The 55,447-nt window shown below is 70.1% G+C and carries 58 protein-coding genes and 2 tRNA genes (1 of these 60 cut by a window edge); 35 read left to right on the top strand and 25 right to left on the bottom strand.

The genetic code is table 11. From position 1 onward, the window contains the following. Window positions 1–500, top strand: the 3' portion of a protein-coding gene (locus tag KCQ71_RS08700; RefSeq protein ID WP_223404892.1) for an ATP-grasp domain-containing protein. The gene continues 442 nt to the left of window position 1, outside the view; only the last 500 of its 942 coding nucleotides appear in the window; its start codon lies beyond the left edge, outside the window; it ends in the stop codon at window positions 498–500. Between the two features lie 15 nt (window positions 501–515). Here the strand turns inward: KCQ71_RS08700 and KCQ71_RS08695 are convergent, their stop codons facing one another. Continuing rightward, window positions 516–1,205 (bottom strand): M23 family metallopeptidase, encoded by a 690-nt coding sequence (locus KCQ71_RS08695; protein ID WP_223404890.1) that lies wholly within the window; start codon window positions 1,203–1,205, stop codon window positions 516–518. 109 nt (window positions 1,206–1,314) lie between these two features. On the opposite strand from KCQ71_RS08695, the gene KCQ71_RS27260 reads away from it, so the two are divergent. Then, window positions 1,315–1,800: a DUF1269 domain-containing protein gene (locus tag KCQ71_RS27260; protein ID WP_223404889.1), complete on the top strand. Its 486-nt coding sequence runs from the start codon at window positions 1,315–1,317 to the stop codon at window positions 1,798–1,800. Window positions 1,801–1,921: 121 nt separating this feature from the next. On the opposite strand, the gene KCQ71_RS08685 is transcribed toward KCQ71_RS27260, so the two are convergent. Together KCQ71_RS08685 and orn are read right to left on the bottom strand one after the other, a co-directional pair. After that, a tRNA-His gene (locus KCQ71_RS08685) sits at window positions 1,922–1,997 on the bottom strand. A 91-nt stretch (window positions 1,998–2,088) separates the two neighbouring features. Continuing rightward, window positions 2,089–2,742: an oligoribonuclease gene (gene orn, locus KCQ71_RS08680; RefSeq protein ID WP_223404887.1), complete on the bottom strand. Its 654-nt coding sequence runs from the start codon at window positions 2,740–2,742 to the stop codon at window positions 2,089–2,091. A 161-nt stretch (window positions 2,743–2,903) separates the two neighbouring features. Between orn and KCQ71_RS08675 the strand changes: the two genes are divergently transcribed. Then, window positions 2,904–3,479 (top strand): TIGR03086 family metal-binding protein, encoded by a 576-nt coding sequence (locus tag KCQ71_RS08675; protein ID WP_223404885.1) that lies wholly within the window; start codon window positions 2,904–2,906, stop codon window positions 3,477–3,479. Window positions 3,480–3,630: 151 nt separating this feature from the next. Here the strand turns inward: KCQ71_RS08675 and KCQ71_RS08670 are convergent, their stop codons facing one another. Continuing rightward, entirely contained in the window at window positions 3,631–3,843 is a 213-nt protein-coding gene (locus KCQ71_RS08670; protein WP_223404883.1) for a hypothetical protein, read from the bottom strand. A gap of 171 nt (window positions 3,844–4,014) precedes the next feature. On the opposite strand from KCQ71_RS08670, the gene KCQ71_RS08665 reads away from it, so the two are divergent. The 5 genes from KCQ71_RS08665 (at window position 4,015) to KCQ71_RS08645 (ending at window position 7,576) form a co-directional block, all read left to right on the top strand. Further along, entirely contained in the window at window positions 4,015–4,563 is a 549-nt protein-coding gene (locus tag KCQ71_RS08665; protein ID WP_223404881.1) for a DUF1697 domain-containing protein, read from the top strand. A 68-nt stretch (window positions 4,564–4,631) separates the two neighbouring features. Then, entirely contained in the window at window positions 4,632–5,000 is a 369-nt protein-coding gene (locus KCQ71_RS08660; RefSeq protein WP_223404879.1) for a VOC family protein, read from the top strand. Between the two features lie 35 nt (window positions 5,001–5,035). Next, window positions 5,036–5,662, top strand: coding sequence for a TetR/AcrR family transcriptional regulator (locus KCQ71_RS08655; RefSeq protein WP_223404877.1), 627 nt, complete (start codon window positions 5,036–5,038; stop codon window positions 5,660–5,662). Continuing rightward, window positions 5,655–6,704: a glycoside hydrolase family 113 protein gene (locus KCQ71_RS08650; RefSeq protein ID WP_223404876.1), complete on the top strand. Its 1,050-nt coding sequence runs from the start codon at window positions 5,655–5,657 to the stop codon at window positions 6,702–6,704. Before KCQ71_RS08655 ends, KCQ71_RS08650 begins: the two co-directional genes overlap by 8 nt. Then, window positions 6,701–7,576 carry a CPBP family intramembrane glutamic endopeptidase gene (locus tag KCQ71_RS08645; RefSeq protein ID WP_223404874.1) on the top strand — a complete coding sequence of 292 codons (876 nt, stop codon included), beginning with the start codon at window positions 6,701–6,703 and terminating at the stop codon, window positions 7,574–7,576. The genes KCQ71_RS08650 and KCQ71_RS08645 overlap by 4 nt, the downstream gene beginning before the upstream one ends. Window positions 7,577–7,608: 32 nt before the next feature. Here KCQ71_RS08645 and KCQ71_RS08640 read toward each other — a convergent pair whose 3' ends face one another. Then, on the bottom strand, window positions 7,609–8,097 hold the full coding sequence (locus tag KCQ71_RS08640; RefSeq protein ID WP_223404872.1) for a DUF5946 family protein: 489 nt from the start codon (window positions 8,095–8,097) through the stop codon (window positions 7,609–7,611). Window positions 8,098–8,224: 127 nt separating this feature from the next. On the opposite strand from KCQ71_RS08640, the gene KCQ71_RS08635 reads away from it, so the two are divergent. From KCQ71_RS08635 to KCQ71_RS08625, 3 genes are all read left to right on the top strand, one after another. After that, a complete protein-coding gene (locus tag KCQ71_RS08635) occupies window positions 8,225–9,310 on the top strand; it encodes an ATP-binding protein (protein ID WP_223404871.1) in 1,086 nt (361 codons plus the stop codon). 163 nt (window positions 9,311–9,473) lie between these two features. Then, window positions 9,474–9,857 carry an SHOCT domain-containing protein gene (locus KCQ71_RS08630; protein ID WP_223404869.1) on the top strand — a complete coding sequence of 128 codons (384 nt, stop codon included), beginning with the start codon at window positions 9,474–9,476 and terminating at the stop codon, window positions 9,855–9,857. Window positions 9,858–9,886: 29 nt separating this feature from the next. Further along, complete coding sequence (locus KCQ71_RS08625) at window positions 9,887–10,261, top strand: DUF1801 domain-containing protein (RefSeq protein WP_223404867.1); 375 nt, start codon at window positions 9,887–9,889, stop codon at window positions 10,259–10,261. Between the two features lie 30 nt (window positions 10,262–10,291). Here KCQ71_RS08625 and KCQ71_RS08620 read toward each other — a convergent pair whose 3' ends face one another. After that, complete coding sequence (locus KCQ71_RS08620) at window positions 10,292–10,984, bottom strand: TetR/AcrR family transcriptional regulator (protein ID WP_308116621.1); 693 nt, start codon at window positions 10,982–10,984, stop codon at window positions 10,292–10,294. Between KCQ71_RS08620 and KCQ71_RS08615 the strand changes: the two genes are divergently transcribed. Beyond that, complete coding sequence (locus KCQ71_RS08615) at window positions 10,883–11,233, top strand: Ohr family peroxiredoxin (protein ID WP_283248639.1); 351 nt, start codon at window positions 10,883–10,885, stop codon at window positions 11,231–11,233. The two genes, KCQ71_RS08620 and KCQ71_RS08615, sit on opposite strands and share 102 nt — an antisense overlap. 39 nt (window positions 11,234–11,272) lie before the next feature. Beyond that, entirely contained in the window at window positions 11,273–11,833 is a 561-nt protein-coding gene (locus tag KCQ71_RS08610; protein ID WP_223404865.1) for a hypothetical protein, read from the top strand. Between the two features lie 222 nt (window positions 11,834–12,055). Here the strand turns inward: KCQ71_RS08610 and KCQ71_RS08605 are convergent, their stop codons facing one another. Beyond that, on the bottom strand, window positions 12,056–12,937 hold the full coding sequence (locus tag KCQ71_RS08605) for a helix-turn-helix domain-containing protein (protein WP_223404863.1): 882 nt from the start codon (window positions 12,935–12,937) through the stop codon (window positions 12,056–12,058). A 196-nt stretch (window positions 12,938–13,133) separates the two neighbouring features. Here KCQ71_RS08605 and KCQ71_RS08600 point away from each other — a divergent pair, with 196 nt between their 5' ends. Further along, window positions 13,134–14,483, top strand: coding sequence for an MFS transporter (locus KCQ71_RS08600; protein WP_223404861.1), 1,350 nt, complete (start codon window positions 13,134–13,136; stop codon window positions 14,481–14,483). A gap of 105 nt (window positions 14,484–14,588) precedes the next feature. On the opposite strand, the gene KCQ71_RS08595 is transcribed toward KCQ71_RS08600, so the two are convergent. Continuing rightward, window positions 14,589–14,664, bottom strand: a tRNA-Arg gene (locus tag KCQ71_RS08595). Between the two features lie 190 nt (window positions 14,665–14,854). Between KCQ71_RS08595 and KCQ71_RS08590 the strand changes: the two genes are divergently transcribed. The 5 genes from KCQ71_RS08590 to KCQ71_RS08570 all read left to right on the top strand — a co-directional run bounded on the left by KCQ71_RS08590 (window position 14,855) and on the right by KCQ71_RS08570 (window position 20,954). Next, window positions 14,855–16,483, top strand: a complete 1,629-nt coding sequence (locus KCQ71_RS08590; protein ID WP_223404859.1) for a GTPase domain-containing protein — start codon at window positions 14,855–14,857, stop codon at window positions 16,481–16,483. Continuing rightward, window positions 16,480–17,946, top strand: coding sequence for a GTPase (locus tag KCQ71_RS08585; RefSeq protein ID WP_223404857.1), 1,467 nt, complete (start codon window positions 16,480–16,482; stop codon window positions 17,944–17,946). Before KCQ71_RS08590 ends, KCQ71_RS08585 begins: the two co-directional genes overlap by 4 nt. A gap of 125 nt (window positions 17,947–18,071) precedes the next feature. After that, window positions 18,072–18,620 (top strand): single-stranded DNA-binding protein, encoded by a 549-nt coding sequence (locus tag KCQ71_RS08580; RefSeq protein WP_223404855.1) that lies wholly within the window; start codon window positions 18,072–18,074, stop codon window positions 18,618–18,620. A gap of 186 nt (window positions 18,621–18,806) precedes the next feature. Next, window positions 18,807–20,489 carry an energy-dependent translational throttle protein EttA gene (ettA, locus tag KCQ71_RS08575; protein ID WP_223404853.1) on the top strand — a complete coding sequence of 561 codons (1,683 nt, stop codon included), beginning with the start codon at window positions 18,807–18,809 and terminating at the stop codon, window positions 20,487–20,489. A 3-nt stretch (window positions 20,490–20,492) separates the two neighbouring features. After that, entirely contained in the window at window positions 20,493–20,954 is a 462-nt protein-coding gene (locus tag KCQ71_RS08570; RefSeq protein WP_223404851.1) for an acyl-CoA thioesterase, read from the top strand. A gap of 20 nt (window positions 20,955–20,974) precedes the next feature. Here the strand turns inward: KCQ71_RS08570 and KCQ71_RS08565 are convergent, their stop codons facing one another. From KCQ71_RS08565 to KCQ71_RS27255, 4 genes are all read right to left on the bottom strand, one after another. Further along, window positions 20,975–21,637: a hypothetical protein gene (locus tag KCQ71_RS08565; RefSeq protein WP_223404850.1), complete on the bottom strand. Its 663-nt coding sequence runs from the start codon at window positions 21,635–21,637 to the stop codon at window positions 20,975–20,977. 81 nt (window positions 21,638–21,718) lie between these two features. Beyond that, window positions 21,719–22,366, bottom strand: coding sequence for a hypothetical protein (locus KCQ71_RS08560; protein ID WP_223404848.1), 648 nt, complete (start codon window positions 22,364–22,366; stop codon window positions 21,719–21,721). An 84-nt stretch (window positions 22,367–22,450) separates the two neighbouring features. Next, window positions 22,451–22,645 (bottom strand): hypothetical protein, encoded by a 195-nt coding sequence (locus KCQ71_RS08555; protein WP_223404846.1) that lies wholly within the window; start codon window positions 22,643–22,645, stop codon window positions 22,451–22,453. Further along, window positions 22,642–22,764 (bottom strand): hypothetical protein, encoded by a 123-nt coding sequence (locus KCQ71_RS27255; protein WP_283248636.1) that lies wholly within the window; start codon window positions 22,762–22,764, stop codon window positions 22,642–22,644. Before KCQ71_RS27255 ends, KCQ71_RS08555 begins: the two co-directional genes overlap by 4 nt. A gap of 336 nt (window positions 22,765–23,100) precedes the next feature. On the opposite strand from KCQ71_RS27255, the gene KCQ71_RS08550 reads away from it, so the two are divergent. The 8 genes from KCQ71_RS08550 (at window position 23,101) to KCQ71_RS08515 (ending at window position 32,044) form a co-directional block, all read left to right on the top strand. After that, window positions 23,101–24,423, top strand: a complete 1,323-nt coding sequence (locus tag KCQ71_RS08550; protein WP_223404844.1) for a sugar ABC transporter substrate-binding protein — start codon at window positions 23,101–23,103, stop codon at window positions 24,421–24,423. 1 nt (window position 24,424) lies between these two features. After that, on the top strand, window positions 24,425–25,393 hold the full coding sequence (locus tag KCQ71_RS08545; RefSeq protein WP_372453973.1) for a carbohydrate ABC transporter permease: 969 nt from the start codon (window positions 24,425–24,427) through the stop codon (window positions 25,391–25,393). Then, entirely contained in the window at window positions 25,390–26,226 is an 837-nt protein-coding gene (locus KCQ71_RS08540) for a carbohydrate ABC transporter permease (RefSeq protein WP_223404843.1), read from the top strand. The genes KCQ71_RS08545 and KCQ71_RS08540 overlap by 4 nt, the downstream gene beginning before the upstream one ends. Continuing rightward, window positions 26,223–27,428 (top strand): anhydro-N-acetylmuramic acid kinase, encoded by a 1,206-nt coding sequence (locus KCQ71_RS08535; RefSeq protein WP_223404841.1) that lies wholly within the window; start codon window positions 26,223–26,225, stop codon window positions 27,426–27,428. Before KCQ71_RS08540 ends, KCQ71_RS08535 begins: the two co-directional genes overlap by 4 nt. Before the next feature lie 2 nt (window positions 27,429–27,430). After that, window positions 27,431–28,393: an N-acetylmuramic acid 6-phosphate etherase gene (locus tag KCQ71_RS08530; protein WP_223404839.1), complete on the top strand. Its 963-nt coding sequence runs from the start codon at window positions 27,431–27,433 to the stop codon at window positions 28,391–28,393. After that, on the top strand, window positions 28,390–29,283 hold the full coding sequence (locus KCQ71_RS08525; protein ID WP_223404837.1) for a MurR/RpiR family transcriptional regulator: 894 nt from the start codon (window positions 28,390–28,392) through the stop codon (window positions 29,281–29,283). Before KCQ71_RS08530 ends, KCQ71_RS08525 begins: the two co-directional genes overlap by 4 nt. Before the next feature lie 40 nt (window positions 29,284–29,323). Continuing rightward, on the top strand, window positions 29,324–30,856 hold the full coding sequence (locus tag KCQ71_RS08520) for a family 10 glycosylhydrolase (RefSeq protein ID WP_223404835.1): 1,533 nt from the start codon (window positions 29,324–29,326) through the stop codon (window positions 30,854–30,856). Between the two features lie 99 nt (window positions 30,857–30,955). After that, a complete protein-coding gene (locus KCQ71_RS08515) occupies window positions 30,956–32,044 on the top strand; it encodes a LacI family DNA-binding transcriptional regulator (RefSeq protein ID WP_223404833.1) in 1,089 nt (362 codons plus the stop codon). Here KCQ71_RS08515 and KCQ71_RS08510 read toward each other — a convergent pair. The 9 genes from KCQ71_RS08510 to ptsP all read right to left on the bottom strand — a co-directional run bounded on the left by KCQ71_RS08510 (window position 32,019) and on the right by ptsP (window position 42,110). After that, window positions 32,019–32,450, bottom strand: coding sequence for an HIT family protein (locus tag KCQ71_RS08510; RefSeq protein ID WP_223404831.1), 432 nt, complete (start codon window positions 32,448–32,450; stop codon window positions 32,019–32,021). The two genes, KCQ71_RS08515 and KCQ71_RS08510, sit on opposite strands and share 26 nt — an antisense overlap. 7 nt (window positions 32,451–32,457) lie before the next feature. Continuing rightward, window positions 32,458–33,786 carry an ABC transporter substrate-binding protein gene (locus tag KCQ71_RS08505; RefSeq protein WP_223404829.1) on the bottom strand — a complete coding sequence of 443 codons (1,329 nt, stop codon included), beginning with the start codon at window positions 33,784–33,786 and terminating at the stop codon, window positions 32,458–32,460. 45 nt (window positions 33,787–33,831) lie between these two features. Continuing rightward, entirely contained in the window at window positions 33,832–34,716 is an 885-nt protein-coding gene (locus KCQ71_RS08500; protein ID WP_223404827.1) for a carbohydrate ABC transporter permease, read from the bottom strand. 1 nt (window position 34,717) lies between these two features. Beyond that, a complete protein-coding gene (locus KCQ71_RS08495) occupies window positions 34,718–35,680 on the bottom strand; it encodes a carbohydrate ABC transporter permease (protein ID WP_223404825.1) in 963 nt (320 codons plus the stop codon). Between the two features lie 36 nt (window positions 35,681–35,716). Further along, entirely contained in the window at window positions 35,717–36,667 is a 951-nt protein-coding gene (locus KCQ71_RS08490; RefSeq protein ID WP_223404823.1) for a D-2-hydroxyacid dehydrogenase, read from the bottom strand. After that, window positions 36,664–38,745 carry an alpha-amylase family protein gene (locus KCQ71_RS08485; protein ID WP_223404821.1) on the bottom strand — a complete coding sequence of 694 codons (2,082 nt, stop codon included), beginning with the start codon at window positions 38,743–38,745 and terminating at the stop codon, window positions 36,664–36,666. The genes KCQ71_RS08490 and KCQ71_RS08485 overlap by 4 nt, the downstream gene beginning before the upstream one ends. A 237-nt stretch (window positions 38,746–38,982) precedes the next feature. Further along, a complete protein-coding gene (locus KCQ71_RS08480; protein ID WP_223404819.1) occupies window positions 38,983–39,870 on the bottom strand; it encodes an acyl-CoA thioesterase in 888 nt (295 codons plus the stop codon). Next, window positions 39,867–40,292 (bottom strand): globin, encoded by a 426-nt coding sequence (locus KCQ71_RS08475; RefSeq protein WP_223405004.1) that lies wholly within the window; start codon window positions 40,290–40,292, stop codon window positions 39,867–39,869. The genes KCQ71_RS08480 and KCQ71_RS08475 overlap by 4 nt, the downstream gene beginning before the upstream one ends. A 129-nt stretch (window positions 40,293–40,421) precedes the next feature. After that, the gene (ptsP, locus tag KCQ71_RS08470) at window positions 40,422–42,110 is read right to left on the bottom strand and encodes a phosphoenolpyruvate--protein phosphotransferase (RefSeq protein ID WP_223405002.1); all 1,689 of its coding nucleotides are present in this window, start codon (window positions 42,108–42,110) and stop codon (window positions 40,422–40,424) included. A gap of 128 nt (window positions 42,111–42,238) precedes the next feature. Here ptsP and KCQ71_RS08465 point away from each other — a divergent pair, with 128 nt between their 5' ends. Then, window positions 42,239–42,478, top strand: a complete 240-nt coding sequence (locus KCQ71_RS08465; RefSeq protein ID WP_223404817.1) for a PTS sugar transporter subunit IIB — start codon at window positions 42,239–42,241, stop codon at window positions 42,476–42,478. Between the two features lie 28 nt (window positions 42,479–42,506). Here KCQ71_RS08465 and KCQ71_RS08460 read toward each other — a convergent pair whose 3' ends face one another. Beyond that, window positions 42,507–43,370, bottom strand: coding sequence for a mechanosensitive ion channel family protein (locus KCQ71_RS08460; protein WP_223404815.1), 864 nt, complete (start codon window positions 43,368–43,370; stop codon window positions 42,507–42,509). A gap of 147 nt (window positions 43,371–43,517) precedes the next feature. On the opposite strand from KCQ71_RS08460, the gene malQ reads away from it, so the two are divergent. The 3 genes from malQ to KCQ71_RS08445 are packed head-to-tail and all read left to right on the top strand — an operon-like array spanning window position 43,518 to window position 47,249. Continuing rightward, a complete protein-coding gene (gene malQ, locus KCQ71_RS08455) occupies window positions 43,518–45,668 on the top strand; it encodes a 4-alpha-glucanotransferase (protein WP_223404813.1) in 2,151 nt (716 codons plus the stop codon). A gap of 3 nt (window positions 45,669–45,671) precedes the next feature. Beyond that, entirely contained in the window at window positions 45,672–46,172 is a 501-nt protein-coding gene (locus KCQ71_RS08450; RefSeq protein ID WP_223404811.1) for a PTS sugar transporter subunit IIA, read from the top strand. Window positions 46,173–46,178: 6 nt separating this feature from the next. After that, a complete protein-coding gene (locus tag KCQ71_RS08445) occupies window positions 46,179–47,249 on the top strand; it encodes an SDR family oxidoreductase (RefSeq protein WP_223404809.1) in 1,071 nt (356 codons plus the stop codon). 35 nt (window positions 47,250–47,284) lie between these two features. On the opposite strand, the gene KCQ71_RS08440 is transcribed toward KCQ71_RS08445, so the two are convergent. The 3 genes from KCQ71_RS08440 to pepN form a co-directional block, all read right to left on the bottom strand. Next, window positions 47,285–48,127 carry a PhzF family phenazine biosynthesis protein gene (locus tag KCQ71_RS08440; protein WP_223404807.1) on the bottom strand — a complete coding sequence of 281 codons (843 nt, stop codon included), beginning with the start codon at window positions 48,125–48,127 and terminating at the stop codon, window positions 47,285–47,287. A gap of 94 nt (window positions 48,128–48,221) precedes the next feature. Then, complete coding sequence (locus KCQ71_RS08435) at window positions 48,222–49,145, bottom strand: phosphotransferase family protein (RefSeq protein ID WP_223404806.1); 924 nt, start codon at window positions 49,143–49,145, stop codon at window positions 48,222–48,224. Window positions 49,146–49,194: 49 nt separating this feature from the next. After that, window positions 49,195–51,765: an aminopeptidase N gene (gene pepN / locus KCQ71_RS08430; protein ID WP_223404804.1), complete on the bottom strand. Its 2,571-nt coding sequence runs from the start codon at window positions 51,763–51,765 to the stop codon at window positions 49,195–49,197. A 254-nt stretch (window positions 51,766–52,019) separates the two neighbouring features. On the opposite strand from pepN, the gene KCQ71_RS08425 reads away from it, so the two are divergent. From KCQ71_RS08425 to KCQ71_RS08410, 4 genes are all read left to right on the top strand, one after another. Further along, entirely contained in the window at window positions 52,020–52,670 is a 651-nt protein-coding gene (locus tag KCQ71_RS08425) for a mycothiol-dependent nitroreductase Rv2466c family protein (protein WP_223404802.1), read from the top strand. 135 nt (window positions 52,671–52,805) lie between these two features. Continuing rightward, complete coding sequence (locus KCQ71_RS08420) at window positions 52,806–53,381, top strand: hypothetical protein (protein WP_223404800.1); 576 nt, start codon at window positions 52,806–52,808, stop codon at window positions 53,379–53,381. Between the two features lie 55 nt (window positions 53,382–53,436). Beyond that, a complete protein-coding gene (locus tag KCQ71_RS08415; RefSeq protein ID WP_223404798.1) occupies window positions 53,437–54,711 on the top strand; it encodes a nucleotide disphospho-sugar-binding domain-containing protein in 1,275 nt (424 codons plus the stop codon). 227 nt (window positions 54,712–54,938) lie between these two features. Next, window positions 54,939–55,331: a rhodanese-like domain-containing protein gene (locus KCQ71_RS08410; RefSeq protein WP_223404796.1), complete on the top strand. Its 393-nt coding sequence runs from the start codon at window positions 54,939–54,941 to the stop codon at window positions 55,329–55,331. Window positions 55,332–55,447 lie beyond the last annotated feature (116 nt).

The following is a 55,447-nucleotide window of genomic DNA, read 5'->3' as shown; positions in this document are numbered from 1 at the left end:
CCGCCACCGACGCGGACTCCCGCCGGTTTGCCATCGAGCACGCCAAGCGGCTCCTCGGCGAGGGCCGTTCGGTGATGGTCCAGCGGTACCTGCCCGAGGTGGACTCACACGGCGAGATCGCGCTCGTGTTCTTCCACGGCACGTATTCGCACGCGACCCGCAAGGCCGCGATGTTGACCACCGAGGAGGTGGAGGCCGAACGTCCCCGCGAGGAGGTCATGGAGGCCTACCATGCGACCCCCGAGGAGATCGCGGCGGGACAGCAGGCCCTCGCGTTCGCCCGGGCCAGGATCCCTGGCCGGTCCATCTCCAGCCGGCCGCTCGCCTACGCGCGGGTGGACCTGGTGCCCACCAACGGGAAGTCCGTGGTGATGGAGCTCGAACTCATCGAGCCGTCGCTGTTCGCCTCGCTCGGACGTGGCGCGCTCGACCGGTTCGCCGACTCCCTCGTCGCGGAACTCCGGATGGGGCCGGACAGCAACAATATCGACCTGGCCTAGCGTCCGTCCGGTGGGTCAGGACAGGCTCGCCACGATCGAGCGCTCGCCGGGTACCGCGTGCTCGCGGGTCACGAACGTTCCGCCACGCGCGGGCTTCTCCTCGAAGCGGGTGAAAGCGATGGGCAGGCCGCGTGCGGACAAGGGGTCGACGGCGTCCATCGCCTGCACGTGGACGTGCGGCTGGGTGGAATTGCCCGAATTGCCGCACTCGGCCACCTGCTCACCCACGGTCACCAGTTGGCCGACGGCCACCCGGACGGAGCCCGACCGCAGGTGCATCAGACCGACGTACGCTCCGCCGTCGGACGTCTCGATCAGTATGTGATTGCCGGCGAGGGCGTTCGCGCCCTGCCGGGCGCGGCCCGCCTGGCCGAGCAAGTACGGCACCAGGGCCACCGAGCGCCTGGCGCCGTGGTCGACCTCGCCGTCGTGCACACTCGCCACCCGGCCGCCGACCGGCGCCAGGATCGGGCGTCCGAACGCGTAGAACAGTTCCGCCGGCTCGGTGGAAACGAGCGTGCGCCAACTCCTGCTCGGCGCGGTCCGGCCACGCTCGTCGACCCCGACGAAGTCGATCGCGTACGTGGTCGCGAACAGGTTCGTACCGTGGCTCGGCACCCGGCGGGCCGGACTGTTCTCCACTCGCCACCGGCCGGCGAAGGGCAGGGCGAGGCTCACGGCCGGCGCGTTGGCATCCGATCTCACGGGCGGGAACCTCTCATCCGTTTCGGGTGGTCGTGAGTGACGATCTAGCGGCCGCGAACCGGGAACGTGATACTGGTCACCTCAGTGCCACTCGAGAGGAAACATACGCGTGACCACGTTCACCACATGGAAATTCGAGACCGTCGACGGTGCCGATCGGGCGGCGGACACACTCAATCAGGTCCGCAGCGCCGGGCTGATCAAGGTCGAGGACTACGCCGTCCTCACCTGGCCCGCCGATGCCGATCGTCCCGAGGTCAAGTACGAGAACCGCGACAACTGGCGCGCTGCCGGCTGGGGTGCGTTCTGGGGCGTGCTGTTCGGGGCGCTCTTCTTCCTGCCCCTCATCGGGGCGGCCGCGGGCGCCGCGATCTCACTGCTGAACAAGCACATGCAGGACGTCGGCATCACCCGTGAACAGCTCGACGCCATCGGCAAGCAGGTGGGCCCGGGTAATTCCGCGCTGTTCGTCGTCACCAGTGAGAGCGACCTCGACCTGGTGGCCGAACGGTTCCGCGGCCACGAGGGCACGCTCGTCGCGACCAACCTGGTCGCCGGCGAGGCCGACGAGGTCCGGCAGGCGTTCGAGGGCTGAACGCCGGAGCTGCCGTGGAGGGGTCACCCTGCTCGCCTGCGGCGCCCCTGGCCGAACTGGAGCGAGACCCGAACCCTGGCCGGAGTGTTCGTCCGGCCCGGGTCCGGGCCTCGTTCGTGCTTGGGGTGAGTAACGGGGCTTGAACCCGCGGCCTCCTGGACCACAACCAGGCGCTCTACCGACTGAGCTATACCCACCATGACGCTCCGCGCAGGCGCGGTCGCGATTGCCAATCATAGCGAAGTTCGGAGGGTGGTCGCGCCACCGCCGAATGCCCGACGGCGGAGGTCAGGTCGCGGAGGTCGGCGCCGCCGCGACCGTGGGTGCCGACGCGATCATCGCGGCGACCTTCCTGCTGGTGGCCGAGTCCGGCCCGGAGCCGTCGGGGAACAACACGGCACGGTAGTACCGCAGCTCGTCGATGCTCTCGGCGATGTCCGCGAGCGCGCGGTGGCCGCCGGCCTTCTTGGGCGCGTTGAAGTAGGCCCGCGGGTACCAGCGGCGGGCCAGCTCCTTGATCGAGGAGACGTCGATGATCCGGTAGTGCAGGAACTCGGTGAGTGTCGGCATGTCCCGCTCGAGGAAGCCGCGGTCGGTGCCCACGGAGTTGCCCGCGAGAGGAGCCTTGGCCGAGTCCGGCACGAACCGGCGGATGTAGGCCAGGACCTGCTCCTCGGCCTCGGCGAGCGTGATGCCCGAGTCGAGCTCGTCCAGCAGGCCGGAGGAGGTGTGCATCTCGACGACCACCTCGTTCATGTCCACCAGCGACTCGGCCGGTGGCTTGATCACGAGGTCGAGGCCCGGGTCGAGGGCATGCAGCTCGGAGTCGGTGACGATGACGGCGATCTCGACGAGCGCGTCCCTGGACAGGTCGAGGCCGGTCATCTCGCAGTCGATCCAGACGATCGCATCGGAGCCGGCGGTCTTGGCGGAATTGCTCACCGGGTCAGCGTAGTCCGAGCCCGCGACATGACGGCCGTCGTCGCCCCAGGTGTAGTCAATTCAAGGGTTGACAACGACACGTCTTGCGGTCTTGAATTGTAGTCAACCATTCGGTTGATTACGACGACGATCGACGTACCGATGAGAGGTAGGGCAACGAGATGAGCAGGGATCCCGCAGTCGAGTACCGAGAGGTCGCCGCGACGTTCACCGCGCGGGTGGAGGGCGCCGAGCCGGACCGCTGGGGCGATCCGTCGCCGGTGCCGGAGTGGGCCGCCCGGGATGTGGTGGCCCACCTGATCGAGTGGTTGCCGCAGGTGCTGGGCTTCCAGGTCGCGGACGTGCCGCCGGTGGCCGACGATCCCGTCGCCGCATGGCGTGCGCATTCGGACGGCGTCCAGGCGCTGCTCGACGATCCGGCGCGCTGCCGGATGACGGTGAGCAATCCGAACTTCGGCGAGATGGCGGCTGCGGATGTGGTCGACCGGCTCTACACACCGGACGTGTTCATGCATACCTGGGATCTCGCGCGGGCGACCGGTCAGGACGACCGGTTGGATCCCGAACGATGCGCCGCGGGGTTGGCGGCCGGCGAGCCGATGGAGGAGATCATGCGTTCGAGTGGCCAGTTCGGTCCGCGGGTGCCTGTGCCCGAAGACGCCGACGTGCAGGACCGGATGCTCGGGTTCATCGGCAGGGACCCGTCCTGGCGGGCACCGGATCGCCGGGCCGTCTGAGCGGCCCGGGCCCGGCGACCGCACGGCCCGGGAAAGCAGAGAACCCAGCGGCACCGAAGTGCCACTGGGTTCTCTGGCCGGTCCGGACTCGATCCGTCCGGTCTGGTTTCGGGCGAGGCGACCACCACCACGCGCCCACACGGGCCGGCGTTCAGCTGGCCTTGACGTAGTCGCGGTTCGCGGGCTCGTTCGAGCCGGACAAAGAAGAAGGACGGCCGATTCTCCGGCCGCCCCGAGCGGTGATCTGGTTGCTTCGCGTGATGCGATCGAACAGTTGCTGCCTGAGTTTGCGGCGCTGTTCGACCTCGGTGCGCAGCTGTGCCTGCTCGAGGTGTTGGACGTCATGGATCGTCAACGGGTGCATGGGTGAAACCTCTCGATGTGGTGGTGGTGGGTGCCGCCCGATGGGGCGACCCCGATAGGTAACCATCGGACCGTCGTGGCGGTCACTCCTTTATTTCTGAACGATCTCGGCGCAGGGCCGGCGCGAGTGATTGCTTCCCGGTGACGGTGGACGGGTCGTAGGGTCGACGACATGTCATCGAAGTCATCGGAAGCGCCGGCCGCGCGGTACGCCGTCCTGCTGCGCGGGGTCAACGTCGGTGGGATCAACGTCAAGATGGCCGATCTGCGAAGGGTCCTGGAGGCTGCCGGTCTCACCGATGTGCGCACGGTGCTCGCCAGTGGCAACGTCCTGGTCACCTCCGAGCTCCCTCCTCGACGGTTGCGGCCGCAGATCGAGGCGGTGCTGCGGGAGGCGTTCGGCTACGAGGCCTGGGTGCAGGTGCTGCCGCTCGAGCGGATCGCCGCCATCGTGGCGGACTTTCCGTTCGACACCGACGAGGCCACCCACCACCCGTACGTGATGTTCTGCGCCGACGACGGCGCGCTCGCGGACGTGGGTGCGCTGGCCGCCGAGATCGACCCCGACGTCGAGAAGGTGCGCCCAGGGGAGGGGGTCATCTACTGGGAGGCGCCGAAGGGGTCCAGCACGGACACCACGTTCGCGAAGCTGACGTCCCGGGCGCGGTACAGGTCGGTGCTCACCACCCGCAACCTCCGGACGCTGCGGAAGCTGATCTGACCCGAGCGGGGAGCCGCGTGTCGGATTTGTTCTATCGACGCCGCCTCCGGTTCGGCAGGGTGGCTGTCATGCCCGCACCAACGCTGAAGATGATCACCCTGGACTGCGCCGACGTGCGCCCGCTTGCGACCTTCTGGTCCGCCCTGCTCGAGACGGAGACCCTGGTCGTCCAGGATGAGTACGCCATGCTGGCCGGTCCCGGTGCTGCCATCGGGATCGGCCGTGTCGAGAACTACGTGCCGCCCGCGTGGCCGAACCCGAACGGAAGCAAGCAGTTCCACTTCGACCTCGCCTGCGAGGACATCGCCGCCACCGAGGCGCGCTGCGTGGAACTGGGTGCGACCGTCCCCGCGGACCAGCCCGGTGAGACCTGGCGCGTGGTGCTGGACCCCGCCGGCCACCCGTTCTGCCTCACGAACGCCGCCAACTGGGGGTGATTGACCTTTTTGACCGATTGGCCTAATTTCGGATCATGCGGTCAGAAAGCGGTTCAACCGGTCGGTCCGGGACGTTCACCGAGGCCGCCCGCCGAGCGCAGATCATGGACGCGGCCATCGCGACCGTGAACGACGTCGGCTACCACCGGGCGTCGCTCGCGCAGATCGCGGCCCGGGCCGGGATCGCGAAGAGCATCATCAGCTACCACTTCGAGGGCAAGGAGCAATTGCTCCTGTACGTCATCGATGAGGTATTCACCGGTGTCGAGAAGGTCACGCGCGCAGCCGTCGCAGCCGCCGACGATCCCGCGGCCCGCCTCGCGGCGTTCGCGCGCGGCTACCTGACGTTCGTCAGGGACCATCGGGAGGAGATGATCGCGGCGGTCGAGATCGCGGTCTCGCATCGCGATGTCGACGGAATGCCGCTCTATCTGGCGGAGAGCGACGAGGAGAACGCGCTGCTCGAGGGGATGGTCGCGGACGGCATCGCCGCCGGCCAGTTCCGCCAGGTGGACCTCACCGTCGCCAGGACCACCGTGATCCACGCCCTCGACGGCGCCCTCACCAGATCGCAGATCGACGCGCGCGTTGACCTGGATGCCTATGGCGACCAGCTGATCCCGATGCTGCTCGCGGCGCTGGGATATCGGCCGGATGGGTGAGCGTGCGTTCGGCGTGCAGGGTATCGGTTACGACGCCGGTGTCCTCTACGAACGTGACTTCGAGTCCAACCCGCACTGGGCCCCCGAGCGGGTCCGCCGCGATATGCGGGCCATCCGGGACGGACTCGGCTGCGACACCGTGCTCGTGATGGCGACGGACACCGGCCGGCTCCTGGAGACCGCCACCGTCGCCCGAGAGGAGGGCCTCGCCGTCTGGATCCAGCCGCGCGTGTTCGACGTCGACCCGGATCGGATTGCCGAGAACCTCGAGCTCGTGGCTGAGCGAGCCGAGGCGCTGCGGGTCAGCCAGGGAAAGGTGAGCCTCAACCTCGGTTGCGAACTCAGCCTGTCCGCCAACGGCTTCGTGCTGGGTGGGACCTTCATCAGACGAGGGCTGGCGCTGCCGTATGTATCGATGGCCCTGCCGCTGATCAACTGGCGGCTGCGCCGATTCCTCGCGCGGCTCGTGACCGTGGCCCGGGACCGGTTCGCCGGGCCGATCAGCTACGGCGCGGGAGAGTGGGAACGGCCGGACTGGTCGTTGTTCGACGCCGTCGGGCTCGACGCGTACCGGGGCGCGGCGAACGCCTGGCGGTTCTCCGGCGATGTGCGCCATGCCGTCGAGCGTCACCACCGGGCCGGACGTCCGGTCCTCGTGTTCGAGTTCGGCACCTGCGCCTACGTCGGTGCTGCGGAGAACGCCTCCGAGGCGGCCAACGTGCTCAGTGCCGACCCCGACGGCGGGATGCGGGTCCCGACGTCGCTCGAACGCGACGAGCGCGTCCAGGCGGACTATCTCGATGAGCTGTTCGACATCTTCGCGGACGTGGGTGTGGACGGCACGTTCGTGTGGGGCTTCAGCGAGCCCGCCCTGACCCGGTCCGAGGAACCCGGTCATGACCTCGACGCCGCCAGCTACGGCGTCGTCGCCCCGATCGGGGACTCGTGGCTGCCGAAGCTGGCGTTCGGCACCATCGCGCGCCGCTACGGGGGTAGCGGAAGCCCGGCGCCCATACACACCGACGAGCGGAGTTCACCATGAGTGCGGACGGCAGGACCAGGACGATCGTCGAGACGCGGCGACCCGGGGTGGTGAGTCTGCTCGCGCGGCTTGCGATCGCCGTCGGGGCCTTGGCCGGTGGCCTCCTGGTGTTGGTCGCCGTCGCGGGCGACGGCGCACCGACCGAGGCCCGTTCCCTCGCCGTGCGGGTGGTCGGCGGTGCGATCCTCTCCGTGGCCGTCCTCACGATCGTCGCGGTCCTCGCGCGGCGCGTGGACCGGCGTGAGCTCGCCGCTTTCGGGATCGACGGCCCGCGGGATGGCTGGCGAGCCTTCACGACGGGCTTCCTGGCCTGGCTGGTGCCGGCGGCGGTGGTTCTCGCGGTCATGGCGCTGACCGGGACCACGCTGTCGCTGCATGGGTCGACGACTGAGGTCGTCACTGCCGTGGTGCTCGTCCTCGCGGCGGTCCTGGTCAGCGAGGCGATTCCGGAGGAGGTCGTGTTCCGTGGCTACGTGACCGGGGTCCTCGGGGAGCGGCTGCGGGGCTGGTGGATCATCATGGGCCAAGCCGTACTGTTCGCGGGGTTCGCGCTTGCACTGCGCGGATTCACGGGTGTGGCCGACCTGTCGATGTTCGTCGCGATGGGGATCGGGCTCGGCTACCTGCGGATGATCACAGGATCGGTGTGGACGTGCATCGGCTTCCACGCGGCGTTCCAGACGGTCTCCCAACTGCTGCTCGCGCATGACGTGCTCGAGTTCGGCGGCAGCACCGGGATGGCGATGCTCGCGCTCGGCGTCGTGCCCTTCGCCGTCGGGATCACGGTGGTGGCGGTCCTGGCGCCCACGCGGCAGGCGCTGTTCCGGCGTGCCCCGGGCCGCCGCTCCTCGATCACGGTGACTGGTCGCTGACTCTCAGATCGGTCGCGTGCTCGCCGCTCGTCCTACGGGCCGAGCCCGTCGAGATCATCGAGCGTGCGCCGCGCCCAATCTCCGACGGTGTCGGCGTACTCGGCGTCCGGCCGGCCGATCACGTCCGTCGCCGTCATGGTCCAGCGCGTGGGCCAGTGCGGCACATGCGCGCGGTCGCCAGCCGAGGCGCGGCGGGTGACACGGCGTGGCCCCTCGGCGAACCCGCGCACCTGCCTGCGAAGGTGGTCGATCGGAGGGGGGTCGCTGGCGAGCATCCGCCGTACGCCGTCGCGCAGTTGCGCCACGGCTGCGGTGGTGAGGCGTGAAGGGTGCTGCAACTGATAGGTCGCGATCGCGAAGTAGTGTGCGCGCATGCCCGTCTCGACGTCGTCGATGCCCGGCAGCAGCCGGGCCTCGATCTCGAGGAGTTCGTGCACCCGGTCCCAGCAGTCACCACCGGCGGGTAGGACGGCGCCGCACTCGGAGCACGGCGCGGTGCCCTCGTCGAGGTGCTCGCTCATGGGCCCGAGTATCCCAGCCCGCCGAACGGGGTCGGGTGATCGCGGGGACTCATCCATCCCGGATGATTCTCCTCGGACCACGGCGAACACCCTGTCCGGGCCGAGGGGATTGTGGAAGGCTTCAGTCGTGGACCTGACGATCGGTACGGGCCTGGAACGACCCGAGGACGAAGCGCGTCTGGCGGCGGCCCGGTTCAACCGACACACGTTCTGGTGCGGCCAGAGCGGGTCGGGAAAGACGTACGCGCTCGGAGTGGTGCTCGAGCAGCTCCTGCTCAACACCGAGCTGCCGCTCCTCATCTTCGACCCGAACGCAGACTTCACCCGGCTACACCAGACACGGCCGGGCCGGGACCCGGACGCCGTTGCGGCGATCGAAGGTTCCGACGTCCGGATCCTGCACTCCACGCGACCCGAGGGTGAGCGGCTGCACGTGACGTTCACCGACCTGTCGGCGGCGTCGAAGGCGGCCGTGCTCCAGCTCGACCCGGTCGCGGACGCCGAGGAGTACAACGTCCTGCTGCACGTCGACGCGGACCACCGGACATTCACGAACGAGACCTTCCTGGGGTCGCTGCGCGACTCGGATGATCCCGGTCGGCAGCGGCTGGCCCGGCGTATCGAGAACCTCGAGGTGCTCGAGTGGGAGTTGTGGTCACGCGGCGCGAGGTCGGCGACCCAGATCATCGACGAACGCCCCGCGGTCACCGTGCTCGACCTGGGCGGCTTCGCGCACCCGGCCGAACCGAAGGTCGCGGCCCTGGCCATGATCGAGCACCTGTGGAACACCCGGGAGTCCCGGCGCCCGATCCTGATCGTGATCGACGAGGCGCACAACCTCTGCCCGCCGGACCCGGTGTCAGCCGTAGAACGCGCATTGACGAACCGCATCATCCAGATCGCCGCGGAGGGCCGGAAGTTCGGACTCTGGTTGTTCGTCTCGACCCAGCGCCCCACCAAGATCCACCCGAACGTCCTCTCACAGTGCGACAACCTCGGCCTCATGCGGATGAACGCACCGCGTGACCTTGCCGAGTTGGCCGACGTCTTCGGGTTCGTACCCGAGGAACTCCTGGCCCGTGCAGCCTCATTCACGCAGGGGCAGGCACTCTTCGCGGGTGGCTTCATCGGCGAGCCCACCCTCGTGCAGATGGGGGAGCGGCTCACCGAGGAGGGCGGCTCGGACGTGAAGGTCCCGCTCCGCCCGGCGTAGGCACGCGGGTTCCCGGCAACCGGTTCACCCGAAACGGGTGGGTCCGCCACCCGATACACGATGCCACGATCGGCCAACGGTGCGGCATTTCGCGCAGCCGTGCGCCCCAGGGCGCACTCGTCGTCAGTTGGTTCCGTGCTTCACCGAACTGAGGAGTCCCACAGTGTTCGAAACGATCTGGAACATCATCGTCGTCTTCTTCTGGGCGTTCGTGTTCATCGCCGCGTTGGTCACGCTGATCACGATCATCTCGGACCTGTTCCGGGACAAGGCCCTGGCGGGCTGGAAGAAGGCGATCTGGCTGATCTTCCTCGTCTTCGTGCCGCTGCTCACCGCGCTCATCTACCTGATCGCTCGCGGCGACGGCATGGCGGACCGTAACGCCAAGCAGATCCAGCAGTCCCAGCGCGCGGCTGACGACTACATCCGTTCCGTGGCGGGTGCCAGTCCGGCCGATGAGATCGCCAAGGCCAAGCAACTCCTCGACGCGGGCACGATCACCTCGGAGGAGTTCAACGGCATCAAGGCCAAGGCGCTCGCCGCGTGATGGAGAACCGACGATCGTAGGCTGCGGTCATGGGCAGTCGCGTCGAGGACGTCATCGACGACCTCGACGCGCCCGTCCGTGAGATCGTCGAACGGCTCCGGGACGTGGTGGCGGCGGCAATCCCGGGGGTGCTCGAGGAGCCGGACCCGGCGTCCGGGTTGATCGGATACACATTCAAGCCCGGCACCTACAAGTTCCTGGTCGCCGGAATCGCACCGCACACCGCCCACGTCAACCTGATGTTGGCGAGAGGCGCCGAACTCGCTGGGCATGACCAGGGCCGCCTCCTGGAGGGCACCGGGAAGCGGGCCCGGCACATCCGGTTCGTCACCGCCGCAGATGCCGACAGACCCGGAATCCGGGAACTGCTCGCCGAGGCCGCGCGCCGAACACCTCGGCCTTGACGCGATCGACCGCTGCGATCGGCGGGTGAGTCAGGCGCCTTGTGGGTGGCGCCCGGCCTCGACGACCGCGAGGTAGGCGGCACCGAGGGCCTCCGCGATCGACTCGGGGTCGCTGAGATAGCCACTCACCATCGCGCCGTCGCGCAACATCATCAGTTGCCCGGCGACCGCACCCGGGTCGGCCACGCCGGCGTCGACGGCGAGTCCGGTGAAGACGTCCAGGGTCCACCGGCGGTGTGCGTCGACGACGATGCGGACGGAGTGTTCGGCATCGGGAAACTCGGCCGCCGCGTTGATGAACGCGCACCCGCGGAACCCGGGTCGGCAACTGTCAGCCCCGATGCTCATGGCGATCGCGCGAAGCGCGTCAACTGCGCCGCGCCCCTCGAGGGCGAGTGAGACTGCACTCCGCTCCCACCCCGCGGTCCGTTCGAGATACGCCACCACCAGATCGTCCTTGGTCCGGAGGTGCCGGTAGAAGGTGACCTTCGTGATCCCGACCTGCTCGATGATGCGGTCCGCACTCGTGGCACGGATGCCGTTCGCATAGAACAGCTCGCCGCCGTGGCCACCTCGACCGGTGACGGTCGCTCCGGCGGCCGCACGGTCACGGACGACCGCCTGCTCGACGTCACCATGGCGATCCCACGATCCATGGGAGGCCCGGGAGGCGCCACGAACCCCGAGCAGCTCTTCGCCGCCGGGTGGTCGTCGTGCTTCCACTCCGCGCTCAAGCTCGTGGCAGCCCAGCGCAAGGTGCCGCTCGTCGACTCCGCGGTGGTCGCCGAGGTGAGCGTCACGCCGACGCGGGTGGGCGGCTTCGGGCTCAGTGCGGTGCTGAACGTCGAGCTCGGCGGCGGCATCCAGCAAGGCGTCGCCGAGGCGATCACGGAGGCTGCCCACGCGGTCTGCCCCTACTCGGTCGCCACCCGCGGCAACATCCCCGTCGTCCTCGCCACCACCGTGGCCTGACCGCGCAAACCATCCACGAATCCTGAAACGGACAGACCCATGATCACGACCGAACTCCCGTCTGCATCGACCCTCGCCGGCACCCTGCGCCGCCTCTACCTCGGCCGCTTCGGCTTCGCCGTCGTGTGGGCGCTGCTGGTGGCACTCGTCTCGCCCGGGTCCGACGCCCTCCTGACCGTGCTGCTGGTGCTGTACCCGATGGTGGACGCGGCCTCGGTGTACGTCGAGACCCGAGCGTCAGGATCGTCCTCGCGATCCAGGCTGAGCGAGCGGGCCAATATCGTGCTGAGCGTCCTCGCGGCGCTCGCGCTGGGCTGGGCGGCCTTCAACTCCGTCGCCGCGGTCCTGACCGTGTGGGGTGTCTGGGCCGTCGTGTCCGGCGCCACGCAACTGCTGACCGGCGTCAGCCGCCGCCGGCTGGGCGGACAGTGGCCCGCTGATCATCAGCGGTGGACTCTCGTTCCTCGTCGGGTTCGGGTTCATCACCCAGGGGTTGGGGAACGCGACGAGTCTGGGCTCGATCGCCGGATACGCGACCCTCGGAGGGGTCTTCTTCCTCGTCTCCGCCATCCGTCTGCGCCGTACGGCGCGGGCTCATGACCGGCGAACGGACGCGCCCGACGCCGGACTCCGACCTCATCGTGGTTGGCGCCGGGGCGGGTCGGCGAGAACGTCGCCGACTACGCGCACCGGGGGCCCGCGCGTCGCGATCGTCGCGTTCGAGCGTCAGGCCCACGCCGCCGGCGAGGCAGGCAGGCAGGCAGGCAGGCAGGCAGGCAGGCAGAGTGAGCATCCGTCAATGGGGGATTGAGTCGTCGGATCTCAGGAGCCGGTGAGCAGTCGCAGCGCGGCGGAGGACGCGCTGCCAGGCTCGGCGGTGTGGGTGAGAATGCGCTGGCCGTTTCCTTCGGGTAGGTGCAGGAGCTCGTAACCCAGCGTGAGATCGCCGAGCTCGGGGTGGTGGAGCCGCTTCGTCCCACTGGTGCACAACCGCACGTCATGACCGGCCCATAGCCGGGCGAATTCCGCGCTGTTCACGCTCAGGTCGCCGACCAGTTCGACGACGCGGCGATCCTCAGCGAACTGTGCGGCGACGAATCGCAAAGATGCCACCGCCAGCGCGGCCTCGTCCTCCCAGTCGATGTAGAGGTCGCGCACGCGCTCGTCGAGGAACAGCAACCTGATCTGGTTCGGACGCCTTCCCGGGTGGGCCGGATCTTCGGGGTCGAGGTGGCCGGCGAGCAGCAGGTGTCCCGTGCGATTCCAGGCGAGGATGTCATTGAACCGGCCCAGGAGCACCGCTGGCACCTCGCCCATGGCATGGAGCAACCGCTCGGCTCCCGGTTTTGCGTTCTCCGACTCCGATCGGTAGGGCCGCTTCGCCGGGGCCGAGTGCGCGAGGGCGAACAGATGCGCGCGCTCGTCCGCGTCGAGTTGCAGCGCGCGGGCGAGTGCACCGATGACCTCTGCGGAGGCGTTCTGCGACTGTCCCTGTTCCAGCCGGGTCAGGTACGTGATCGACACTCCCGCGATCAGGGCCAGCTCTTCGCGTCGGAGACCGGGCACGCGGCGACGTCCGTAGCTGCTGACGCCGACATCGCCGGGAGTGAGCCGGTCGCGGCGGGAGCGCAGGAACTCGCCGAGCTCGGTCACGGGACTGCCCGAACCGGTGGCTCGCGTCGTGTCAGTCGCAGGTCGCTCCATGGACACCAGTGTGGCTCAGTACTCCTGGCCGAGCCTGACCCCGCCAGTGCTAGGCAAGCGGTGGCCAAGCAAACCGGGGTTCTGGCTGCCGACGTCGCCGATCCGCAGTCTGGACGACATGGCTCAACTCGACGAATCACCAACTGCTTCATCCGCAACCCGCACGGATCGGTTCACCCCGCTCCAGAAGATCGCGATGGCCGTGCTGCTGACGGCGAACTTCACCCTCGCGGTGGACTTCTCGATCCTGAACGTCGCGTTGCCGCACATCGGGCGTGACCTCGGACTCGCCACCGACTCGTTGCAGTGGATCGTCACCTCGTTCGCGCTGTGCGCGGCTGGATTCACCCTGCTCTTCGGCCGGGTCGCTGACCTGTTCGGCCGCAGGAGGCTGTTCCTGATCGGGATCGTGCTGCTCGGTGTCTCCTCCCTCGCCGGCGGACTCGCCCAAGACCCGCCCCAACTGATCGTCGCTCGGGTCGGGCAAGGTATCGCCACCGCGATGGTCACGCCAGCGGCGCTGTCGCTGATGACCACCATGGCTCGCGAAGGGCCCGCCCGCTCCCGGGTGCTGGGGCTCAACGGCGCGCTCATGGCTGCCGGCTTCACGGCGGGCGCCGTCCTTGGTGGCGTCCTCACGGGCACCGTGTCCTGGCGGTGGGCGTTCTTCATCAACGTCGTCGTTTCGATCGCCGTGACCCTCATCGCGCCGTTCGTGCTGCGCGAGACTCGTGGCGAAGCGCGTCCCCGACTGGACATCCCCGGCGCGATCACGATCACCTCGGCCCTCGTCGCTCTCGTGTTCGGCATCGACACCGCCGCAAACGCAGGCTGGCTCCACCCCGGCGCATGGGGGCCGATCCTTGCTGCGTTCGTGCTGTTCGTGCTGTTCTGGGCCATAGAGTCCAGCGTCGCCCAACCGCTTCTGGCCCCCGCGCTACTCAGACGTCGCACGATCGCCTGGGGCAACATCGCGGGTCTGCTCGCCTTCGCGACAGAGACATCCTTGGTGTTCCTACTGACCCTGTACCTGCAGGAGACTCTCGGGTTCACCGCGGTGGCCGCCGGCCTCATCCTCGGTCTCCTGGGCATCGGAACCGTCGTCGGCGGGCTCATCGCTCCCAATGTCATCACTCGAACGAGCGCCAAGGCCGCAATCGTCGTTGGCTTCCTGGTCCAGGCCGCAGCGACCGTGCCACTGGTCTTCGTCTCCGACAGCCGCGGCTGGGTCCTCCCCTTGCTCGTCGTCACGTTCATCGGCGGCGTGGCGAACCTCGTCGCGATCGTCGGCTACGTCGTGACCTCCACGAGCGGCGTCCCCGACCACCAGCAGGGCCTCGCAACGGGACTCGTCACGATGAGCCAACAGGTCGGCATCGTTCTCGGCACACCGATCATGTCGGCGATCGTCACAGCACGGGCTGCGGCAACCCTCCTGCCTGGGCTACAGGCCGCGATCGCCGTCAACGCGGCTCTTGCCCTGGCCGCCGGACTTCTTGTGGCGGTCCTTCTGCCTCTGACCAAGGCGCCGACACCGGCCACGTGAACGGTGGCCGCGCCCCATACGCGGTCCGTGCCGATGTCCCATCGGATTGCCCCGACTGCGTGGCACACGTGATCCTCGTGCCGCGTGGACAGACACTCGAACGCGTGGTGCCCCCGGCAGGACTCGAACCTGCAACCTACGGATTAGAAGGCCGTTGCTCTATCCATTGAGCTACGAGGGCGCCCGCTCAGGATATCCGGGTGCGGGCGCTCCGCCGTCGGGGTCGGTCGCCGCCGCCACGCATAGAATGGCCACCGTGTCCCGACCTCCTGCACTGCCGCCGCCGGGACGGGCACCGATCCGTCGCGACCCTGCCTGGTTGCGTGGGGCCGCGTTTGGCCCAGGGCACCCGGAACGGGCAGGCTAGGGCCGTGACCGACACCCCCACCACCACCGCAGACCCGGACGCGACCGCGCGCCCGGAGCGGCTGCCGATGGTTGAGGTCATCGAGGACCTGCTCGCCAACCTCGACGCGGCGTCGCTGCCCCTGGACACCGCGGATGCCGAGAACGCGCGTGGCCGCCGCGACAGGCTCTCCACGCAGGTCCGCAATCACCTGCTGCCGCGCCTGAAACAGGTCGCCGCCCCGGTGATCGTCGTGGTCGGTGGAAGTACCGGCGCGGGCAAGTCCACCATCGTCAACTCGGTGGTCGGCTCGGACGTGAGCGAGGCCGGCGTACTGCGGCCCACCACCCGCGAGCCCGTCCTCGTGGTGCACCCCAAGGATGCGGAACTGCTCGAGGAGCACCCGGTCACCGCCGTCGCCCGGGTGAGTGCCCACGAGGAGGTGCCCCGTGGGCTCGCCCTGCTGGACGCCCCGGACCTCGACTCCGTGCATTCCGGCAACCGTGGCCTCGCCGACGAACTCGTGGAGCTCGCCGATCTGTGGGTGTTCGTGACCACCGGGTCACGGTACGGCGACGCCGTGCCGTGGGCGCGACTGCACACCGCCTCCGAGCGCGGCGTCTCCCTCGCCGTCGTGCTCAACCGGGTGGAGCGGGCCGGCCTCGGCAAGGTCCGCCGGGACCTGTTCGACCGCCTTGACGCGCAGGGTTTCGGCGCGGTCCCGTTCTTCGTGATCCCCGACGTCGGCCCGCACGAGGGGGTCCTGCCCCCGGAGCGGGTCGCCGAGTTCGCCAAGTGGCTCACCGTGCTCGGCTCCCAGAGCCAGTCCCGGAGCATCATCGCCCGCACCGTGCGCGGCGCGTGGCCCGCGCTACGCCAGGACGTCCAGGACGTCGCCGCGGCTTTGGACACCCAGCGCCGGACCGCGCTGGCGCTGCGCAACCAACTGGCCGCTGCGCCGTCGAGCGCGGCCGCCCAGGCCAAGGCGGATGTCGCCTCCGGTGCGGCGGCAACAGGTGCCCCGACCACCACGTGGCTGGCCGGCGCCAGCAGCGGTGGCATCCTCGCCCCGCTCGTCGCGCCGCCCGCGAACGTGTTCGAGAGCTGGCGCTTCCGCAGGGCCGCCAACGCGCGCAACGAGTCGGTGCGGAACCTGAGGGAAGTGGCGATCGGGGCGACCCGCACGCTGATCAAGGAGGCCGCCGAACGCGGCGAGCGACTGGTGCGCACGGCGGCCGAGCGCACGCCGGCAGGCCGGCAGGTCGCCGAGCTGGTCTCCACCGATGCCTCGGTCGCGGCTCGCACGAACCGCCTCGAGGTGCTCGTGCGGGAGTGGGACGCCGTCGTCGCGGACGTCTGCGCGGCGCTCAAGCCGGTCGGCGACGACGCCGGGCTGGAGCCCGACGCACTGTCCGCCCTTGTGGAGGTGGCCGCGGCCGGCCTGGACGGCGCCGAGCGGGCGGTGCGGCGGATCTTCGGTGATCGCGGCGTCAGCGCCGTCACGCGCCTGCGCCGGGACCTGGCGGACTGGGCGGAGGTCGCGGTCAATGCCGAGGCCGAGCCGTTCCTGACCGCGCTCGACGGCATCGGCCTGGACGACGGCGCAGCGCACCGGTTGCGTGTGCGTGCGAGCGAGCTGAAGGGGTACCTGTGAGCAATGCCGCGGAGACCGGCGCCGAACTGAGCCGGCGGATCGCCGAGATCGAGGCGGCGCTGGAACTCGCCGGTGACCGGATCGATGCCGACGTGCTCGGCCAGGCCCGGGCTGACCTCGCGGCGGTCACCCAGCGCGTCGAACTGGGCGTGGACTACACGGTGGTCGCGCTCGTGGGAGGCACCGGTTCCGGAAAGTCCAGCCTGTTCAACGCGCTCACCCGCCTCGAGTTCGCCGACGTCGGCGTGCTCCGACCCACCACCGCGCGGGCTGCCGCGTGCGTGTGGGGGAGCGACGCCACCGCCCTGCTGGACTTCCTGCAGGTGGATCCGAAGCGGCGGATCCAGCGTGTGTCCGAATTGGACGCCGGCACCGGCGAGGAGGAACTGAACGGGCTGGTCCTGCTCGACCTCCCGGACCACGACTCGGTCGAGGAGGACCACGCCCTCCAGGTCAACCGGCTCCTGCCGCTGATCGACCTGCTCGTCTGGGTCGTGGACCCACAGAAGTACGCGGACAACGCGCTCCATGAGAAGTACCTGCGTGCGCTCGCGGCCAGGCACGAGGCGATGATCGTGGTGATCAACCAGATCGACACGATCCCGGAGCGCTCCCGCGACCGGGTCCGCGATGACGTCCGACGCCTGATCGACGAGGACGGCCTCGGCGACGTGCGGATCCGGATGGTCTCCGCACGCACCGGTGACGGCGTGGAGGCGCTGCACGGCGAACTGGGCGAGGTCATCGCGGGGGAGTCCATCAGCGCCCGGACCGCGCGCTCCGAGATCGACGCCATCGCCGAGCGGCTGCGACCGCACCTCGGCGACGGCGAACCGCAGCCTCCGTACGAGGAGGCCACGGCCGAGCGCATCGCGGTCGCGGCCGGGGTGCCGTCGGTGACCGAGTCCATCCGGTCGGCGGTGTCGAGCCCGCGCCGGGTCGCGCTCAGCCCGGTCCAGCAGCCGGCCCGCAGTCGGATCGAGGCGATCCGGGACCGCTGGATCGCTGAGGCGACCAAGGGACTGCCGCCGCTGTGGCTGGAGTCCGTGACCGCCACGGTCCCCGGCGGCGCGGAGTTCGACGCGCACGTGTGGAAGGTGCTCTCGGCCGAGGAACTGCCCTCCGCGCAGGACGGCGCGGCGGCACGGCGAAGGATCCTGGGCGTGCTCGCCACCATCCTCGGTGCCGCGCTCGTGATCGGTGCCCTCGTGATCCTGGTGCTGCACACCCCGGTGCCCGCCGCGGCCCTCGCCGCAGGCGGCGTGGTCGTGCTCATCGGTGGGATCCTGCTGCTCGGCGCCGCGAAGCGACAACGACAGGCGACGGCGGTCGCCCGGTCCGAGGACTACCTCGCCCGGACCACGAGTGCGATCGCCGGTGTGGTCCGACGTGACCTGAGCGAGCCGACGGCCGGTGCGCTCGCCGATCACGCCGCCGTGCGCAGAGGTATTCGCGGCGCCTGAACGTCCACAGCCTCGCAGCCGATGCCACGGCGTCCCCAGCCCGCATCCCAGCCGAACGTCCCAAGGGCGCCTGGTCCCACGCTTGAGCACACCGGAACACGCCGGTTCGAGCGAAGGAACAGATCATGCCGAAGGACGTCGAAGTCACGATCCAAGGACACGTGGGCCAAACCCCCACGCTCTACCTCAACGATGGGCGCCCGCCCTTCGTCAGCGTGAGCGTCGCCACCACGCCCCGCTACTTCGACCGCAAGTCGCAGGAGTGGACCGACGGCGCCACCCAGTGGTACGCCGTGAAGGCGAACGGCGACCTCGCCACCAACATCTCCGAGAGCGTCCACAAGGGGGACGCCGTGCTCGTCCAGGGCCGGTTGTCCTTCCACGAGTACGCCACCAAGGACGGCGGGTCCGGGTGGGAGCCCGTCATCCGCCCGTCCGCCTTCGGGGTGGAGATCAGCCGTGCCATCGCGTCGGTCCGGAAGGTGCGGCGGGATGCGGCGGACGGGTCGGTGGATGTCTCCGGCCTGGCCGTGCTGTCCGACGAGGAGGAGGCGCCGCCCGACCCCCTGGACGACGCGCTCGACCAGGACCCGGACGCCGAGGACTCCGGCGACGGAGCGTCGCATTTCGAGGACGGCCAGTCGCTGGTCGAGAAGGTCGGGGCCCCGTTCTGAGCAGGGCGGTGCGGTCCGCCCTGCCCCGGACCGCACCGCAGCCGACGGCGCAGCTCCTCCTGCGTGGTCGGCGCGCCAGGGCGCGGCTCCGGCAGTGCCCGGCCCGGTGGACGGGCGATACGACATCCAGCGCTGCGATGCGTAGGGTTAGGGGTTGATCACCCCGTATCCAGTCCTGGGAGAGTTGTGGCCGAGTACATCTACTCGATGGTGAAGGCGCGCAAGGCGCACGGAGACAAGGTCATCCTCGATGACGTGACGATGGCGTTCCTGCCCGGAGCCAAGATCGGTATGGTCGGCCCGAACGGGGCCGGGAAGTCCACGATCCTGAAGATCATGGCCGGCCTCGAGAAGGAGTCCAACGGCGAGGCACGGCTCACTCCCGGCTACTCCGTGGGCATCCTGCTCCAGGAGCCGCCGCTGAACGAGGAGAAGACCGTCCTCGGGAACGTGGAGGAGGGCGTCGGGGAGATCAAGGGCAAGATCGACCGGTTCAACGAGATCGGCAACCTGATGGCCGAGCCGGACGCCGACTTCGACTCGCTCATGGAGGAGATGGGGACGCTCCAGGGTGAGATCGACGCAGCCGACGCCTGGGACCTCGACTCCCAGCTCGAGCAGGCCATGGACGCTTTGCAGCTGCCGCCCGGTGACGCCGACGTGACCACCCTGTCCGGGGGTGAGCGCCGCCGTGTGGCGCTGGCGAAGCTGCTCCTGGAGAAGCCGGACCTGCTCCTGCTCGACGAGCCCACGAACCACCTGGACGCCGAGAGCGTGCAGTGGCTCGAGCAGCACTTGGCCAAGTACCCGGGCGCCGTCATCGCCGTCACCCACGACCGGTACTTCCTCGACCACGTGGCAGGCTGGATCGCCGAGGTGGACCGGGGCCGGCTGTACCCGTACGAGGGCAACTACTCCACGTACCTGGAGAAGAAGTCCGAGCGGATGCAGGTCCAGGGCAAGAAGGATGCCAAGCTCGCCAAGCGCCTCAGGGACGAACTCGAGTGGGTGCGATCCAGCGCGAAGGGCCGGCAGACCAAGTCCAAGGCCCGCATGGCGCGATACGAGGAGATGGCCGCCGAGGCCGATCGCACCCGCAAGTTGGACTTCGAGGAGATCCAGATCCCGCCCGGCCCGCGCCTGGGCTCGACGGTTCTCGAGGCGAAGGACCTGCGCAAGGGCTTCGGGGACCGCGTTCTCATCGACAACCTCAGTTTCTCGCTGCCACGCGCCGGCATCGTCGGCATCATCGGCCCGAACGGTGTCGGTAAGACGACGCTGTTCAAGTCGATCGTCGGACTCGAGCCGCTCGACGACGGTGAGCTGAAGGTCGGCGAGACGGTCAAGATCTCGTACGTGGACCAGAGCCGCGGCGGCATCGACCCGAACAAGACCCTCTGGGAGGTCGTCTCCGACGGGCTGGACTTCATCCAGGTCGGCAACGTGGAGATCCCCTCCCGGGCCTACGTCTCCCAGTTCGGTTTCAAGGGTCCGGACCAGCAGAAGCCGGCGGGGGTGCTCTCCGGTGGTGAGCGCAACCGCCTGAACCTGGCCCTGACGCTGAAGCAGGGCGGCAACCTGCTGCTGCTCGACGAGCCCACCAACGACCTGGACGTGGAGACCCTCGGCAGCCTGGAGAACGCGCTGCTCAACTTCCCCGGCTCGGCCGTCGTGATCTCCCACGACCGGTGGTTCCTGGACCGCGTGGCCACGCACATCCTCGCCTACGAAGGCACCACCGAGGACCCCGCGAACTGGTACTGGTTCGAGGGCAACTTCGCCGACTACGAGGAGAACAAGGTCGAGCGGCTCGGCCCGGAGGCGGCCCGCCCGCACCGCGTCACCTACCGCAAGCTCACCCGGGACTGATCCGTGCCACGGATCAGCGTCCCGGTGCCGATGCGCTGGGCCGACCTGGACGCGTACGGCCACGTCAACAACGCGGCGATGCTGACCCTCCTCGAGGAGGCCCGCATCGCCACGTTCTGGGCCACGGGTGATGACCGCGAGTCGGCTGCCACGAAGGTGCTGGCCGGCGGGGCGGGCGCGTCCAGCTACACGCTGGTGGCTCGGCAGGAGATCGAGTATCTGGCGCCGCTGGAATACCGCCAGGAGCCGGTCCACGTCGAGTTGTGGATCGGCAAGATCGGCGGCGCCAGCCTCGAGGTCTGCTACGAGGTGCACGGCCCCGGCGGGCAGGTCTGCGCCCGGGCGGCGACGTCGATCGTCATGGTCGACGCCGCCTCCGGGCGGCCCCGGCGCCTCACCGACGACGAGCGCGGTGCGCTCGAGCCGCTCCTTGAGGAACCGATCGAGTTCCGACGCCGGGGCTGAGCCAGAGCGTCCACGGGCGCCTAGCCTTCGCCGTCGAAGAGCCCGCCGTCGAGCAGCCAGTGGTAGCGCAGGCGCAGGGCACGTTCGGTGCTGGCCACGAGGGTGGCCAGCAGGAGTGCGACGTTGAGCCACGCGGGGAGCTGGACCGGTGAGGTGAAGGTGCCGAGGTTGGCCGCCACCGGCGGTATCTGCGAGATCTCCTCAACGATCTGCGGGATGCCGAGGGTCAGAGCAACGATGAGGACAGCCACGCTCGCGAACCCGATGGCGCGGCTCAGGCCGGGGCGCTTACGGTCCAGACGCGCGCGGCGGCCCTCGGCCGAAGCGGGGTCGGGCTGGAGTTGCCGCACGGCGCCGCCGTCGCTCACGTAGTGGCAGCGCTTCAGTCCATAACTGCTGGTCGCCACCTCCACGGTGCCGCCGGGCACCGAGAACGCGGCCGGAAGTTTGGACCGGGCGTAGTGCTGGCCGTCCCGGTAGAGCTCGGCTCGGACCTCCCCGTTCGAGTCTCCCCAGAGGCGCACGTCCACGGTCCAGATCTCCGGCTCGCCGTCCGCACCGGTCAGGGACAGATGGAACAGTGCACGAGAGAGCAGCTGCCACCACCGGAACCGCTGGAGCGCGTGCCCATCCCCGGGCTTGACTCGCCGGGCAGCGCGCCGCCGCTTCCAGTCCGAGAACACGCCAGTCACCGTAGCAACACCCAGCGCTTCTCCTGATCCCGGTCCGCGCGAGACTCCTTCCGTCCTCCATCGGGTGGGACCTCAGCCCGACCGTTCCGCGTCGGCCGTTCGCCGCGTCCTGGTTCCGGGAGGTCCGGAGACGGGATGGGTCCGGGCATCGAGCTGCCGTACCCTGCCCAGTTGACCGAGGCGACCCTGTCCGCCCCGTGAGGCCAGCACCTGTGTGGCTCGCGTGCGGACCATTCGCGCAGTCCATGCCGGGCGCTGAGCAGGCCCCCGCTCGAGCTGGGCGAGGTCGTAGTCCAGAGATGGGTCCCAGACCCGCGCCGCCAACTGTGCCACGTATCGCAAGGACCTGTGCGGCAGGTGAGGGGTATCCCGCAGCACGACGCGACGAAGTAGCGGCTTGTACGAACCTGGGTCCGGACCCACGGAGAGGGCGTGCATCAACTCCTCGGTCAGGTAGCCAGAGCCGAAGAAGCGCGGTCGCGCGTCGAGATAGGCGACCGCATCCCTGAGCCCGCCGGCATGGCCCGTGCGCAACTGGTGCGCGGCTAACTCGTACGGCTCGAGCAGCGCGCGGAAATCCGCCCAGTACGCCATGGCCTCGTCGTGCGTCACCGTACGGGTTCGTGGAAGTGTCGGGTCGCGTCGATTGAGTTTGGGGACGTGCGCGTCGCCGTTGTCGATCGCGTAGACCCGTTCGAGCAGCGAGTAGGCCGTGGTCATCACGTAGGAGTAGCACGTCGCGGGCTCGCCTGGATCGGGTTCCGCCGCACAGTTGCCTGAGGGGCGTACCGAGCTCGGGGTCTCTCAGCGACGATGAGCGCCCAGTGGCACCCGAGCCGGACTGGCCGGCAACCAGGCCACCGCCTGCTCGGTGAGCGTGTCGATCGCCGGCGGCGAGTACGCACCGCCGGTCAGCGTCGCCACTGCGCCGGCGACGCCCTGCACTGCGGCGGCTTCGAGCGGAATGGAGACCTCGAACATCGAGAGGAGCTTGGTCATGGCAGGTGCGCAACCTCGACGGCGGCGACGGCGATGCCTGGGGCCGCCCGGATCATGGCGATGTCGAGCGCGGTGCGCCCGCGGTCGTCCGTGGCCGTGGCATCGGCACTTGCGGCCACCAGGATATCGACCGTCTTGGGGAGGAGCTTCGCCGCGGCTGCATGCAGAGGCGTCCTGGTGCTGCCGTGCCGAGTCCGGTCCGCACCTCGATCGACGTGCCGGTCATCGCCATTCGTCCCGGCTGGTCGACGTCGACCGAGCCGGGTCGCCGAGGCACGCCTCCAGCCACGACGTGCCGGTGCTCGCCCGGCCCTGTTGCCCTGGCCGAGATGATGATAGTTTCCCGACAAGCAGGGGATCTAGGAAGAAATCACCATGACGGATGTCGGCGACGAGGCCGACGCACCACCCTGGACCGGCGGGGGACGACAGCCGGACGCGAGGGAGTAATCGGCATGAAGAGATCGATTCCCGCATTGACGGCTGGCGCCCTGGTTCTGGCGCTGGCGGCGTGCAGCAGTGGCGGCGACACCGGAGACGAGCCGACGGACGCCGGCAGTGGCGCCGAGGAGGGCGGTGGCTTCGAGGGACAGACGCTCACCGTCTGGATCATGGAAGGCACCAACCCGGATGCCAGCGGCTATTTCGACGGTGTGGCGGAGGAGTTCACGGCCCGGACCGGAGCCGAGCTGGACGTGCAGTTCCAGCCCTGGGACGGCGCCCATGACAAGTTCGTCACCTCGATCGCAGGCGGCACCGGTCCGGACGTCGCCGAGGTGGGCACCACCTGGACCGCCGAGTTCGCCGAGCTCGGTGTGCTCGCGGACCTGACGGCCAGCATCGAGGGGGCCGGCCTCGACGGCGATCTCGTCGAGGGACTCGCCGAGGCGGGCACCTACGACGGCGCGCTCTACGGCATGCCCTGGTACGCCGGGGTGCGCTCGATCATCTACAACCGGGATCTGTTCGAGGCGGCGGGCATCACCGAGACGCCCACGAACTGGGAGGAGCTGACTGCGGCGGTGGAGGCACTCAAGGCCTCCGACCCGAACGTGATCCCGTTCCCGATCCCGGGGGACTCCCAGTACAGCGCGTACCCGTTCATCTGGGGCGCCGGGGGAGAGATCGCCACCGAGTCCGACGGTACCTGGACCGCAACCCTCGACTCCCCGGAGTCGATCGAAGGGCTGGAGTACTACACCGGCCTCGCACTCGAGCACGGGGCCTCGACCGCGGCCGCGGACACCTGGAACGAGGCGGACGCGCTCGCCGCGTTCGAGCAGGGCAACGTCGGGATGATCATCGCCGGCAACTGGACCGTGGGGAGGATCGCGCAGGACGCCCCGGATCTGATGGAGAGCATCGGCGCGTTCCCGATCCCGTCGCGTGACGGCGGGCCGGCCGGCTCGTTCCTCGGCGGCTCGCACCTCGGGGTGTGGGCCGATTCCGATCAACAGGATCTCGGTTGGGAGTTCATCGAGCTGATGAGCACCGGTCAGTCCGCCGCCGACTGGTCCGAGCAGACCGGCTTCTTCCCGGGCCAGGCGAGCGCCCTGGCGGAGATCGCCGAGAGCGAGGACCCGCTGGTCGCCCCGTTCGCCCAGCAGATGCTGGAGGCGGGTAGGTCGGTGCCGCTGACGCCGGCCTTCGGTCAGATCCAGGGCGCGAAGACCGTCGAGGCCATGGTCCAGAACATCCTGACCGGGCGGATGGGTGTCGAGGAGGCGGCCGCGGAGGCGGTCACCGCCATGAACGAGACGTTCAGCGCCGGGTCCTGAGGTGACCACGTCCACGGCCCGCGTGGCACCGATCGTGCCACGCGGGCCGGCCCCGGACGCGCGTCGGCGCCGAGCCGCCCGGCGCCGGGCCGTGCGCCCGTGGGTGCTGCTCGCACCGACCCTGGCCGTGCTGGCAGTGCTGCTGCTGTGGCCGCTGGTGCGCGTGGTGGATCTGTCCTTCCAGGACTTCGGCCTGCGTGAGCTGGTCTCCGGAGAGGCGAACTACATCGGCTGGGAGAACTACGCGGCGATCCTCGGTGACTCCTACCTGTGGACGGTCGTGCTGCCGAACACGGTGGGCTTCGCCGCCTGCTGTGTGGTGCTGACCGTGGGACTCGGCACGCTTGTGGCCCTGTTCCTGAACATCCTCGGCACGTTCTGGAAGACGGTCTGCTCGACGGCGATCATGGTCGCCTGGGCGGTGCCCGCTGTCACCGGCACCTACGTCTGGATCTGGCTGTTCGACCCGCTGAACGGGCTGGTGGCGAGCGTGCTGGCCGGGCTCGGCATCATCGAGCCCGGCACCGTGAACTGGTACACGGACCGGCTCGGCTTCTACGCCATCGCCACCCTGAACGTGGTCCACCACGGTTTCCCGTTCGTGGCGATCACCGTGCTCGCCGGCCTGCTCACCGTGCCGAAGGAACTCTATGAGGCGGCCACCATGGACGGCGCCGGCGCCTGGCGACGGTTCTGGCAGATCACCGCGCCGATGCTCAAGCCGGTCTTCGCCGTGGTGACGATCCTCTCCACGATCTGGGACTTCAAGGTGTTCACCCAGATCTACCTGATGCCGGGCGGCAACGGCGGCAACGCCGAGGTGTTCAACCTGGGTGTCTGGTCCTACATCCAGTCCTTCGCGCAGGGCAAGTACGGCATGGGCTCGGCCATCGCGGTGCTGCTCACCGGGATCCTGCTCGTCATCACGGTGGTGTACATGCGCACGCTGTTCAGGGAGGAGGACCTGTGAGGCGGACCGGTTCGGCACTGGCGTGGCCGGCCCTCGGCAAGTCGCTCGGGGTGGCCGCGATCCTCGCGTTCGCGCTCTTCCCCGCGTACTGGATGTTCTCCAGCGCGGTCGATGTGGACGCGGCGCACCGCGGCGCCACCCTGATCCCCACCGATCTGACCCTGGACCACTTCGTCCGGGTCCTGGACGTCGGCGGGTTCGGCCAGTTCATGCGGAACTCGGCGATCGTCGCGGTGGGTACCGTGCTCATCTCCGCTGCCGTGGCACTGCTCGCCGCGGTGGCGGTGGCACGCTTCGCGTTCACGTTCCGCAAGGCGGTGCTGGTGCTGATCCTGATCGTGCAGATGGTTCCGCTCGAGGCGCTGGTCATCCCGTTGTTCCTGCAGGCGAAGAACCTGCAGATGCTGAACAGTCTCCTCGGCCTGGTGATCGTCTACCTCGCCTTCTCGCTGCCGTTCGCGGTCTGGATGCTCCGTGGCTTCGTGGCCGCGGTGCCGAAGGAGGTCGAGGAGGCCGCCTATATGGACGGTGCATCCTGGGGCCGGATGTTCTGGGCGGTACTGCTGCCGCTGGTGGCTCCCGGCGTGGTGGCGACCAGCGTGTTCTCGTTCATCACCGCATGGAACGAGTTCATCTTCGCGCTCACGTTCCTGCAGGATGCGGACAAGTACACGGTGGCCGTGGGCCTGCAGCGGTTCTTCGGCCAGAACACCGCGGACTGGGGGGCGGTGATGGCCGCCTCCTCGCTGATCACGGTGCCCGTGGTGATCTTCTTCGTGGTCGTCCAGCGGCGCCTCGCATCCGGTCTGACGGCGGGGGCGGTGAAGGGATGAGGGTCCTCGCGCTGAGTTCGGGCACCTCGGTCGACGCCATCGACGTGGCCCTGGCCGATCTCGACGATGCCGAGGGCGTGGTCCGGATGCGGATGGTGGCGCACACGGAGCGGACCTGGCCCGCGCCGCTGCGCGGGCGGATCCTGGCTGCGCTGCCGCCGGCGGCCACCGACCTGGGTGAGGTGTGCCGGTTGGACACCGAGATCGGGCAGTCCTTCGGAGACGCGGGCGCTTGGGCGATCGAGGCGTGGGGCGCCGTGGACCTGGTGGTCAGCCACGGCCAGACGGTGCACCACTGGGTGGAACAGGGCACACCCGACGGCGGTGGTGGCGTGAGCGATGACGCCGGCTCGGCGCGGGGCACGTTGCAACTGGGCTCGGCGGCGTGGATCGCGGCGCGCACCGGGCGGCCCGTGATCCATGACCTGCGCAGCGCCGATATCGCCGCCGGTGGTCAGGGTGCCCCGCTGGTGAGCCTGCTGGACGCGCTCTGGCTCGGCGACCGGCCCACGGCGGCGCTGAACATCGGCGGTATCGCGAACATCACGCTGGTGGGCGACGGGCCGGTGCGGACCGGCGACACCGGGCCTGGCAACTGCCTCCTGGACGACGCGGTCGCGGCCGGCACCGGGCGTAGGTTCGACGCCGACGGAGCGCTCGCCGCGGCGGGTCGCGTGGACCCGCAGGCCCTGGCCGTGCTGCTCGCGGATCCGTACTACGCCCGGCCGTTGCCGAAGAGCACCGGACGGGAGACCTTCGACGGCGGCTATGTCACCGCTGCACTGGGCGCCGCCGGGGTGGCCGTGCCCAGTGGCAACGACCTGTTCGCCACGCTCACCGAGCTCACCGCCCGGACCATCGCCGAGGCGATCATTCGTGACGGCGCCCGCACCGAACGCGTCGTGGTGTCCGGCGGCGGCGTGCGCAATGCCACGCTGATGGCCGGACTACGCTCACGGCTACCGGGCGTGGTCACCTCCGACGCGCTCGGGCTGGCCGCCGAGGCGAAGGAGGCCTACCTGTTCGCGTTGCTCGGCTACCTGTCGGCTCGTGGGTTGCCCGGCACGGCCCCAGGCGCGGGCCGCCGGCGGGCAACCGGGGCGAGGTCCGCCGTCGTGCTGGGCTCGTTGACCCCACCCGCGCCAGCGCCGTGTCCACCCGGACGCGACCCGGTGCACACGCTTGTACTCGAGGAAGGATGACCATGGCCGAGATGTCCCACGACTGGCGCGAGGTGCTGGGGTTGCACTCACCCACGGAGGAGCGCAACCCCCGCACCGAGGACCTCGATCGGCTGCCCACCGACGAACTGGTGAGCCTGATGATGGAGGAGGACGCGGCGGTCCTGACGGCGGTGGGAGCGGTCGCCGACCAGGTGGCCGCCCTGGTCGACCTCGCGGTGGCCGCCCTGGGCGCGGGCGGGCGGGTGCACTACAGCGGCGCCGGGACCTCCGGGCGGCTCGGCGTGCTCGACGCCGTCGAGCTGATGCCCACCTACCGGGTCGGCGCGGAGACGGTGGTGGCACACCTGGCCGGCGGTGATCGGGCCATGATGCAGGCGGTGGAGGGTGTGGAGGATGACCCGGCCGCGGGCGCCGCGGACCTGGGCGTCGTCGGCCCGGCGGACATGGTGATCGGGATCGCTGCCAGCGGACGCACGCCGTACGTGGGCGGCGCCCTCGCCAGCGCGCGGGAGCAGGGGGCCCGGACCGCCCTGATCGCCACGAACCCCCGCGCCACCCTGGCCGAGGGTGTGGACGTGGCTGTCCTCGTCGACACCGGGCCGGAGGTGATCACCGGCTCCACCCGGATGAAGGCGGGCACCGCCCAGAAGATGGTCCTGAACATGTTCTCGACGGCGGTGATGGTCCGCCTCGGCAAGACGTACTCGAACCTGATGACCGAGGTGGCGCCCACGAACCAGAAGCTGCGGGCGCGCACCGTGCGGATGCTGGTGCAGGCCACGGACCAGGACCCCGAGCGGTGTGCGGACGTGCTGGCCGCGGCCGGGGACGCCCGCACCGCCCTGGTGGCCCTGATCGCCGGGATCGATGTGGCACAGGCCCGTGAACTGATTGCCCAGTACCCGCCCGACGTCACCCGCATCGCCGATCCAGGTGGCGTGCGCTCCGCCGTCGCCGCGGCCAGGGGAGGGCACCACGAATGACCCGCCCCCCGCTGGTGCTGCGGCTGCGCGGCGGGCTGGACCAGTTCCAGCCGTCCATGCGCCGAGTGGCCGAGTACGTGCTCGAGGATCCGCACCGGGCCGCCCGGACCACCATCACCGACCTGTCCGCGGCGAGCGGCGTCAGCCAGACCACGGTGATGCGGCTGTGTCACGAGCTCGGCCTGGCCGGGTACCGGGAGTTCCGGCTCGCCCTCGCGGCCGAGACGGGCCGCAGCGATGCCGCCGCCGAGCGCGAGCTGCGTACCGGGGACATCGCCGAGGGTGACGATCTGGCCAGCGTGATCGCGAAGATCGCCTATGCGGACGCCCGCGCCGTGGAGGACACCGCCCGTTCCCTCTCCGTCCCGGAACTCGAGGCGGTGGTGGAAGCCATCGCGACCGCGGGCCGGGTGGACATCTACGGGGTCGGCGCCTCCGGCACTGTCGCAACGGACCTGCAGCAGAAGCTGCACCGGATCGGGCGGGTCGCGTTCGCGCACGCCGATTCGCACCTCGCTCTCACGTCGGCCGCGCTGCTCGGGGCGCGGGACGTCGCGGTCGGGATCTCCCACACCGGGACCACCATCGACACCGTCGAGGCACTGCGGCTCGCCGGGACCCGCGGTGCCACCACGGTGGCTCTGACGAACGCCCCCGAGTCGCCGATCGCACGGCTCGCCGATCACGTGCTGCTCACCGCCGCGCGGGAGACCACGTTCCGGTCGGGGGCGACCGCGAGCCGCCTGGCTCAGCTCACCGTCGTGGACTGCGTCTTCGTGGCGATCGCCCAGCGCACCTACGACGCCAGTCAAGCGGCGCTCGAGGTCACCCGCGCCGCTGTCGAGGACAGGAGGTACACCCGGACCCGATCCGGTCCCAGCGGGATCTGATCATCGACGATCACGACGAATCTCGTACATGGAGGGAAACATGCGACGATCACTCGCAGCAGTACTCGGCCTGGCGCTGGTGCCGGCCCTGGCGCTGGCCGGACCGGCCGCAGCCGACGAACCCGAGGAGCAGTTCCGCGCACTCTGGGTCGACGCGTTCAACGTCGGCATCTACACGCCCGACCAAGTCACCACCTTGGTCGAGGACGCGAGCGACCTGGGCGTCAACGCCCTGATCGTGCAGATCGGTCGGCGGTTCGACTGCTTCTGCAACGACGCGCTCTACCCGCGCACCGACGCGCGCGTCGACCCGGCGCCCTACGACCCGCTGGCCGAGGTCATCGAGGTGGCGCACGCGGCCGGGATCGAGGTGCACGCGTGGGTGAACGCCACCACGCTGTGGAACTCGGCCACCCCGCCGACCTCGCCCGAGCACGCATTCAACGCGCACGGGCCCACCGCGACCGGTGCGGATCGCTGGCTCAACCAGCGTGAGGACGGCACCGAACTCGTCGGCAACAACTCCTACATCGACCCGGCCAACCCGGCTGCCGTCGACTACGTCGTCGAGGCGATCACGTCGATCACGGAGAACTATGACGTGGACGGGGTGAACCTCGACTACATCCGCTATCCGGACTACAACTCCGGCGAGTTCCAGAACGACTGGGGCTACTCCGAGACATCTCTGGCCCGGTTCGCCGCCGAGACCGGCCGCACGGACCGTCCGGCCGTCACCGACGAGGAGTTCAGCCAGTGGCGTCGCGACCAGGTCTCCGCGCTGGTGCGCAAGATCTATGTGGCGATGTACGGCTCCGATCCGAGTGACCGGCTCAGCATCAACGGCATCACGTACGCGTTCGGCCCGGTCAGTTACGGCGGCTGGGAGAACACCCGCCCGTACACGAACGTGCTCCAGGACTGGGTGAGCTGGCTGGACGAGGGCATCATCGACACGATCACGGCGATGAACTACAAGCGCAACTGGATGCCGGCCCAGGCGCAGATGTTCACGGAGTGGAACGATGCACTCATCGCCAGCCGTGCCGACCGGCACGTGGTCAACGGGCCGGCGCTCTACCTGAACGAGCTGCCGGACATCGTCGCCCAGGCGGAGGAGACGGTGGCCGCCGGGTTCGATGGCTGGAGTGGATACTCCTACGCGAACTTCAGCGCCACGGCGACGGCGTCCTCGAACCCGGCGGTCAAGGACGCCGAACGGGAGGCGGTGACCGCGGCACTTCGGGCCGGGCCGCTCGCTGATGACGTGGTGGTGCCCGAGATGGAGTGGAAGACCCAGCCCACCGCCGGCGTGCTCGAGGGCACGGTCACGCTGCGGACCGGCGTGGTCGCCGACCAGGTCGACGTGCAGGTCCAGCCGCTGGGCCGCACACCGGGGGAGTCGTTCACGGTGACCACGGACGGGTCCGGGTGGTTCGCCGCCGTGGACCTTGCCCCGGGCCGGTACCGGCTGCGGGTGGTCGAGGACGGCGCCACCGGGGCAGGGGCGACGGTCCTCGTCGTCGCTGCCGGTCAGATCACGTCGGCGGAGGTTACTGCCGGCGGGGTCTGAGGGTGCCCGCCCTCGTCGGCCCGGCCACGGAGGTCGGGTCGGCGAGGGCGGCGGTGCGGTCCGTCCCGGCGGGGGTCGAGTGCGTGTCAGGATATGGGAATGGATCGATCTAGTAGCGATGCCGACGCAACCCGCTCGCGCCGGGCGACGATCACCGACGTCGCCCAACTGGCGGGAGTGTCGCGCTCGGCCGTCTCCCGGGTGTTCAACGCCCAGGGCGGTATCTCCGCTGCCACCGAGGAGCGGATCCGGGATGCTGCGCGCAAGCTGCACTGGACTCCGAGCGCCACGGCGATCGCGTTGCGGTCAGCCAGGTCCCGCACCGTGGGGCTGGTGCTGAACCGTCCGGGCGTCGCCGAGGACGGCGATCCCGAACTGCCGTCCGGGATGTTCACCGGTCTCGAGAAGGTGCTCGCCAGGCACGACTTCGGGCTGCTGCTGCACATCGCCACCTCCGTGGAGCACGAGGAACAGACCTACCGGCGGCTGGCCGAGGCCCGTCGGGTCGATGGAGTCGTGCTCCTGGAATCACGGGTGGGTGACACCCGGTTCGAACTGGTTCGTCGGCTCGGGCTGCCCGCCGTGCTCCTCGGGACCCCGTGGGTCGACGATCCGATCTCCTACATCGGCCACGGCCCACGAGGCGCCGGGATGCGCGAGGTGGCCGAACACCTCCTCGAACTGGGCCATCGGTCGATCGCCGCGGTGAGCGGGCCGGAGGACTACGTCGAGTCGAGCCACCGGGACCGGATCCTCCGCGAGGTCCTTGCGGCCGGTGGTGCCGGTCTCGTGGCACATCGCCCAGGGCCGTACACACCGGTCACGGCGGCCGAACGCACGCGGGCGATCCTCGCACAGCACCCGGAGATCACCGCGATCGTCTATGCGACCGACGAGATGGCGATCGCGGGGATGGCGACCCTGCGCGAACACGGTCTGCGGATCCCCGAGGACGTCTCCGTGGTCGGGTACAACGGCACCGACATCGGCGCGTGGTACTCGCCCGCGCTCACGACGGTCCGGCGGGATGTGTCCCAGCGCGGTCGGGCGGCTGCCCGCGCGCTCCTGGGCCTGATGGGAGTGACGGTCGAGGCGTCGGATGAGGAGGTCGTCGACCCGGAGCTCGTGATCCGGGCCTCGACCGCACCCCCACGTGAGGCGGCTACGGCCACCGCGACTGCAGGCTGAGCGCGATCTGGTCGCGCTCCTCCTCGCCCAGTGGGGTGTCCTGCGCGTTGTAGGCGCCGACCTTCGCGCCGCGCCGGTCGGCCGGCAGATCCGCCATCCGCGGCACCAGGCTGAAGTGCAGGTGCCGGATGCCCTCGGAGAACTGCATCACGTAGGAGCGGTCCGCACCCACGGCGTCCACGAGCGTCCGCGTCCCCGCACGCAGCAGCGTGCCGAGTTCGGCCGCTTCGAGCTCCGTCAGGTCTGCCAGCGATTCGACGTGCCTCCGGGGAACGACGAGCATCCAGCCCGGGAGCGCGCTGCGGTGGGCGATCACCCGCCAGTTCTCGGTCATCCGAACCCGTTCCCGGGGTGGCAACTCGGACTCCGCTCGGGCGTTCCCGGCGCAGAGGGTGCACTCGGTCATGGTCGCCTCACTCCGCCGTGAGGTAGCCGGCGGCGTCGGAGACGAGGCGGGCGACCGCCTCGCTGACCGTGGCCCCGCCATAGGCGATCTCCTCACCGATCCTGGTGAGGGCGCCGTTGAACTGCTCGGAGCCCTCGGGCCGGATGGGGAACGGTCGGGCCGGTTGCTCCATCTCCCGCGAGATCTGTTCGATGAAGGCGGTCTCCGCCCCTTCGAGGTCGGGAGTGAGCCCGTCACGGATCTCGGACGAGGACGGTGCGCCCTGGTTGAGCCGGGTGACATCGGCCGCAGCAGCGTCGTTGATGAAGAAGTCGATGAGCGCGGCGGCGACCTCGGGCGAGTCGGTGTTGGCCGCGGCGCTGATCAGGATCGGCGGGAAGAACCACCAGTCGTCGGTGGCGTCGGCGAGGGCGGGGGTACTGAACAGCCCGAGCGGCGCCTCGGTGAGACCCGAGACGATCGTGAAGTGGTTCGTGCTGGACAGCCGCATCGCGGAGGTCCCGAGGACCAGGAAGTCGCCGGACCAGCCGGCACCGTTGGCCTCGCTCTGGGAGTCGGCCGGAGGCAGCACCCCCTCGTCCCGGAGCGTCTTCCAGAAGACGAACCATTCCTCGATCGCGGCCGGGTCGGCCGCGAGGGTGCCTTCGGGGGTGAACAGCTCCCCGCCGGCCTGCCGGATCCACGCCTCCAGGTGCCGGTGCGTGTCGTCGAGCGTGGGGTCGTTGATCCCGAAGACGCCGGCGGAGGGGTCTGCCGCCTCGCGGGCAGCAGCAGCGAGGTCGTCCCAGGTCGCGATGTCGCCACCCGAGACGCCGGCTGCGCCCAGTACGTCCTCTGCTGTGATGAGCGCTTGGCCGACGTAGTGCGTCGGCAGCGCGAACACGCCGTCGCCGACCGTCCCGCTGGCGATGCCGGCGTCACCGATCGCGCTGACGTCGATCACGTCGTCGAGGTACTCGGAGAGGTCGAGCAGTGAGCCGCCGGCGCCATAGCGGCCGACGTGCGTGTCCCGCATCCACAGGACGTCCGCGAGGTTCCCGGCCGCGGCGGCGGTCGCCATCCGCTCCAGGTAGGGACCGAGATCGGCGAACTCGGATCGGGTCGTGACGCCCTCATGGTCGGCTTCGAACAACGCGAGCGCGGCGTCATAGAGCTCGGTCCGGCTCGCGTCGCCCCACCAGGTCACGGTGAGGCTCGCGTCGCCGTCGGACTCCGACCCGGAACCACCGCCGCCGAATCCGGCGCAGCCGGCGGTGGTCAGGAGAGCGCCGGCTGCAGCGGTGCCGAGGAAGGAGCGACGGGACAGTGGTGGGTTCGGGTTCAACGGGTTCAACATGGGATTCCCTTCAGGAGCGTCATTGCTGGTGGTGGGCCGGGCCGGCTACTTCAGCCCGGTGGTGGCGATGCCGTTGATCAGGTGCTTCTGGGCGAACAGGAAGACCAGGAAGAGCGGCAGGATCGACAAGATCGACATCGCGAACATCGGGCCCCACGAGGAGGCTCCGGTCGAGTCCAGGAACGCGTTCAGGGCGATCGGGGCCGTGTAGAGCTCACGGTCGGAGATGTACAACAGCGGCCCGAGGAAGTCGTTCCAGGTCCAGATGAAGGTGAAGATCGCAGCAACCGCGAGGGCGGGTCGCATCAGGGGCAGGATGATCCGCCAGAACACTCCGAACGGGCCGCAGCCGTCCACCGTCGCGGCGTCGTCGAGGGTCCTCGGCAGGCCCCGCATGAACTGGACCATGAGGAAGATGAAGAACGCGTCGACCGCGAGGAACTTCGGCACCACGAGCGGGAAGTACGTGTTCGTCCAGTCGATCGACTGGAAGAGGATGTACTGGGGCACGAGGGTGACGTGGAACGGCAGCATCAGCGTGGCGAGCATGGCGGCGAAGAGCGTCTTCTTGAACCGGAAGTCGAGCCGCGCGAACGCGTAGGCGGCCAGTGAGCAGGACAGGAGGTTCCCGAGCACCGAGATCGCCGCGATGACGAATGAGTTCAGGAAGAACGTCGAGAACGGGATGCCGAGCGCGTCCCAGCCCTGCGTGAAGTTCTCGGTCGTGAACGTCGCAGGCAGGAGTCCGGGGTCGGAGAAGATGTCGGACTCCGGTTTGAAGGCGCTCGCCACCATCCACAGGAGCGGGTAGACCATGGCGATGCCCCCGAGCAGGACGATGCCGTGGAGGACGATCCGACGCCACGGGCGACGTTGCGGCCTCAGGGCCGGGGCGTGCACAGCGGCGGGTTGCGTTGCGGTCGAAGTCATGTCATTCCCCGTCGTAGTGGACCCAGTACCGGGAGGTGAAGAAGGCTGCGCCGGTGAACAGGCCGATGACGACCAGCAGGAACCACGCCATCGCCGAGGCGTAACCCATGTCGAAGTCGGTGAACGCCTTCTGGTAGAGGTACAAGGTGTAGAAGAGCGTCGAGTCGACCGGACCGCCGGAACCGCCGGAGATGATGTAGGACTGCGTGAATGCCTGGAAGGCATTGATCATCTGCAGCACCAGATTGAAGAAGATCACCGGTGTGAGCATCGGCATGGTGATTCGCCGGAACCGTCCCCACGCGTTCGCACCGTCGACGCTGGCCGCGTCGTACAGCTCCTGCGGCACCTGCCGCAGACCGGCCAGGAAGATGATCATCGGAGAGCCGAACGTCCAGACGTTCAGCACGATCAAGGTGCCGAGCGCCCATTCGGGGGTGGCGATCCAGTTCGGCAGGTCGGTCAGGCCAAGTGCCCCGAGCGCCGTGTTGACGAGCCCGGAGCCCCCGAAGATCTGACGCCAGAGCAGTGCGATCGCCACGCTGCTGCCGAGCAGGGAGGGCAGGTAGTAGACCGAGCGGTAGAACGCCAGGCCGCGCAGGCCCCGGTTCAGCAGCGTGGCGAGGGCCAGTGCGAACGCCAGTTGGAGCGGTACGGAGATGAGTACGTACTTCAGGGTGACCAGGCACGCGCTGACGAAGCGCGGGTCGTCGGTGAACATCCGGACGTAGTTGTCGAAACCGACGAACGACAACCGGCCGAGCAGGTTGTAGTCGGTGAAGGACAGGTACAGCGACGCGATCATCGGCCCGAGGGTGATCCCGAAGAGCCCGACCAGCCAAGGCAGCAGGAACAGCCAGGCGGCCCACCTCCGTTTGCGCCGGCGGCGCCCCCGCTCGGGGAGGTCGCCGGTCGGGGGGACGGCGACGGTGGTCCCTGGGGGTGATGCGGTGTTCACGCTCATCAACGCCTCCTTTGGCGTAGCGGTGACGGCCTTGAGTCAGTACCCGGCGGCCTTGTCGACGATGTTCGCCAGCGGAACGCCGTCCAGGAAACGCTCGAGATTGCCGAGGAAGATCTCCCCGCCGCGGGCAGCGGTGGCCCCGGTCGTCGCTCCGTTGTGCGGTGTCACGATGACGTTCGGGAGGTCCCAGAAGGGACTCTCCGGCGGGAGTGGCTCGGTGCCGTGCGCGTCCAGGCCGGCCCCGGCGATCCAGCCTTCCCGCAATGCCCTCAGGAGTGCCGTGTCGTCGGCGATCCCGCCCCGGGAGATGCAGATGAAGTGGGCGTGAGCGGGCATCGCCCGGAAGGCGGTCTCGTCGAACAGGCCCCTGGTGTCGGCGGTCAGTGGCACCGTGACCACCACGAAGTCGGCCCGTGCCAGTACCTCGTGGAGCCGTTCCGGTGCGAACAGCTCGTCCACGCCGGGCACGGGGAGGTCGACCCTGCGGCGGACGCCGAGCACGTGCATGTGGAAGGCCTGCGCCTTCGCGGCGAGGTCCGCACCCGCGTTGCCGAGCCCGACGATCGCGACCGTGCGGCCGTTGAGCTCACCGTGGGTGAACCGGTCCCAGCGGTGCTCGGCCTGGGCGCGCTGCCAGCGTGGCACGTCCCGGTTGAGCATCAGCATCAGCAGCATGGAGTGCTCGGCGAGAGGGATCCCGCCGTTGCCGGTCGAGCTCGTCAGGGTCACGTCGCTGGCGAGCATCTCCTCCGACAGGTCGGCGTTCGCTCCCGCGGCCCAACTGTGCACCCACCGGGTGTTCACGGCGGCCGTCAGCTGGCCCGGTCGCAGGGTTCCCGCGATCGCGGTCGCACGTGCCAGCGTGTCCGGGCTCGCGGCGGAGGCACTCGACAGGACCTCCAGGACGCCGCGGCCGGCCAACAGGGCCTCGGCGCGGCTGCGTACCTGGCTGTCGAGTGATCCGAAGGCGACGATGTGCTCGGTCAACTGTTCTCCTTGGTTGTGATCGTGATGACGTCGAACGTCTCGATGGCCGGTAGGAGCAGCTCACCGGCAGGTGTCACGGGCACGTCCTGACCGGCGACGAGGGCCGTCGCCGCGGCGATGTGCAGCCCGCGCGGTGGGGTGACCCGAACGCCGGTGATCGGGATCGGCGGTCCGTAGGACCGTCGGCGCAGCCCGCTGTGGTTGATCAGGTGCACGACGACGCGCCCGTCGGCCGTTCGGTGCACGGTGTGTTCGAGCTGCTCGGGCGCCCAGAGGCGAAGGCAACCCCAGGGATCGCCGTCGGGACCGGTCCGCGCACCCGGCACGCCGCTCAGCAGCACGTCGCGGATCTCGCGGGTGCCGAGCCGGTCGTAGGTGCGACCGGCGGTCCAGGGCAGGTAGGTGGCGGTGCCGTCCCCGTAGGAGCGGGTCGCGAGGCCCGGTTGGTCGGTGGCGCGCTGGCCGTGGGCCAGTTCCGGGGGCCCGTAGGGGGCCGGCCCGATGACGGTCAGCCAGCGGTCGATGTCCGCACGCCAGGCCATGGCGCGCCCGGCGCCGAGGATGGGCACGGTGGGAGCCGTGTAGACGCCGCTGTCGGCGGTGGACTCCAGGCCCGCGCTGACATACGTGCCCTTCAGGGACTCGACGTCGCCGACGACGGCGAGTTCCGCCGTCGCCGGCATCGACTCCAGCTGCACCCGGCCGTCGCGCAGGCCGCTCGAGCCGGTGGCGACGAGCGTGCCGCCGGCTTCCACGAACGCGTCCAGGACCTGGGCGGCGCTGGGGGTCAGGGGCCCGACATCGGGGAGCACGAGCACACCGAACCGAGCCAGGGCACCGTCCACGGCGAGCCGGGGGACCTCCTCCAGGGCAAGCACGTCGGCCGCCAGGTGGACCTCTGCGAGCGCGTCGAACCAGCCGTGGAACTCCTCCGTCGCCGCGGCGGCATCGGCTGGTTCCCGGCCGGCGGCCGGCGGTCGGATCAGGGCGAGCGGAGCGATCGGACGGATGCCGGCATAGAGGTCCTGGTGATCACGATGGAAGCGGGTGATGGCCCGGGCCGCGGGGAGCCCGGCGTAGGGGATATCTCCGGGAACGCCCATGATGTAGGTCGACGGGGTCCCACCACGCGCGATCGTCTGGGCGAAGTAGGTGGCGAAGTGATGGGGCTCCTCGGCGGCCATCCGGTAGGGCATGTCCACGAACGCGACAGAGTTCACCAGGACCGGGGTCTGCTCGTGTGCGGTGCGGGAGGCACTCACAGCGGCGGACGTCGCGTACGGCCACAGCGGACGTCCGACGGCGTTGTTCGCCTCGTGGAAGACGATGTCGCTGGAGTCGCCGAGGATCAGTGCGGCCTCCGGCCGGCGGGACTTGATGTGCTCGCGGATCCGCTCGGTCAGGGTCGCGACCGTCTCGCGGGCATAGGCCCGCCAGCGCCCGTACTCGGCGTCATCGCGACCCGCCGGCAGCCGCGCGCCGCCGGCGAAGGCCGCGAAGCCCGCCACGCACGCGTCGCAGTGACAGACGCCGTGGTAGGTGCCCGCGTAGTCCACCTCGTTGAAACCGAACCAGTTGCAGAAGAAGCCGTCGACGTCGTAGCGGCCGAGCACCTCGTCCAGCACGTCGAGAGCCCGGTCCTGGTAGTAGCCGGCACTCGGGCACGTGCTCACCAGTCCCTGATAGATCTGGCGCCCTCCGTCCGCGCTCCGGAAGCACCAGTGCGGGAAGCGGTCCGCGATCCGGGGCGCGATCTTGGAGAAGTCCATCCGGGCCATGAGCCGGATCCCGCGGTCCTGGGCGCCTCGGAGGCAATCCCCGAGCAGGTCGCCACCAGGCCGCCGGGCCAGCAGCGGGTTGCGCGTCTGGAAGTCGAGATCGGTGGGGTAGAAGGAGAGGATGCCGCCCGCGTTGACGAGCCAGGTGTCGGCACCGTGGTCCTCGATGGCATCGAGGACGGTCTCGACGTCGAAGGTGACGTCTGTCTCGCGCAGGTTGGTCTGGAACATCCGGAACGGCGAGTGCCACCAGCGGGTGGTCGGCTCCTGGTACTGCTCGAGCGTGGACGTGGTCGTCACTGACCGGCTCCCTGTAGATCGTCGTGCCCTGGTCCGGGCACGCACCGAAACTAGATCGATCTAGTAGGGATGTCAACTCCATGCATCGCACGGACGTGGTGAATCGCGCGCTGGTTACTAGATCAATCTAGTTTCCGGGCGACGAGAGCACGCCGTGATCGGCGTGGATACGCCGCCCGCTGCGCCACGGCGCGGGGCTGCGTGACCGGGCCCGGTGCGGGACCGCGCGGAGGCGGCCTACTCGCTCGGGATCTCCGGGATCCGCAGCATGCCCTCCTGGGCGATCGTCGCGACCAGCAGGCCGGAACGGTCGAAGACCTTCGCGACACCGAGACCGCGCCCACCGCTGGCGGACGGCGAGGACTGCGCGTACAGCAGCCAGTCGTCCAGGTCGACGTCGCGGTGCCACCACATGGCGTGATCGAGGCTCGCCACGCTCGCGCCCTTGGTCCGCCAGCTGAGGCCGTGGCGGCGCATGATCGGCTCGAGCATGATCTGGTCGCACGCGTAGGCGAGCATCGCGCGCTGCTGCAGCTGGCTACCTGGCACCTCGGCCCGCGCGCGCATCCACAGGTATTGGGTGTCGGTCCGCTCGGCGGCCGGCTTCGTGAACAGGGCGCCATCCACGTGCCGCATGTCGAACGCACCGTTGCGGTAGAAGAACGCAGCGATCGGGTGGTCGAGCGCGTTGAAGAACTCGACTGAACTGGCCAGCTCCCCGGGCTGCGGTACCTGCGGCATGGTCTCGGCGTGGTCGAGGCCCTGCTGGGGTTCCTGGAAGGAGGTGATCATGGAGAGGATCGGCTTGCCGAACTGGATGGCGTGCGTCCGCCGGGCGCTGAACGACCGGCCGTCACGCATCCGCTCGATCGAGAACGTGATCGGCTCGTCGAGGTCGCCCGGGCGCAGGAAGTAGCCGTGCACCGAGTGCGGGAGCCGGTCCGGCGCCACGGTCCGCCCAGCGGCGAGCAGGGCCTGGGCGAGCACTTGGCCGCCGTAGACCCGGCCATGGATCTGGGGCAGGGACCGGCCGGTGAACGTGTCCTCGTCGACCTGGTCCAGCTCCAGTGCGGCCAGCACGGCCTCGAGTGGGCGGGCCGGCTCCTGCGCGGACTCCTCGGTCATTGCGGACTCCCGGGCTCGGCGGTGTTCACCAGGGAGAAGGCCGCGCGCTCGAGGTAGTCGAGCAGGGTGGCCTCGTGCAGCGGCGCCAGGCCGGCCTCCTTGACCGCGACGGTCATGAGCTCCAGCCACCGGTCGCGGGCCGTCGGCGTCACCTGGTAGGGCGCGTGCCGCATCCGCAGCCGCGGGTGCCCGCGGGTGTCCGAATATGTGGTCGGGCCGCCCCAGTACTGCTCCAGGAACATCCGCAGCCGGTCCTCCGCGGGGCCGAGGTCCTCGGGCTCCGGGTACATCGGGAACATGATGTCGTCTCCCGCGACCTGCTCGTAGAAGCGGTGCACGATGCGGCGGAACGTGGGCTCGCCGCCGATCGCCTCGTAGAAGGAGTCCGGGCGGCGGGCCGGCGGCGCGTCGGCGCCGCGCAGGCCGAGGCTGCGGCGTCCGGCCGGCGGGGGCGGGGTGGGGGAGGAGGCGGTACTCACCCGGTCAGCCTAATGCTCGCCGGATCGCCGGTTCACTCGGGCAACCTGCCCGACGGCGGTGGGTGTCAGGCGTCACAGGCCCAGTTCGGCGAGGGCCGGCAGGGCCTCGCGGGCGGTCAGGCGGGCCGCTTCGGCGTTGTCGGTGCCGAGGGCAAGGGTTGCCGCGCGGCGGCACTGCTCGAGGGACGTCGCGGCCAGGACGGCGGCGACGTCACCGAGGGCTCGTGGGGTCATCGACAGGCTGGTCACGCCCATACCGACCAGCACGGCGGCCAGTGCGGGATCGGCCGCCGCCTCGCCGCAGACCCCGACGGGCCGCGACTGGGCCTGCCCGCCCTCGCAGGTGGTCCTGATCAGCGACAGCACGGCCGGGTCCCATGGGGTCGACAGCGGCGCCAGGGCCCCGAGCAACCGGTCCGCGGCCAGGGTGTACTGCGTCAGGTCGTTGGTGCCGATGGACGCGAACGCGGCTCGGGCCAGGATCGGGCCGGCCAGCAGCGCGGCGCTGGGCACCTCGACCATCACCCCGGCGGTCTCGAGGCCGTGCCGGGTGCAGGCGGCGACGAACTCCTCGGCCTCGCCGACCCGGGAGACCATCGGCGCCATCACCCACACCTCGGCGGACGAGGCGGCTGCGGCCGTCGCGATCGCGGCGAGCTGGTTCTCCAGCACGTCCGGGTTCTTCCAGGAGGTGCGGAACCCGCGTACCCCGAGCGCGGGGTTCGCCTCGTCCGTAGGGTTCAGGAACGGCATCGGCTTGTCCGCGCCGGCGTCGAGGGTGCGGACCACCACCTTCTTGCCGGCGAACGCGGCGAGCACGGTGCCGTAGGCCTCGACCTGCTCGTCGATGCTGGGCTCGGTGTCCCGGTCCAGGAAGCAGAACTCGGTGCGGAACAGTCCGATACCCTCGGCGCCCGCCGCCGCGGCGGGTTCGGCCTGGGCCACCTCGCCGACGTTCGCGAGCAGTTCCACACGGTGCCCGTCGCTGGTGGCGCCTCGCCCGGAGAACGTGCGGGCCTCGTGCTGCTCGCTCGCCTGGGCGACCTCCTCGGAGGTGGGCGCCAGGACCACGGCGCCCGATCCGCCGTCGAGCACGATCACGGTGCTGTCGACGATCTGCGCGGCCGCCTCGCCGAGGCCGACGACGGCCGGGATGCCGAGCGCCCGGGCGAGGATCGCGGTGTGGGAGGTGGGTCCGCCCTCGGCGGTGATCAGGCCGCGGACCACGGTCGGGTCGAGCTGTGCGGTATCGGCGGGCGCGAGGTCCTGCGCCACCAGGATGAACGGCTCGGTGCGGGCCGGCACCCCCGGCGTCGGGACCCCGGTGAGCCGGGCGACGATCCGGTCCCGGACGTCGTGGACGTCCCGGACCCGCTCCGCGAAGTACCCGCCGAGCTCCTCGAACTGGGCGGCGACGGCGGCCGCCGCCTCCCACAGTGCTCGCTCGGGGCTGACCCGCTCGGTCGCGATGCGCTGCCGAGCGTCCTTGATCAGGGTGGGGTCGGTGGCGATCTGGGCGGTCGTCTCCAGCACCTCCTTGGCGGTGCCGGTCACGGTCTCCGCGCGGGCCCTGAGTTCGGTGGCGACGGCGTCCGCGGCCGCCGTGAGGGCGGCCACCGATTCCTCGGGCGGGACGGGGGAACGCCGCAACGGCGGTTCCGGCACCCCGGCGGCGAGGCGCACGGTGGGCCCGGCGGCCCGTCCGGGGGAGACCCCGACGCCCTGGAGCCTGGTGCTCCCGGCGACCTCGACGCCGTCCATCTCGACGTTACTCACGGTGGTCCGCCTTCCGTCGCACGGGGTTCGTCATATTGTGGCCAGCGCGCTGGGGGGCGGGCACCGGTTGTAGAGTGTCATTCATCACAGGACGATGCTTGTTGGGAGAAGAAGTGAGCAAGGCCGAGGACATCCTCGCCGCACTGGGAGGCGACGCGAACGTGGTCGACCTGGAGCCGTGCATCACCAGACTGCGGGTCGAGGTGAATGACCCGGCGCTCGTGAACGAGGAGGACCTGCGCACCCACGGTGCGTTCGGTGTGGTCCGTTCCGGCCGCGTCGTGCAGGTGGTGGTGGGTCCGGAGGCGGACGACCTCGCTGCCGACATCGAAGGGCTTCGCCCCGGCACCTGAGGCCGGCGCCCCGGTCCGGCGAACGTGGTCACGGGGCGAGTTCGATGCCACGCTCGGCGAACGCCACAGCGATCCGGTGGCGCAGTTCGCTGGCGACCGGCTGGTCGTGGTCGGCGCTGACGCGCACCCGCCAGGTGAGAGCGACCAGGTCGGCCGTGACCTCATTGATCAGACACTCCGGTTCGAGGTGACTGACGACGTCCGCGTAGAGGTCCTCGTTGCGCATCTGCGTGGTGAGTTCGCTCAGTGTGGTCCGCGCCAGGGTGAGATCCGTGGTGCGCGTGACCCGGAGTTCCACCACGGCGTAGGCCCAGCCCTGCGTCAGGTTGGCGACCCTCAGGATCTCGCCGTTCCGAACGTACCAACGGCGGCCGTCGTCGTCGCGGATGAGGGTGATCCGCAGCCCCACCTCCTCGACGACACCGGAGGCGAGGATTCCGCCGCCGGTGCCGAGTTCCACCCGGTCGCCCACACCGTACTGGTCCTCGATGAGCATGAAGCCACCCGTGATCACGTCCTTGACGAGCGCCTGCGCCCCGAACGCGACGGCGATGCCGACCACGCCGGCAGAAGCGATCAGTGGCGCCACGTTGACCCCGAGGGTGGTCAGGATCATCAGCACCGCGACGCTCCCGATGAGCGCGGTCATCGTCGAGATGAGAACCGTCCGGAGGGTCTCCAGGCGCTGCTTGCGGCGCGGGTTCGGGGCGACCCCGAGTTTCTCGGGCGCGAGTCGCAGGCCCTTCGCCTCAGTGGCGATCAGCCCGCGGATCGTCCGGGAGATCAGGAAGCGCACGATGACCGTGGTCAAACTGGCGACCGCGATGATGATCAGGACCGTCAGCGGGGCACCGGTCAGCGCGACGACGACGTCGGGCGCGGCGATGTTCACGTCGGTCAGCCTAACCACGGTGCCCGGCTGGCCGAGCACCCGGGTCCCCGGGCGTTGCCACGCGGACTATTGCCGCGCGCTCTGGCAAGATCAGGGCAGGAGTCGTCCCGCCACCATTCGCACTGACTCAGGAGCCTGGAACCTCACGTGAACGATCAGGACAAGACTGACGTCCTCAGTGACAGCCTGCGGGCTCTCGCGGCCGCCCATGGCGTCGCCACCGAGTTCTGGGACTTCCACGGGAACCACTGTGCGGTGAGCGCCGAGACCATCACCGCGGTGCTCGCCGCGATGGACGTGCCGGCCGGCAGTCCGCGCGAGGTCGAGCGGTCCCTGGCCGCGTGCGACCTCGCGCCCTGGCGCCGCGTGCTGCCGCCGAGCGTGGTGGTGACGGCGGGCATCGAGTCCCGCGTGCCGGTCCACGTCCCAGACGGCGAGACGGTGCACCTGCGAGTGGACCTGGAGGACGGCGGTTCCCGCGCCCTGGAGCAGGTGGACGACTGGGTCGAACCGCGGCTCGTGGACGGCCGCTCGATCGGGCGCGCCACGTTCCTGCTGCCGATCGACCTGCCACTCGGGTGGCACACGCTGGTCGCGACCGTCGGCTCCGGCGGCAGCGAGGCGAGTGCCGTCCTCGCGGTCACCCCCGCCGTGCTCGAGATTCCGCCGCTGCGTGAGGATCTCGGGCACCGAGCCTGGGGGCTGATGGCGCAGCTGTACTCGGTCCGCTCAGAGCGGTCGTGGGGGATCGGGGATATCGCCGACCTCACCGAGCTGACGTCGCTGAGCGGGGAGCTGGGCGCCGACTTCCTGCTCATCAACCCGCTGCACGCGGCCGAGCCGAGCGCGCCGATGACGCCATCGCCGTACCTGCCGGCCACGCGACGGTTCGTCAACCCGATCTACATCCGCCCGGAGGACATCCCCGAGGTGGGCTACCTGCCCACCTCCCAGCGCACGCTGCTGGAATGGGGCATCGAGGAGATCCAGGACACGAACACCGAGCCGGGCCCGCTGGACCGGGACGCCGTCTGGGACGTGAAGAAGCCCGCCCTGGAGACCATCTACACGTCGGGCCGGTCCCGCTCCCGTCAGCGCGCGTTCGAGCGGTTCCGACGTGACCAGGGCCAGGGGCTGGAGGACTTCGCACTCTGGTGCGCGGTCCAGGAGAAGTACGACGCGTCCAACTGGCCGCTGTCGGTGGAGCAGAGCAGCGCGGCTCGGACCCTCGCACTGCGCCGGGAGCTGGCGCAGCGGGTGGACTTCCACTGCTGGCTCCAGTGGATCGCCGACTCCCAGCTGAAGCGGGCGCAGGAGACGGCGCTCGCGTCCGGCATGCGGATCGGCGTCATGCATGACCTGGCCGTCGGGGTACACCCCGAGGGAGCCGACGCATGGTCCCTGCGCGACGTGCTCGCCCGCGGGATCAGCGTCGGGGCGCCGCCGGACATGTACAACCAGCAGGGCCAGGACTGGTCCCAGCCCCCATTGCGTCCGGACGTGCTCGCCGAGCAGGGGTACGCGCCGATCCGGGACATGGTGCGTACGGTTCTGCGGCACGCTGGCGCGCTCCGGGTCGACCACATCATCGGTCTGTTCCGACTGTGGTGGATCCCGCAGGGCGCCGGCGCCGCTCAGGGCACGTACGTGCGTTACGACCACGAGGCGACGATCGGGGTGCTCGCCCTCGAGGCGCACCGGGCCGGTGCCATCGTCATCGGCGAGGACCTCGGCACCGTGGAGCCCTGGGTCCGGGACTACCTGAGCGACCGGGGCATCCTCGGCACGTCCGTGCTCTGGTTCGAGCGCGAGGACGACCGACCGCTCCCTCCGGAGCAGTACCGCTCCCTCGTGCTGTCGACCGTGACCACCCACGACCTGCCGCCGACCGCCGGCTACCTGGCCGAGGAGCACGTGGACCTGCGGGACCGGCTCGGGCTGCTGACCGAACCGGTCGCCACCGTTCGCCTGGCCGCCCAGGTCGAACGGGAACGGATGCTCGAGGCCCTGCGGCACCGGTTCCTGCTGCCCGAGGACCCCACCGAACGGCAGATCGTCGAGGCGCTGCACCGGTACGTCGCACAGACACCGTCGGTGCTGATCGGGGTCGGCCTCGCCGACGCGGTGGGGGAGCGCCGCGCCCAGAACCAGCCCGGCACCGACACCGAGTACCCGAACTGGAAGGTGCCCCTGGCCGACGGCGGGGAGAAGGTCGTGCTCGTCGAGGACCTGGCCGGCAACGCCCGGTTCGCCTCACTGGTGGCCGCCCTGACCCAGGAACTGCGCGAGCAGGCCTGAGCGATGGCGGCGACGGGCAGGAACCGGCCGGCCACGTCGGCCGTCGGCGCGGTCACGGTCCTGGCGCCAATGCCGGGTCGCGCGGTCGCGCTGACCGAGGTGCCAGATCCGGTGTTCGCCGATGCGATCGTCGGCCCCGGCGTTGCGGTCGACCCGCATCGCGAGGGGGAGGTCGAGGTGATCGCCCCGATCGGCGGCACCCTCGTCAAGGTGCACCCACACGCGTTCGTGGTGGCGGACGGCAACGGTCACGCCGTGCTGGTGCACCTCGGCATCGACACCGTGCAGCTCGCCGGCGACGGGTTCACGGTGCACGTCGCCGAGGGCACCGACGTCGTCGCGGGCCAGCTCGTCACGACCTGGTCCCCGCAGGCCGTCGTCGACGGTGGACGCAGCCCGATCTGCCCGGTGATCGCCCTGGACAGCAGGGCGGCGGCCCTCACCGAGTGCGTGGAGCTCGGCGACGTGCTCGACGCCGGGGACCCGCTCTTCGACTGGGCCTGACCCGCCGTGCGGTGCCTGCTCACGGGGTTCCCGGGCTTCATCGGGACGCGGCTCGTCCGGGCCCTGCTCGTCGACGACGACGTCGTGGTCGACGCCCTGGTCGAGCCGCGGATGGTCGACCGCGCCCGGGCGGTGGCACGCGAGTTCGGCGACCGGGTCCGGGTGATCGAGGGCGACATCACCGAGCCCCGACTCGGACTCGACGAAGCCCTCTACGTCGACCTGGCCGACACCGTGGCGCGGGTCTACCACCTGGCCGCGGTCTACGACCTCGCCGTCGCCGAGGCGATCGCCACCCGGGTCAATGTCGAGGGCACCCGGCACGTCCTCGACTTCTGCCGTGGCTGCGCCCGGCTGGAGCGCCTCCACTACGTCTCCACCTGCTACGTCGGGGGCGAGCGGACCGGTGTGGTCCTCGAGTCCGAGCTCGACGAGGGCCAAGGCTTCAAGAACCACTACGAGGCCACGAAGTTCGCAGCAGAGGTCCTCGTCCGGGACTCGATGCCGCAGGTCCCCACCACGATCTACCGGCCCGGCATCGTTGTCGGTGACTCACGCACCGGCCGGACCCAGCGGTTCGACGGCCCGTACTTCATCCTGTGGTTCATCCACCGGATGAACCAGTTCGGCCTGACCGTCGGGACCATGGGCAGCGAGGAGGCCACCTTCAACGCCGTGCCGGTCGACTTCGTCGTCGATGCGATCGCGGCGTGCTCGCGCGACCCGGAGACCGTCGGTGCCACCCTGCAGCTCGCCGATCCGGACCCGTTGACCACGGCGGAGTTCGTGCGCGTCCTCTCCCGCGCACTGACCGGCAAGGACCCTCGGGGGCCTGCCGTCACCGACTCGCTCCTGCGCCCGCTGCTCTCGCTCACACCCGTGCGCCGCTACGTCGGTGGGACCCCGTTCGAGTCCCTCGTCTTCCTCCACCACCCGGTGCGCTACGACACCACCGAGGCCGGCCGGCACCTGGCCCGCAGCGGACTCACGTGCCCGCCGTTCCACCAGTACGCGCCGGTCATGGTCGACTTCTTCCGGCGCCATCTCGGGGATGAGGAACTGCGGGCACCGGTCTGAGGTCGGCACCACGCGCTCCGGTGACGTCCGGACCGTCAGGCCAGCGCGGTACCGCGGAACAGCGTTTGTGTCTGGCCGCCGACCCAGACGGCCCGGTCGGCGTCGACGGTGACGGTGATGTCTCCGGCGCGGTCGAGCCTGCGACCCTGGGAGACGCGGTAGCCGTCGACGGTCTCGCCGGTGCGGACGAGCCACTGGCCGACGGACGCGTTCATCGACCCACACACCGGGTCCTCGGCCACGCCGACACCGGGTGCGAAGCTGCGCAGCTCGTAGGCGTGTTCCGAACCAGGCGGGTACGGCCCGAGCGCGCCGATCATCGCGTCCGGGATCAGGGTCAGGTCGGGGTTGAGGTCGAGCACCTCCTGGGCCGTGGCCAGACGGATCACGGCCCAGCCGGGTCCATTGTCGATCCACTGGTGAGCGAGGACCTGGGTGCGGTCGATGCCGAACGCGGCCACGATCCGGTCCAGGTCGTGCTCGTCAAGGTTGCCGCTGCGCAAGGTCGGTGGGGCGGCGAAGGAGAGCAGGTCGGCGTCGCGGCGCACGTCGATGAGGCCGACGCCGCACTCCTGGACCACGACGTGCGCGTCGTGGGGTGTTCCGCCGTGTTCGAGCCAGGCGTGCGCCGAGCCCAGCGTCGGGTGGCCGGCGAAGGGCAGTTCTCCGCCGGGGGTGAAGATCCGCACCCGGTAGTCGGCTTCCGCGGTCGTGGGCGTGAGCAGGAACACCGTCTCGGACAGGTTGGTCCACCGGGCGATGCGCTGCATCTGCTCGGTGTCGAGGTCGTCAGCGTCGTGGATCACGGCCAGGGGGTTGCCCAGATAGGGGTCGGCCGAGAAGACGTTGACCTGAGCGAACGGGCGGTGGCGAGTCACGATGACGGTTCCTTCTCCTCGCGGACGGGTGGCTTTCGCGCCACCCAAGCATGCGACAGATCCGCGCACGCAGTTACGCACTCGCGGGTCACGCTCACGAGAGCAGCGCCTCGAACTCTGGAAGTCGGCGGAACACGTCGGGCAGGCCCTGCACGCCGTCGCGGACGACCTCGTGCGACAGCGCGAGGTCAGGACCGGTGCTCGGCTCGACCTCGGCGAGGCAGCGGAGGATGTGCCACCTCGTGTGTCCCAACCAGCCGGCGATCGTGAACACGAACCAGCTCGGACCCGAGGGCGGCAGCGCGCCGCCCCCTGCGACGTAGCCATCGAGGACCGAGCGGAAGCTGGTGGGCTCGATGGTGTCGAAGCCAGGCCCTTTCGCGAGGCCCAGCGCGGTCGAGCCGAGCTCGCCGGCGAGGTCGAGCATTCCCGAGAGCTCCCAGTCGAGCACCACCGGCCGATCGTCGCGAGCAAGCAGGTTCCAGGGTTGGATGTCCTTGTGGGTCAGCACGACCGGGCCCGGCCGCTCGCAGGTGTCGACGAAGTGGGCGATGGCGAGGAACGCCTCGACGTGGGAGGCGAGTTCGTCGGCCCACGGTTGGCCGGTCGCCGCCGCCCGCGCGGCGAGTTCCGGCCAGTCCCGTGGCGTCGGGTCCTCGGTCGACTCCTCGGTCCACTCGACGTCGAGCGCGTGGATGCGCGCGAGGATCTCACCGATCTCCAACGCGAACGCCGCCGGCACCGGTGCCTCGGGCACCTTCTGGCCATCGACCCACCGGTGGATGAGCAGGTGGTCGCTGGCCGAGATCGGCTCTGGCATGGGGATGCCGGCGGCGAAGGCAGCCTGTTCGAACCTGAACACGTCGCCGACGCGGTAGGTCCTGCGGCGGTCGTCGAGGTTGAGCTCCTTCACCGCGAAGGAGCCCTGGTCAGTGTCGAGCCGATACATCCGGTTGGCGAACCCGCCATGGACGCGGGTCATCGGCCCGATCGGCGCGCCGAGATGAGAGAGATCCATCCCGCGCACCCTAGGCCGCACAGTTCGTCCGCGCACCAGGCGACTCGCCTCAGCGAGCGGCGCGGTCGACCGCCTGGGCCGCCAGCGCGCGGCGCACCGTGTCCCGGGACTCCACCACGAGGCGGCGCAACGAGGGCGTGCGCTCACCGAGCCGGTCCAGGAACTCGTCGGTGCGGGCGAGCACGTCGACACCGGTGGAGGTGTCGATGTCCGCGAGCTGCGCCGGGTACAGGCCGACCACGATGTTCTGCGCGATCTCGTTCGTGCGCTCGGCCCAGACCTTCTCGAGGGCGTCGAAGTAGCGGCCTGAGAACGGAGCCAGCAGGGCTCGGTCGCGGGCGCGACCGAAGCCCTCGATGACCGCAGCCTGCACGGCGTTCGGCAGCTCGTCGCCGTCGACGACTGCAGCCCACGCGGCCTCCTTGGCCCGCGCCGTCGGGATCGCCGCCCGGGCCGCCGCCGCGGCCCGCTGGCCGGCCGCCGTCGAGTCCCGTGCGAGCTCGGCCGCGATCTCGGCCTCGCTCGCGCCGCCGCCGGCGGTCAGCCCGTTGAGGAGGCTCCAGCGCAGGTCGGTATCGATGGCGAGCCCGTCCAGGGAGACGTCACCGGCGAGCAGACCACGCAGGGTGTCGACCTGGGCGTCGGTGGTGGCCCGTGCCGCGAATGCCTTGACGAACTGAAGTTGCGAGTCCGACCCTGCCTCAGCCGCCCCCGCGAGCTCCCAGAGCGCGTCCGCGACGCCTGCGGCGACGTGCTCCCGGGCCGCCGGGTCGGTGTAGTACTCGACGCTCGTGGCGAGCTGGCGAAGCAGCACCAGCACCACGGTCGAGTCCGTCTCGGCGCCGATGTTCGCCGTGACCAGGTCGATGAACCGGCTCGCCGGCCACTCGCCGTCACGCGTCATGTCCCAGGCGGCCGCCAGCACCAGGCTGCGCGGCAGCGAGTCGGTGAAGTCGCGCAGGTGCTCGACGGCGGTGGCCAGGGAGGTCTCGTCGAGGCGCACCTTGGCGTAGGCGAGGTCGTCGTCGTTGACCAGGATCAGCTGCGGGCGGTCGATGCCCACGAAACCCGGTACCGGTGTCGCCGCGCCGTCGATGTCGAGTTCCACCCGGTGGGTGCGCACCAGGGCTCCGTCGGCGTCGACGTCGTAGCCGCCGACGGCGATGCGGTGCGGCCGCAGCACCGGGTTCGTCTCCGGTGCCTCCTGGGTGATCACGAACGAGGTGATCCGGCCCTGGGAGTCCACCTCGAGCTCGGGGCGCAGCAGCGTCACGCCGGCCTCCTCGAGCCACAGTTTCGACCATGCGGTCAGGTCCCGGCCGCTGGTGGCCTCGAGCTCGGTGAGCAGGTCCTTCAGCTCGGTGTTGGACCGGGCGTGCTTGCGAAAGTACTCCCGTACGCCGGCCAGGAAGTCGTCCTGACCGACCCACGCCACGAGCTGCTTCAGCACCGAGGCACCCTTGGCGTAGGTGATGCCGTCGAAGTTCACCTCAACGTCCTCGAGGTCGTTGATCTCCGCGACGATCGGGTGCGTGGACGGCAGCTGGTCCTGTCGGTACGCCCAGGACTTCTCCAGCGAGGAGAACGTCGTCCATGCCTGCGTCCATCGGGTCGCCTCGGCCGTGGCGAGGGTCGAGGCGTACTCGGCGAACGACTCGTTCAGCCACAGGTCGTTCCACCAGCGCATGGTCACCAGGTCGCCGAACCACATGTGCGCGAGCTCATGCAGGATCGTCACCGCGCGACGCTCGACGGTCGCCTCGGGCACCTTGGAGCGGAACACGTAGGTCTCGACGAATGTGACCGCGCCGGCGTTCTCCATCGCGCCGGCGTTGAACTCGGGCACGAACAGCTGGTCGTACTTCTCGAACGGGTACGGGACCTCGAACGCGTTCTCGTAGAACGTGAACCCGGCCCGGGTGATGTCCATGATGTTCTCGGCGTCCAGGTGCTCCGCCAGCGAGGCGCGGCAGAGGACGCCGAGCGCGATGGTGCGGCCGTCGCTCGACGTGAGTTCGCCGTCGACCCGGTGGTAGGGGCCCGCCACCAGCGCGGTGACGTAGCACGGCAGCACCCCGGTCGGGGCGAACGTCCACGTGGCGCTCTCGCCGCCACCCGTGGGTGCGGGGGTCGGGGAGTTGGAGACCACCTGCCAGCCCGACGGCGCAGTCACCGTGAACTGGAAGGTCGCCTTCAGGTCGGGCTGCTCGAACACGGCGAACACGCGCCGGGTGTCGGCGACCTCGAACTGCGAGTACAGGTAGACCTCGTCGTCGACGGGGTCGACGAACCGGTGCAGGCCCTCACCGGTGTTCATGTAGGCGCCGTCGGCGACCACGCGCAGCTCATTCTCGTCGGCCAGCCCGGTCAGGGAGATCCGGGAGTCGGCGAACACCTCCGCCGGGTCCAGCGCGACCCCGTTGAGCACGACGTCGTGCACCACCGGCGCGATGAGGTCGATGAAGGTGGACGCACCCGCGGTGGCGGTGAAGCGGACCGTGGTCGTGGAGCCGAACACCTCCGCACCGCGGGTGAGGTCGATCTCGACCTCGTAGCTGGACACGCTCAGCAGCGCAGCGCGCTCCTGGGCCTCGACGCGGGTGAGGTTCTCTCCGGGCACGGACGTGACTCCTTGATCGACGAGCTGGTGGTATCGACGGTGATGGTGGGCCGGTGGGCCGTGGTGCGATCCTGCCACCTCCGCCTGCTCGGCCGGAAACCGATAAATGCGGGCCCCGGACCCCGGGCGGATCGGCCGGCCGTGCCGACGACCACCCAGCGAGATGCGACCCCACCCCGGAATGCCACGGCGGGGGCCGGTGTTGCCGCCAACGTTGAGAACTCGCCCCCGCCGAACCCGTCCGAAGGAGCACCGTGAGCACCGCAACCGAGACCGCCACCGACGTAGCCCGTGAGACCAGCAAGGACGTCGCCGACTTCTGGTTCGACCCGGCCTGTCCGTGGGCCTGGATGACCTCACGCTGGATCGGCGAGGTGCAGAAGGTCCGCGACATCAGTGTGCGCTGGCACATCATGAGCTTGTCCGTGCTCAACGAGGACCGCGACCTGGACCCCGGCTACCGGGAGATGCTCGACAAGTCGTGGGGACCGGTCCGCGTGATCAATGCTGCGCGTGAGCTGCACGGCGAGGAGGTCGTCAAGCCGCTCTACGACGCGATCGGGACCCGGTTCCACCCGGGCGGGCGTGGCGAGGACCGGCACAACGTGCTCGTCGAGGCGCTGGCCGAGGTGGGCCTGCCCGCGGACCTGATCCGGTTCGAGGACTCCGACGCCTACGACGAGTCGCTGCGGGCCTCCCACGCCGAGGGGATCTCCCTGGTGGGCGAGGACGTCGGCACGCCGGTCGTCGCCTTCAACGGCACCGCGTTCTTCGGCCCGGTGATCACGCCCGCGCCCAAGGGCGAAGAGGCCGGCCGGCTCTGGGACGGTGTGGTCACGGTGGCCTCCTACCCGGGGTTCTACGAGATCAAGCGCACCCGCAAGCAGGGCCCGGTCTTCGACTGACGCCGATGGTTTCGCCGGTGTCCCTGGGCCCTCGCCGAGGGCCTGGGATCGCGAGCACCTGCGCGGACCGCGTACCGTATGGGAGTTCCCAGGGCCGCGAAGGCGGTACCGGTGGCGGTTCCGGAGGAGGAAGTGATGGCGAAACAACGTGCGCTCGGCGGCTGGGCGATCGCGCTCATCGTCATCGACGTCATCCTCATCGGGATCCTCGTGGTGATGCTGGTCACGCACCCCCGTGGTGACTCCGGAACGGACGGTGGCACGGACGGCGCGACGACCGGGGCAACGGACGCTCAGTCCGAGGCAACGGGCGACACCGAACCCACCACGCAGGCACCCGCCGTCACCGTGCCGGAGGATGCTCTGGACGTCGCCGCGTTCTCGTCACCGAGCCGCAACATCTGGTGCCAGATAGACGACGACAGCGCCACCTGCATGATCGGGGACATCACCTTCACGCCTCCGGCCGTCGAGGACTGCGACGCGGCGATCGCCGGACACTACTGGCGGGTCACCGCCGAGAGCGCCGACCCGATCTGCGGCGCAGAGGCGCCCACCGAGGCACCGGCCGACCTGCCTGACCTCGCGTACGGCGCCAGCACCGTCGTCGGCGACTTCCTCTGCACGAGCGAGACCGACGGCGTCACGTGCGTGGCGATCAGCACCGGGCACGGCGTGACGATCGCCAGGGGCGGCTCCAGCCAGTACTGAGGTCGTCGGTAGGGTCGTGGGGGTCAGGTCACACCCGCACCGAGCAGGAGCCCCCGTGTCGCACGCGTACCTCTTCGCCCTGGTCGACGGGGGCGGCACCGTTCCGCCCGAACTCGGAGTCGCGCGGCGGCTGGTCGAACGCGGTCATCGGGTGCGGGTGCTCGGTGAGGACTCCATGGCCGCGGACGTGGCGGCCGCCGGGGCCGCGTTCGTGCCATGGCGGCACGCGCCGAACCGGCCCGACCGTAGCGTTGCGCACACTGCCTACCGGGACTGGGAGACCACCGACCCCCTCGCGCTCGCCCGGGGCATGGCCGACCATATGATCGCCGGCCCCGCGTCCGGCCAGGCCCGTGACGTGGCGGCCGCCATCGAGACGGACCGGCCGGACCTCGTGCTCACCTCCTTCACCGCCCTCGGTGCGATGATCGGTGCCGAGGCGAACGGGGTGCCGTTCGACGTGTTGCTGCCGAACATCTACACGATGCCGGCGCCCGGGATGCCACCGATGGGGCTCGGCCTACGGCCCGCCACCGGTCGCCAGGGAGTGCTGCGCGATCGGGCCATGAACGCGATGAGCACCCGACTGCTCGGGCGCTACGGCCTGGACCGGGTCAACGCGGCGCGTGCTGCCCATGGACTCGCCCCGGTACCCACGATCTGGGACCAGGTCCATCGCGCCCGCCGGGAGCTGGTCATGACCAGCCCGGCGTTCGACTTCCCGGCCACCCTCCCGGCCAATGCCCGGTACGTCGGACCGGTGCTCGACGACCCGCCCTGGGCCGGCGGCGACTGGACCCCGCCGCCCGGCGACCAGCCCCTCGTCCTGGTCGCGATGTCCTCGACGTTCCAGGATCAGACCGGGTGCCTGCAACGCATCGCCGACGCCCTCGGGGCGCTCCCGGTGCGCGGCCTGGTGACCACCGGACCGGCGCTCGACCCGTCGACGATCCACGCATCCCCGAACGTGCGCGTGGTGGCCGCCGCGCCGCACGCGCAGGTGCTCCCTGTGGCGGCCGCCGTCGTGACCCACGGCGGCCACGGGACCGTGATCAAGGCCCTGGCTGCCGGGCTGCCCACCGTGGTGCTCCCGCACGGCCGCGACCAGGCGGACAACGCCGTGCGGATCGCGGACCGGGGCGCCGGGATCACGATTTCGCGGGAGTCGTCGACGCCGGCCATCGCCCGTGCGATCAACCGGGTGCTCTCCGACCCGGCCTTCGCACGGGCAGCGCGGACGATGGGTGCGGCCGTCGCGCAGGACGCCGCCGGCGACGCGCTGCTCCGGGAGCTCGAGAACCTCGAGGGCGCATCACCCGCCGAGGGCTGAGCGGCGCAGGACGGCCTTCCGGCCTGAGGATGACGTCGGATCGGCGACCCGTCATCTCGATATGTGAGACGTGCGACCGGGTGGTCGTCACGGACCACCCGGCCTGTTTGGCTGTACCCATGGTGAACGGAGTGCGGACCCGCGTCATGCGGGCATGTCTGATGTGTTGCTGCGCCTGAGCGCGACCCCAACACACCCGACCAGCCTGCACACCCTGGAGCCATGACATGGCCATCACCACCGGCACCACCTGGGACATCGTCCTCAACGCCGCCCCCACCCGCACCACCTTCGAGCAGGCCCTGAGCGCCCGCGCCGCCTACCAGGACGCACTCCACTCGCGTGCGGTGGTGGTGGACCTGCGCGCCGCGGAGGACCGGGCCGGATCCGGCGCGATCCACCCGGACCTCGGCGCCGTCACGATCGAGCCGCGGGAACTGCCCACGTGGCTCGTGCACAGCGGCCGCGGCGCGGACGCGATCCTGCTCACCGAGGACGGAACCCTGGCGGCCGAACTCGCGACCGGGCTCGACGCCGTCGGGATCGCCCGGACCACCTACGTCACCGGTGGCTTCACCGCCTGGCGAGCTGCCGGGCTCCCGGTGATCAACGCCGGCTGAGCCGGCGGCGTGGCGCGCCGGCGACCGGCGCACCGCAGCGGCCCCGGGGCCCGTGGGGGGGCCCGGGGCCGGCACCGCGGCGTCCAGGTGCGAACCACATACGGGCGCGGTCGGAC

It is taken from the genome of Occultella gossypii (assembly GCF_019947135.1).
GTDB lineage: Bacteria > Actinomycetota > Actinomycetes > Actinomycetales > Beutenbergiaceae > Occultella > Occultella gossypii.
This window is presented reverse-complemented; position numbering and strand designations above follow the sequence as displayed.

What these genes read in the sequence shown, in the direction of transcription:
- KCQ71_RS08675 (WP_223404885.1), top strand. Translation starts at nt 2,904, where the DNA reads ATGAGCAGGGATCCCGCAGTCGAGTACCGAGAGGTCGCCGCGACGTTC.
- KCQ71_RS08550 (WP_223404844.1), top strand. Translation starts at nt 23,101, where the DNA reads ATGAAGAGATCGATTCCCGCATTGACGGCTGGCGCCCTGGTTCTGGCG.
- KCQ71_RS08520 (WP_223404835.1), top strand. Translation starts at nt 29,324, where the DNA reads ATGCGACGATCACTCGCAGCAGTACTCGGCCTGGCGCTGGTGCCGGCC.
- KCQ71_RS08420 (WP_223404800.1), top strand. Translation starts at nt 52,806, where the DNA reads ATGGCGAAACAACGTGCGCTCGGCGGCTGGGCGATCGCGCTCATCGTC.
- KCQ71_RS08650 (WP_223404876.1), top strand. Translation starts at nt 5,655, where the DNA reads ATGGGTGAGCGTGCGTTCGGCGTGCAGGGTATCGGTTACGACGCCGGT.
- KCQ71_RS08495 (WP_223404825.1), bottom strand. Translation starts at nt 35,680, where the DNA reads ATGAGCGTGAACACCGCATCACCCCCAGGGACCACCGTCGCCGTCCCC.
- KCQ71_RS08660 (WP_223404879.1), top strand. Translation starts at nt 4,632, where the DNA reads ATGCCCGCACCAACGCTGAAGATGATCACCCTGGACTGCGCCGACGTG.
- KCQ71_RS08625 (WP_223404867.1), top strand. Translation starts at nt 9,887, where the DNA reads ATGGGCAGTCGCGTCGAGGACGTCATCGACGACCTCGACGCGCCCGTC.
- KCQ71_RS08610 (WP_223404865.1), top strand. Translation starts at nt 11,273, where the DNA reads ATGATCACGACCGAACTCCCGTCTGCATCGACCCTCGCCGGCACCCTG.
- KCQ71_RS08555 (WP_223404846.1), bottom strand. Translation starts at nt 22,645, where the DNA reads ATGACCAAGCTCCTCTCGATGTTCGAGGTCTCCATTCCGCTCGAAGCC.
- KCQ71_RS08560 (WP_223404848.1), bottom strand. Translation starts at nt 22,366, where the DNA reads ATGACCACGGCCTACTCGCTGCTCGAACGGGTCTACGCGATCGACAAC.
- KCQ71_RS08605 (WP_223404863.1), bottom strand. Translation starts at nt 12,937, where the DNA reads ATGGAGCGACCTGCGACTGACACGACGCGAGCCACCGGTTCGGGCAGT.
- KCQ71_RS08665 (WP_223404881.1), top strand. Translation starts at nt 4,015, where the DNA reads ATGTCATCGAAGTCATCGGAAGCGCCGGCCGCGCGGTACGCCGTCCTG.
- KCQ71_RS08435 (WP_223404806.1), bottom strand. Translation starts at nt 49,145, where the DNA reads ATGGATCTCTCTCATCTCGGCGCGCCGATCGGGCCGATGACCCGCGTC.
- KCQ71_RS08655 (WP_223404877.1), top strand. Translation starts at nt 5,036, where the DNA reads ATGCGGTCAGAAAGCGGTTCAACCGGTCGGTCCGGGACGTTCACCGAG.
- KCQ71_RS08600 (WP_223404861.1), top strand. Translation starts at nt 13,134, where the DNA reads ATGGCCGTGCTGCTGACGGCGAACTTCACCCTCGCGGTGGACTTCTCG.
- KCQ71_RS08515 (WP_223404833.1), top strand. Translation starts at nt 30,956, where the DNA reads ATGGATCGATCTAGTAGCGATGCCGACGCAACCCGCTCGCGCCGGGCG.
- KCQ71_RS08530 (WP_223404839.1), top strand. Translation starts at nt 27,431, where the DNA reads ATGGCCGAGATGTCCCACGACTGGCGCGAGGTGCTGGGGTTGCACTCA.
- KCQ71_RS08580 (WP_223404855.1), top strand. Translation starts at nt 18,072, where the DNA reads ATGCCGAAGGACGTCGAAGTCACGATCCAAGGACACGTGGGCCAAACC.
- KCQ71_RS08535 (WP_223404841.1), top strand. Translation starts at nt 26,223, where the DNA reads ATGAGGGTCCTCGCGCTGAGTTCGGGCACCTCGGTCGACGCCATCGAC.
- KCQ71_RS08670 (WP_223404883.1), bottom strand. Translation starts at nt 3,843, where the DNA reads ATGCACCCGTTGACGATCCATGACGTCCAACACCTCGAGCAGGCACAG.
- KCQ71_RS08505 (WP_223404829.1), bottom strand. Translation starts at nt 33,786, where the DNA reads ATGTTGAACCCGTTGAACCCGAACCCACCACTGTCCCGTCGCTCCTTC.
- ptsP (WP_223405002.1), bottom strand. Translation starts at nt 42,110, where the DNA reads ATGGACGGCGTCGAGGTCGCCGGGAGCACCAGGCTCCAGGGCGTCGGG.
- KCQ71_RS08510 (WP_223404831.1), bottom strand. Translation starts at nt 32,450, where the DNA reads ATGACCGAGTGCACCCTCTGCGCCGGGAACGCCCGAGCGGAGTCCGAG.
- KCQ71_RS08450 (WP_223404811.1), top strand. Translation starts at nt 45,672, where the DNA reads ATGGCGGCGACGGGCAGGAACCGGCCGGCCACGTCGGCCGTCGGCGCG.
- KCQ71_RS08640 (WP_223404872.1), bottom strand. Translation starts at nt 8,097, where the DNA reads ATGAGCGAGCACCTCGACGAGGGCACCGCGCCGTGCTCCGAGTGCGGC.
- KCQ71_RS08645 (WP_223404874.1), top strand. Translation starts at nt 6,701, where the DNA reads ATGAGTGCGGACGGCAGGACCAGGACGATCGTCGAGACGCGGCGACCC.
- KCQ71_RS08525 (WP_223404837.1), top strand. Translation starts at nt 28,390, where the DNA reads ATGACCCGCCCCCCGCTGGTGCTGCGGCTGCGCGGCGGGCTGGACCAG.
- KCQ71_RS08480 (WP_223404819.1), bottom strand. Translation starts at nt 39,870, where the DNA reads ATGACCGAGGAGTCCGCGCAGGAGCCGGCCCGCCCACTCGAGGCCGTG.
- KCQ71_RS08410 (WP_223404796.1), top strand. Translation starts at nt 54,939, where the DNA reads ATGGCCATCACCACCGGCACCACCTGGGACATCGTCCTCAACGCCGCC.
- KCQ71_RS08500 (WP_223404827.1), bottom strand. Translation starts at nt 34,716, where the DNA reads ATGACTTCGACCGCAACGCAACCCGCCGCTGTGCACGCCCCGGCCCTG.